Source organism: Amycolatopsis sp. lyj-346, from assembly GCF_046548975.1.
GTDB lineage: Bacteria > Actinomycetota > Actinomycetes > Mycobacteriales > Pseudonocardiaceae > Amycolatopsis.
Window position 1 is genome coordinate 560,129 of sequence record NZ_JAJPWT010000001.1, and the last position, 54,951, is coordinate 615,079.

A 54,951-nucleotide genomic window follows, 5' to 3' on the forward strand; every position below is an offset into this window, starting at 1 on the left:
TGGCGGATCACCAGCGGTGGTCCCGGGCCCCGGCGAAGGTGTAGGTGATGTAGCCGCCCTCGAAGTCGCTGCGGTACCCGCCGTTCGTCACGTATTCGTCGGACTTCGGGTAGCGCAGGTAGGAGTACTCCCACCCGAGCGCCGCCCAGCGCTTCCGGATCTCGCCCTTCACCATGTGGGCACCGGTGGCCGTCGTGTAGTAGATGGAGCCGCCGGCGGTGAAGTGGTTGTAGCGGCCGCGGCCGTCCGGCGTGCCGAGTTCGTCGGTCGTCGGATAACCCAGGCCCCGTTCGTAATCGAGCGCCGCCCACTTCTTCCGGATCTCACCGTTGATCGCGCGCGCACCCGTCGCCGTCGTGTAGTAGATCGAGCCGACTGTGCCGCTCTTGAGGAAATGGTTGTAGCGAGCGACCCTGTCCGGCGTCCCCAGCTCGTCCGTGGTCGGATAACCCAGGCCACGCTCGTAATCGAGCGCCGCCCACTTCTTCCGGATCTCTCCATAAATCGCGCGCGCACCCGTCGCCGTCGTGTAGTAAACCGACCCGACACTGCCACCCTTCACGAAATGGTTGTAGCGAGCGACTCCGTCCGGCGTCCCCAGCTCGTTCGTGGTCGGATAACCCAGGCCACGCTCGTAATCGAGCGCCGCCCACTTCTTCCGGATCTCACCGGAAATCACGCGCGCACCCGTCGCGGCCGTGTGGTAAATCGAGCTCACGTTGCCGTTGGCGACGAAGTGGTTGTACTGGGCCACGCCGTCCGGAGTCGTGGACGTGTCGGACGCCGGCGGCCCGAGCAGGCCGTGCCCGCCGGCGGCGAGGTACTTGTCCAGCACCGGGCCGGTGACGTACCGGGTGCCGGTTGCGGCACTCCAGTAAAGCCGTCCGTTCGCGTGCACCCGGTAGTGGACCGGGCCGTCGGTGAGCTCCGCCGTCGCCGGCGCGCCGAGCTTCGCCCGCAACGCCGGGTCGGCGTCGTAGCGCTGGTCGATCGGGGTCGCGTAGTTCGCGGTCAGCGTCAGGTCGGCCGTGCCGGCGGTGACGATCCACCTGGTGTCCGAAGGACCGCCCTGCCAGCCGGAGAACTTCGAGAAGCCGTCGATGGCCAGCGGCGCGGCCTCGACGTCGAAGGAAGCGCCTTCGGTGACCATGGCCGTGCTGACCCCGCCCGCCACCGGGATGCTCAGCGCCGCGGGTTGCGTGCCGCGCAGCGTGAGCCGGTGCTGCCGCGGCATGGCCGTGTACGTCTTGGCCGTGGCGACGCCCGCGCTGTCGGTCACCGTGGCGGTGAAGTCCATCCGGGAGTCCGGGTGCTCGGTGAACGACTGCGAGAAGCTCGCCCCGGTCCCGCCGATGCCCGGGTGCGCGTGGCACGTCGCTTCGCTCGGGCAGTGCCGCACGGCCGTGGTCCAGGTGATCGGCAGGGCGCCGTCCTCGGCGTCGGTCGCGGTGGCGCCGACGGCGACCGGCTGGTTCACGGCGAACGTCGTGGCCGCGGGCGAAGTCAGGGTGAGCACCGGGGTCCGGTTGCCGGGTGCGACCGCGATGGCGATCTCGCCGGTGCGCCCCAGCGGGTCACGGACCCGCAGCTTCGCGGTGAACGACGCGGTGCCCGCCGCGTAGGTGTGCGACACCTTCGGCCCCGCGTCGGCGGCGGTGGCGCCGTCCCCGAAGTCCCAGTCGTACTTCAGCACGTCGTTGTCGTAGTCGACCGAAGCCGAGCCGTCGAACGACACCGTGCGGGTGTCCGGGTTCGTCGACGTCGTGGCCTTGGCCACCGGCGCGGTGTTGCCGGTCGAGTAGCTCAGGCGGCGCAGGTTGCCGGACAGGATGTCGGCGTAGACGATGTCGCCGTTCGGCGCCGCCGCGAACTTCACCGGGCCGCCGATGCCGGTGAAGACCGGCGGGTTCTCCGGGGCCTGCGTCAGCTTGCCCTGGCCGTCGTACCGCAGCGTCCAGATCTTGTTCGCCACGTAGTCGCCGAAGAAGTACGAGCCGCGGTAGGCCGCCGGGTAGCTGGCTCCACTGTAGACAATGCCGCCGGTGGCGCTGTTGCCGTTCATGGGCCCGGTGCCGTGCGTGTACTCGTGGATCGGCGGCTGGTTCGGCACGCCGGCGCAGCCCGCGAGGCCGCTGTAGCCCGGTGTCGGGTGGTTGCCCTCCCAGCACGGCCAGCCCTGGTTGGCGCCGCGCTGGACGACGTCGACCTCTTCCCAGTTGCTCCAGCCGACGTCGCCGGCCACCGGCAGGCCGAGGCTCGGGTCGAGGCCGAAGCGGAACGGGTTGCGGAAGCCGCGGGCGAACACCTTGCTCGCGGTCGAGCCCGGGTTGGCCGGGTCGTAGTAGGGGTTCCCCGGCACGCCCTGGCCGCCGGCGGTCAGGTGGAAGATCTTGCCGTAGGGCTGGTTGACGTCGAGGGCGCGCAGCGCACCCGGGTCCATCTTCCGGTAGTCGCTGTTGTCGCCGATGGACAGCCACAGCGTCCCGTCCGCGGGAGCGAGGACACCGTTGATGCCGTGCACGTTGAAGGTGCCCGGCACCTCGAACAGCGGCTGCTCACCGGCCAGGCCGGCCGGCGCGCCCGCCGCGTCCACGGTCACGGTGAACTTTGACAGCCGCATGACGAAGCCGCCGGCGGTGTTGATGGACCGCGTGAGATAGATGGCCCGTGACGTCGCGTAGTCGGGCGCCACGGCCAGGCCGACGAGACCGAGGTCCTCGTCGGCGCGGACCGGCAGCGTCGCGATCGTCCGGCCGGTGCCGGTGACCGGCACCCAGCGGACACGGCCGTCCTTGGCCGTGGCCACGACGGAGTTGTCGGGCAGGTACGCGAAGTCGGTGAGCTGGTACAGGCCCAGTCCCGTGTCGGTGTCCTGGAGGACGAAGCCCGGCGGAAGCGTGGCCGCCGTCGCGACACCCGGAGACACGACAGGCAGCAACACACCGATCAGGACCGCCACGAGCAGTCCGCGAAGCTTCCGCGCGGCCATCTGGCCCCCTTCCCATGCGATCTTTTGTCGCAAGAGCGGGGGGACCAGTTGCACTAGTTCAGATTACTTGACCCTAATGTGACCTATGCCACGTGACGGTCCGTAGCGGTTTACGGGACAACCTGCACGACGTCACCGATGCGCAGCGTGTTGAAGAACTTCAGCGACGCGCTCGGCGACAGGTGGATGCAGCCGTGCGAGTACACCGAGAGGCTGCCCGTGTGGAAGGCGTCGCCCGGGTAGAAGAAGACCGAGTTCGGCATCTCCGCGTTGTTGAACTGCTTCGACAGGTGCATCTTCTCTTTCGACAGCACCCGGAACGTGCCGGTCGGCGTCGCGTAGCCCTTGCGACCCGGCAGCATCGGCACCGGGCCGTAGATGACCTTGCCACCCTGCAGCAGCCACGTCTTGTGCGCGGAGATGTCGACGCAGGCGGCGGTGCCGGAGGCCGCGGCCGCCGCGGCGCACGGGACGCCCGGGGCTGCCGCCGGCTTGGGCGTCGGCTTCGGCGTCGGCTTGGGCTTCGGCTTGGCCGAAGTGCTGGTCGGCGCCGGCTTCGTGGACGCCGGGGTGGGCGTCGGCGTCGTCTCGGTGGTGGTCGGCGCCGGGGTGGTGCTCGAGGTCGTCGGCGTCCCGCCACCGCTGCCCGCCGCGGCGACGGCCCCGCCGCCCGCGTTCGAGCCACCGGCCGAGCCGCCGGAGCACGCGGCCAGCACGAATGCGGTGGCCAGCGCGGCCGCTCCCGCCAGAAGCCTCTTCACGATCCGGTACCCCCAGCTGTGTCGATCATCGCGTGTGGAACACCGGTAAAGACGGTGGTCACCCGGTCGAGGTTCGTCGATGAAGGTCACGATTGGGTGATGCTCACTCTCGGCGTCAACCCGCGGGTTGACGCCGGGATCCACCCAGGCCCGATCCGCGGGCCGACGAAACCGGGCCGCCGTTCGCCGAAGCTGGAAGCGACCTTCGAACCCAGGGGAGCTCCGGAATGCCCGACGTCCTGCTTTACGCCGCCATCGCCGTCCTCGTCCTCTACAAGCTCGTCTACCAGCAGATCTGCGGCGTTCTGCTCAACCGCCGGACGCTGGTCTTGATGCCGCTGCTGCTGACGGCGGTGGGCGGGTACCTGACGCTGAAAGCGCTGCCCGGCGCGTCTGCGGCCGAGCTGGGTCTGCTGGCCGCCGACCTCCTGGTGCTCGCCGGGCTCGGCGTGCTCCGCAGCACCACGACCACCCTCGCCGAGCGCGACGGCACGACGTTCCAACGGGGTTCGGCCGTCACGATCGGCTTGTGGGTGCTGACGGTCGCGGTCCGGATCGGCGTGGCCGCGCTGGGCGCCGCACTCGGCATCGCGGGCCCGCTGACCTCGGCGTCGATCGCACTCACCCTCGGCGTGAGCATCGCGGTGCAGAACGCGACGACCTACCGGCGCATCCAGCGCCGTGGCCTGCCGCTCGCCGACCAGCGGACCGCGGTCAGCCGTTGACGCGGCCCAGCATCCGGGCGTACATCCGGCCCGGGCTGGGCACCGACGGCGGCACCAGGAACCCCGGCAGCGGCGGCAGCCCGCCGACGAACGCGCCGAGCCGCTCGTACAGCACGGCGGCGCCGGCCGGCCGGGCTTCCGGATCCTTCGCCAGCATCTCGGCGAGCAGCGCGTTCAACGGTTTCGGGAGGCCCGGCACCGGCGGCGGCAGCTCCTTGACCTGCCGCTCGAACACCGCGTACGCGGTCGGCCCGTCGAAGAGCCGCCGCCCGGTGAGCATCTCGTGCAGCACGCAGCCCAGCGCGTAGAGGTCGCTGCGCGGTTCGGCGCCGCCCCGCTGGATCTGTTCGGGCGCCATGTACGACGGCGTCCCCAGCAGCTGCCCGGCCCGCGTGAACTGCGCCGCGTCGGCTTCGCGCAGCACGGCCAGCCCGAAGTCCATCACCTTCACGCCGCCGTCGGGCCCGAGCATCAGGTTGGACGGCTTGAGGTCGCGGTGGCAGACGGCGAGCGCGTGGGCGGCGGTCAGCACCGCGCACGCCTGCGCCGCGATCGCCGCGGCCCACGGCACCGGCAGCGGCCCGTGCTCGGCGAGCAGGTCGGCCACGGTCACTCCGTCGACGAACTGCATGACCTGGAACAACCGGTCGTCGTGGGTGCCGTAGTCGTAGAGCGTGGGGACGCCGGGGTGGTCGAGCGTCGCCAGGATGCGGGCCTCGCGGGCGAAGCGGGCTTCGAGCTCTTCGTCGCGGCCCGGCAGCCTGAGCAGCTTGATCGCCACGCGGCGACCCAGCCTGCGGTCGTGCCCGCCGTGCACCGCGCCCATCCCGCCGCGGCCGAGCGGCAGCTCGTCGAGCTCGTAGCGGTCGGCGATCAGCATCCGTTCCCCTATCGGCCCGGCTGGAGCCGTCCTTCGACAAGTCCAGCGAAGCCTAGCCGGACCAGCTCACGGCCCGTTTCGGCCGCCTCGCGCAGGACTTCGTCGAACTCGGCGAGCCGCCGGAAGACCCGGCCGTGCTCCCGCTGGAGCGCGATCGGCAGCCGCGGGACCCGCACTCGCCTGCTGTCGATCCGCGTGGACGCCGACGCGGCGGGCAGGTCGGCCGCGCGCAGGCAGCCTGCCAGGAAGTCCGCGTCCAGCCGCTGCGCGTCGACGCGGTACACGGTGAGCCCGGCACCCACCGGCCGCGGTGGTCCACTGTGGACGTACGCGATGCCGGTCACCGACGCGACGACGTCACCCGCCTCGGCCAGCGGGTGTTCGGCGTCCGCGCGCACCGGCGCGTGCTTGACCTCGACGACGCCCGCCTTGACCAGCTCACCGACGGTCGTGAACGCCGGTTCGGCGTCCGCCGGTTCGAGCGGCGGCAGCTGCGGGACCAGCCCGGCGAACCGGGCGCGCACGGCCTGGAAGGCCTGCCCCGGATCCTCGTCGCTGGTGCGGCGGCGGGCCGGCGTCAGGTCGACGTCGTCGTCGAGCAGGTCGATGATCCGGACCCCGGATTCCGGGTGCGCACCGAACTCCCGCCAGCTTTCTTCCACTGTGGACAGTTCGTCGCCCGCTTCGCCGAGCAGCACGGTGGACGGCGCGCGCTCGCCGGGAGCCGCCCGGCGCAGCAGCCAGAGGTCCGGGCCCGCCGGGGCGAGCGTGACGACCGCGCGGACCGCGCCCGCGCGCAGCAGGTTGCCGCGGATGCGCTTGCCGCTGCGCCGCCCGGCCGCCGCGCCCGGCATCAGGATCGCCACCGTGCCACCGGGTTCGACGTGCGCGAGGCAGTGCTGCACCCAGGCGAGCTCGGGTTCGCCGCGCGGGGGCAGGCCGTACTCCCAGCGCGCGTCGCCGACCAGTTCGTCGTGCCCCCAGGCCCGTTCGTTGAACGGCGGGTCGCACAACACCGCTTCGGCGGTCCGGCCGGCGAAGGCGTCTTCGCGCAGCGCGTCGACCGCGTGCACCTCGGCCTCGATGCCGCGCAACCGCAGCCGCAGCGCGGCGATCGACGCCGTCATCGGGTCGCTGTCCTGCCCCAGCACGGTTTTCGCGCCGCTCGCCAGTGCGAGTGCGCCGAAGCCGCACGCGGGATCCAGGATCGTCGACACCGGGCCGACGAGCCGGGCCATCAGCTCGGCGATCGGCTCCGGCGTGGCCGACAACCGCCGCGAATGCGCCTCGAAGTACCGGTGGCACAGCAGTTCGAACGCTTCGACCGGCCCCGCCTGGTGCGTCAGCTCGCTGAGCAGGGTGAGCAGCTCCGGGTCGTCGAGCCGGCTGTCGAAGGTGTCGAAGAGGCCGGCCTGGAAGGCGAAGAAGCCACCCGCGCGGCTGACGCGTTCGGCGAGGTCGAGGTCGTCGCCGAGCGCGCGCAGCCGCTGCCACGCGCGTTCGCCGGCGCTCAGCTCGAACTTCTTGCCACGCGCGCGGAACCAGCCGGCGACGGCGGAGAGGCCGAACAGCGGGCTCGACGCCGTGCCACCGACCGGCGGCGGGAAGTCCGGGTAGCGGCGGCGCCAGTTGCTGACCGCGGCCCGGCCGACCCCGGCGAGCCGCGCGATGTCGGCCGCGCTGACCGTGGCATCGTCGTCCATGGCGAGGACTCTATCGGAGGATGCACCATTCAGCCGAGACGCTTGTGAACTCAGTCAACCAATGCTTTCATGGGGGCATGACACACGATCGGTACGTCCTGCGGTACGCCGCCGGGTCGGACGTCGGCAAGCGACGCCGGATCAACGAGGACGCGGTCTACGCGAGTTCCCGCCTGCTCGCCGTCGCCGACGGCATCGGCGGCCAGCCGCACGGCGAGGTCGCCAGCGCGACCGCGGTCGACGTACTGCGCGAGCTCGAGATCGACCTGCGACGGGTCGACCTGACGAACGTGGACCTGGCCGCGACGCTGGCCGGCGTGGTCAAGTCGATCGACGCGCGGCTGCAGGAAGTGGCGTCACAGGAGCCGACGACCGAAGGCATGGGCACCACGCTGACGGCCCTGCTGTTCGACGGTGTCGAGTTCGCGGCCGCCCACATCGGCGACTCCCGCGGCTACCTCCTGCGCGACGGCGGCCTGCGCCGGCTGACCCGCGACCACACCCTGGTGCAGGCACTGGTCGAGGACGGCCGCGTGGCCGCGGAGGACGCCGAGTCGCACCCGCGCCGATCGCTGCTGATGAAGGCACTGCAGACGGCGGGCTCCGGCGAACCCGACATCTGGACGTTCAAGGCGAAGCCCGGCGACCGCTACCTGCTCTGCTCGGACGGACTGAGCGGCCCGGTCACCGAAGCAACCCTGCGCGACGTCCTGGCGGCCGGCGCGGAGCCGGCCGAGGTGATCCCGGAGCTGATCCGCCTGGCCAACGACGGCGGCGGCCCGGACAACATCACCTGCGTGGTCGCCGACGTCACGGCCTGACCCACCTTCGCGGGCGTAGGAGACCATCCGGTATCGTCTCCTGCGGAGGATTGGCCGAGCGGCCTAAGGCGCACGCTTGGAAAGCGTGTTGGGTTCACGCCCTCGCAGGTTCGAATCCTGTATCCTCCGCCGCAGTAACCAGGCGAACGCCGGGCAGCCCTTCACGGGGTGCCCGGCGTTCGCCGTTTCGGCCCCGGTTCCGGGCGGAGGCGGTTTCGTCGCAGGTCGAAACAATGGGGCGATTGAGCCGATAGGGTGACCTCCAGACGAAGTTGATCTAGAAATCCGGGTGGTTCACGTGGGGAAAATCCGTCGTCTGGCAACGATCGCGACCGGTGTCGTGGCAAGCGTGGCCATAGCGGCCGGGCCGGCTTCCGCGGCGACGTCTTCAGTGGACCTCCCCGAAGGGATGACCGCCAGCTACCTCGTCGTCGATCAGGAGACCGGCCGGACGTTCGGCGACGGCGAACACCAGCAGTACCGCTCAGCCTCGCTGGTCAAGCTGTTCATCGCCCTCGACTACCTCGAATCGCACGGCCCGGACCACGAGATCCCGGCGGACGACCTGGCGCTCCTCGAGCCGATGCTGCGCTCCAGCAACGACGACGCCGCCAGCACGCTGTGGGTGCGCGACGGCTGGGACGAGATCGTCAAGCGCATGGTCACCAAGCTCGGTCTCACCGACACCGCGCCCCCCGCCGCCCGCGGCAAGTGGGGTTACACCGCGATCAGCGCCGCGGACATCGCCAAGACCTACCAGTACATCCTGCACGAGGCGAACCCGAAGTACCGCGACTTCATCATGGGCAACCTGGCGCAGTCGGCCAAGTGCGGTTCGGACGGCTTCGACCAGTCGTTCGGCCTGCCGAGCGCGGTGCCCGGACCGAAGGCGGTCAAACAGGGGTGGTCCGGTTACGGCGCCGCGCCCGCACCCGGTGAGGAGTGCTCGGAAACCGACGCCGACGTGCTGCGGGTGCTGCGCTCGCCGGAGGTCAAGGCCGCCACCGCGGTCGCGTCCAGCGGCGAGGGCCCGACCGGCGCCCAGGACATCGACCTGACCAGCCGCGCCATGCACACGAGCGGCACCGTGGGTGCGGACCACGGCAAGATCGTGGTGGTACTGACCCTGGAGCCGGCCACGCTGTCCTGGCAGGACTCCGCCGGCCGGATCACCGAGCTCACCCGGGCCGTCTACCGCCGCGGCGCGCTCTGAGGCGCCGGATCGGGCAGCGGTCTCCGAGCAGGCAAACGCCGGGCACCCCTTCGCGGGGTGCCCGGCGTTTTCTCGTGCACGACCACCGCGGGAACCTGCGTGATCGAAGAGCTTGCGCGACCCACCGTCGGTATGCCTCGGACACGGTTGTGCCGCACTTTTGGCCCACGGGAACATGAAATGCCTTCGGTGCTGCGGAATTCTCCGCCTTCACGCGGAGTTACGAACAGGGCTGACCGAAGGCAGTTACTCCGGTCGCGCTAGTCTCACCAGCACCTCGCCCGCCCCTGTCGAGAAAGGCCAGCAGTGGCACGAAAACCGCTCTGACCTGGGGTAGCGCTGGCCAGCGACGTTAGTGTGCGGTACTGGTGGCGGGACAACCCCCGCACAGACCGTGATCGGCCCGGCCCCGGACGTTCCCACGTCCGGGGCCTTGCTGATTCCGGGCCCGCGATCACTCGGCAAAGTGTGATGATCACGCTGAGTCGCTGGATCTGTTTCAATGGAATCCGTCCCCGTACGACACCGAATTTCGAGGAGTAGAGGCCCGATGGCCGGAGTCGAAGAGATCCGCGCTGGCATCGCGCTCGCCAACGAGAAGGCGTCCGCGAGCATCGCCGCCCTGCAACAGGCAGCGCAGTCTCTCGAAGAAGCCCAGCAGTCGCTCGCACAGGCGACGCAGGGGAGCAGCCAGCACGAAGTGAGCCAGGCGCACGGACTCCTGGCGGAAGCCCTGCAAGGCATCAACGGCTTGCAGAGCACCGTCCAAGCAAGCATTTCCTCCGCCGACTCCTACTCGGCGCGTCTCTAGCCGGATGACGCTCGCCGAACTCCACCAGCTGCTCACCGCTGCCGTGACCGGGCTCGCCGACGCGCGCGCCCACTCCGAACGGGCCACAAGCCTGCTCGGGGAAGCCCGGCAAGCTCTCGTGGACGCCCAGGCCAAGGCCGATCCCTGGCTTCCTTTGCAGTACGCACAGGCCGGCGAGGGGCTGGACCAGCTCCTCGACCGCCTGCACGCCGCCGAGGATCTGGTGAGCGGATACCGGTCACGCCTGTAATCCTTCTAGGGGACACCTTTTCTTGGGGACGCCGATGGCCAACAAGTCAGCCGAGCAACGCAACCGGGTCGAAACCGCACTCGACCGGGTCCGCCATCAGATCGGACTGGTGCTGGGCGCGGCGGCCGGGGCGCGCCAAGCCGCGGAAGCCGACCTCGCCAAGCTCCGGTTGGAGCAGGAGATCGTCAAGGTCGGCATGAACCACGCCAGTGCCGAGCAGCAGAACGAGTGGGCGCGCCACCCCGCCGCGCACGAAGTGTTCGGCGCGCTCGGAAGCGTGCGAAGCGCTTTCTACACCGACTGGAGCCAGGGTCCCGCCACGCTGCGGGACCTGGTCGCGCAGAACGCACCCGGCCCGGCCGGGCTGCCGCCGGGCGACTGGCTCGGCACGGTCGGGCACAACCCGGGCCTGACGTCGCCCGGGCTGTGGCGCGTCGGCTCCGCCACCGCCGCCGGTGGCGACGCGACCCGCACGTTCGACGTCGCCGTCCCGTTGCTCGACGAGTCGCACCTGGCGATCACGTCGGCACCGAAGACCCGGCCCGTCATCGACGGCATCGTGCAGAACCTGCTGGTCCGCGTGCTTTCGACGTTCGAGCCCGGTGCGGTGCGCGTGCACCTGTGGGACATCGGGCAGCTGACCGCGATCCTGCCGGACCTCTACCCGCTCAGCCACACCAGCGCGCTGTCGCTGTACGACCCGGGCCGCCTCGAAGACCTCCTCGACGAGCTGGCCGGGCACATCCGCCGCATCCACGCCAGCTGCATGTCCGCCGGCTTCACGTCGCTGCGGGAAATGCGGCAGCAGACCGGGCAGCGGGGCGAGCCGTACCGCATCGTCGTGCTCTACGGCAACGGCGAGACGCTCGAACCCGAACGCGCCCGCGACCTCAAGCGCGTCGCGAGCGGCGCGCTGGCCGCCGGCATCTGCCTGATCATGGTCGACGTGCCGACCGCGGTGAGCGCGCCGGTCGAAACGCTGAGCCTGCTCGACGACCGGCACGCGATCAGCAGCATGACCGGGAGCGACCTGGTCGCCGACCTCGATCCCGCGATGCCGTCCGCGCAGGTCATCCGCGCCATCGACAAGATCGCCAAGGCGCTGATCGCCAAGCAGGGCGGGCCGCGGTCGTTCGACGACCTCCTGCCGGCGGAGCTGGGCCAGGAGAACTCGGCGCGGGAGCTGCGGGCTCCGGTCGGGTTCTTCGAAGGCGAGCCGGTCGAGGTCGTGATCGGCGACGCGAGCCCGCACGCCCTGATCGGCGGTCCGTCCGGTTCGGGCAAGACGAACTTCCTGTACGCGCTGCTCGGCAGCCTCGCCGCGCGGTACACGCCCGGCGAGCTGGCGCTGTACCTGCTGGACTTCAAGGAAGGCGTCTCGTTCGCCGGCCTGGCACCGGGCCGCAAGGACGCGAGCTGGCTGCCGCACGCGCGGCTCGTCGGCGTCAACGTCAACACCGACCGCGAGTTCGGCCTGGCACTGCTGCGGTTCCTGGCCGACGAGCTGCGCCGCCGGTCCGCGGCCGCGAAGGAGCACGAGGTCACGAACCTGGCCGACCTCCGCGAAGCGGATCCGGGCGGGCACTGGCCGCGGATCGTCGCGGTGATCGACGAGTTCCAGTACCTGTTCGCCGGCCGCGACCAGGTGACCGCGACGGCGACGCAGCTGCTGGAGGACATCGCGCGACGCGGCCGGTCGCAGGGCATCCACCTGGTGCTGGCCAGCCAGGACGTCGCCGGCATCGAGGCGTTCTGGGGCAAGCCGGCCGTGTTCGAGCAGTGCACCCTGCGGATCGCGATGCCGAAGGCGCGGCGCGTGCTGGCCGAGACGAACAACGCGGCGGTGTCGGCGCCGAAGTGGCACACGGTGATCAACCACGACTCCGGCGTCGCGCACGGCAACCAGCTGGCCCACATCCCGGACGCGAGCAGCAAGAACGTGTTCGTCCGGCTGCAGCACCGGCTGTGGGAGGCGTACGCGGGCCACTTCCCGCGGCCGCGGCTGTTCGACGGCGCGCACCAGCCGGTCCTGGAACAGTTCCCGGCGTACCTGGACCTCAAGCCGAACTCGAAGCCGCGGGCCCTGCTCGGCCAGTCGATCGACGTGACCGAGACGGCGTGCGGCGTCGACCTGCCGCGGGCACCGGGCCGCAACGTCGCGGTGCTCGGCTCGGCGACCGCCGAGGCACTGTCCATCATGGACTCGGCGGCGCGGTCGCTGTCCCGGCAGTACGAACCCGGCGAAGTCGAGTTCGTCCTGAGCTGCCCGATCGAGGCGTGCGCGCCGGCGGCACTGGAGCTGACCGACCGGCTGCGCGAGGACCACCACGCGGCGTCGCTGGTGGAGGACCTGACCGGCGTCTTGGAGTCGATGACCGGCTCGATGTCCGGCGGCGCGAAGGTGCTGCTGCTGTACGGCGTCGACGCGGCTCTGCCCGCTTTGGAGGCCAAGGCGGCCGGCCAGCTGAAGAGCGGGCTCGACCACCTGAGGGTGGTGCTCAAGCAGGGGCCGGGCCACGGCATCCACACGATCGGCTGGTGGCGCAGCATCGCCCGGCTCAAGGACACGCTGGGCTTCGGCGGCACCGACGACATCGGCACGTGGGCGGCGCTCGACGTCCAGGGCAACGAACTGTCACCGTTCGCGGCGGGCCAGGTCGTGCACTGGTCCCCGCGGCCGGGCCGCGCGTTGTTCTTCGACCGCACCACCCACGGCGCGCCCGAAGTGATCATCCCGTTCCAGCGGCCGGAGAACGCGCAATGACCGACGACGCCACCGCGGCCATGCGGTACAAGGAGATCATCGCCCTCTCCCGGGGTTCGGCGGAGAACCTGCGGGCGTGGGAGCTGGCCCGCGCGGAAGCCCTGGAAACGGAGATCGAGGCCGCCGAGACGGCGATCGAGGTGGCGACCGAGCGCGAGGCGAGGGCGGCCGAGCGCGCCACGCGCTGGTGGAAGATGGCCCTGCACAACATCCAGGGCCTGACGTGGCTCGCCCCGGGCGACGAGCCCCGCCCGGTGACCACGGCGCGCGCGGCCTACCTGGAGCGGTACCTCGAGGAGGTCAAGCCGAGTTACCAGGAGCTGGTCCAGGCGGTCTTGTCCTTGGGCTGGCGCGCCAAGCGGGCGGCCGCGAAGCGGAGCGAGCAGCCACCGCCGGCCTAGACGTCGAACACGGTGTCGTAGGGGTCATCGTCGTCCGCGGGAACTTGCCTGCGCGGCGGCGGTGCCTGGCGCGGCGGCAAGGCCGGTGGCACCGGGGCCGCCCCTCTCCCGGCGGCGACGGCTTCCCGGATGGCGGCGGTGATGGTCCGGCTGAGCGCGACGGCGTCGAACCGCATTGCTTCGGGCGCGAGCCGCACCTCGCTGACGACCCCACCGGGCCCGGCGAGCACGGTGACGCTCCGATCCGGCGAGACGACGGTCGTGTGGTCGCTCGCGGCGATTCCGGCCAGGAGGCGCTGGTTCTCGGCCTTGCGGTCTTCGATCTGCTTGAGCTGCCAGCGCATTTCCTCGATCAGCTGCGTGGTGCCGCTCATGCGTACCTCCCCGGCTGGTGCGGCGTGTAGACGAACTCGTAGTACTTCCCGACTCGGTGGTCGATCAGCGAGTAGCCCCGGCTGTACGCGACCCGAAGCAGGTCCTCCCGGGACAACCCGATTTCCATCTTCCGGATGTACACCTGGTTCCGGCCGTCGAGCTGGGTGGCCAAGCCCGCCATTTGCTCCTCGCGCGGCTTCGTCGAGCGAAGGGCGCGGACGATCGTCAACGTCAGACCGGCGGTGACCACGACGAACATCACGACGAGGAAGGCCACCCGGATGGCCGGAGAGCCGTCGGACCCGGCCGCCACCGTGCTGATCACGACGTTTCCCCGCTGCGAAGGCTCCACGCCACCCTCGCCGTCGCTTCGGCGATCGCCGGCCATGCGTCTTCCGACTCCGCCACCACCGAGAGGATCACCACGGACCGGCCGTCCGGCAGGGGGATCTGGTACTCGGCCTTGAGCTGAGAGCGCACCTCCCGTTCGGGCAGGTGGAACTCGCCGCCGCTGATCGCGACGACGGCCGGGCCGATCGGGAGGCGCACGGGCTGCACCACCGCGTGCTTGTGCCGGCCGCGGTATTCCTCGGCCATCGCCGCCACCAGGGCATCGCGGCTGCCGGGCGCCTCCGCGGGCCATCGGGCGACGCCGAGGGTCAGAGTCGCGACATCACCCTTGCGCCGGCCGACCGCGAACTTGCCGAACACCCGGATGCCGTTGGCCTGCATGGACGGCACCAGCGCCATCAGGTAGCTGCCGAACTCCTCGACGCTGGCCTTGGACGCCAGGTTTTCGGCGACCATCCAGGCGTGGCTGCGGTTGAGCTTGTCGTCGGTGCCCACCGGCAGACCGGCGAACCCGGGCGGAAGATCGATCTGCAGAGGCATCAGTTCCACACCTCGTCTTCCGCCCGCGCACGCCGGCGCTCCGGCGCGTTGTCGGCCTGCATCCCGGCATCGGCCGCATTCCAAAACGCCACCCCGGCCCAGGAGACGCCGGCGGCGGTCAGTTGTTCGGCGTTCTTCGGCACCCAGTAGTTCTTGAAGTCGTCCAGTGGGCTTTCGAACTTGTCGCCACCGAGAACTTCACCGAGTTCCTGCTCACGGAGGAGGCCGTAGGTCGCGCCCTTGACCACCCAGTCCGGGACACCCGGCGCAGCACCGATCAACGTGGTCACAACACCCGCCGCATCGAAGACCAGAGTCTCGGGCGCCACGTCGGCTCCCGCCAGAGCAGCCGCCCCGTGCCCGGCCAACGCGGCGAGCCCGAGCTCGCCGGCCACCGCACCGACGACCGTCCCGGCTGGTTCCGGCAGGAAGTCGCCCAGAACGCCGAGGGCATTCCCGAGGTCACCGACCACATCGGAGACCTTGGAAACCACCTCCGCGTGGTCCTGGACGAAGTTCCACGCCTCGTCCACCCTGTCGGCGAGGGTGTTCGACAAGTCGGCAAGTGCCCCGCCGACGGCGTCGCCGAGCTGGTCGAGCAGGTCCGGCTCGTCCGGGGCGAGCTCCTTCGCCTTCCGCAGCTGCTCGGCGACCCGGGCGGCCGCGTCCGTGTGTTCCCGCTGGAGCTGCTTCGCCGCGGCTTGGACGTTCTGGCAGCCGTCGATGGCGGTCTGGAGCTGCTGACCGGCGTTGTCCAGGAGGCGCTGGGCGAGCCGCAGGGACTGCTGGTCCGGGAACGTCCGGTTGGCCAGCGCGAGGTCCGGGTTCGCCCGCGCCTGCTCGGCCGCCCGGGCCGCCGCGTCCGCGCGGGCTTCCAGTTCGGCGGCGCGTTTCTGCAGGTCACCGAGGGTGTGCGCCCAGGCTTCGAGTGCGTCGGCGGCGCGGCTCATCGACTTGGCGGCGCCGTCGAGGTAGCCCGGCAGCGGGCCGACGCGCCGGGCGAACGCTTCGCTCGCCTCGCCCTGCCAGACGCCCTGTTTCCGGACGATCCGGCGGAGCGAATCGTCGGCTTCGGTCAGGTCGTCGCCGACCGCGCGGTACTTGCCGGCCAGGTCGGTGACGCCGTCGAGGTCGCCGGGCGCCGGGTCGAAGCCCAGGGCCGGGAAGTCGCGGGCGCTCACCGGCCGAGGCCGTTCAGGAGGTCGGTGATGCCGCCGGTCGCGCCGCCACCGACGGGCCGGTCGCCGGGTTCGGTCCCCGGCGCCTCGCCACCGGCCGGCCCGCCGATCCCCGGCGCGCCGCTCGTGTACCCACCACCAACGGGACCTTCACCCAGGTCAGCGCCCGAATCAGGCCGCCCGGCCGGCCCGCCGATCCCCCGCACCCCGCCCGTGTACCCACCACCGACCGGCCCCTCGGCCGGCTGTCCGGCCGCGGGGTAGTGCCCCCGCTCGCCGCCGGTGGGCCCGCCGTCCGTGGGGCCGCCCAGCACCGCCGAGCCGAACTTCGCCAGCTCACCGCCGAACTCGGCCTCGATCTGCTCGTACTTCTGCTTCGCCGCCTTCAGCCGCTCCGTCACCTCTGAAGCCGCCTCGCCCAGCCGGCTGATGCCGAAGCCCCAAGCTTCCTCGAACTCGACGCCGGCCTTGCCCAGCTCCGCCGTCCCCAGCGAGCCGAACGCGCCGCCGCCGCCGAGCTTCTTGTTCGCGCCGGCCATCCGGTCCGCCGCCGTGCCGAGGTCGTCGATGAGCTTGCCCAGCTCGTCGACCTTCACCGCGTACCCGTCCACGCCACCCTCCCCTTGTGGTCCCGTCCAACATAAGACGGCCGTCGACGCTCCGCGGTTTCCTCGTCACTCAAAAGTGTCAAACACGAACAAGGCCACCGCCGGGCAATGCCCGGAAGTGGCCTTGCCGCTGCGAAAACTACTTCCCGAAAACCTGCTCCAGCCAGTCGAGCAGGTCGTAGAGCCCGTCCTCGAACGGGTTGCCCGCACCCGGCCGGAACCGGATCACCTGCGGGTCGTGGTCACTGGCCTGGTCGGCGAATTCCGCGTTGAGGTGGACGACGTCGTAGTCCACCCCGCGCGGCGCCCGCGACGCCAGGATGTGGTCCAGCACCTGCGACTGCCCCTCGAACACGTAGCTGTACCGCTCGGCCTCCGGCACCGACGCGATCAGGTCCTTCAGCACGCCACCCGCGGTGAGCGTCTGGACCGACGGCGAGAACGGGTAGTCGTTCAGGTCACCCGCCACGACGATGTTCGCGCTGCGATCGGCCGCCAGCAGCGCATCGACGAACCCGCGCAGCACCGTCGCCTGCTTCGCCCGCTGCACCTCCGAACTGCGCACGGGCGGCTGGAACCGGCCGTGCGTCGGCTGGTCGCCGCCCTTGGAGTTGAAGTGGTTGGCGATGACGAACACCGTGCGGCCCTTGAAGACGAACTCGCCCGCCAGCGGCTTCCGGCTGGCCGTCCACGCCTCGTTCGCGGGGTCGACGCGGCCCGGCGACGCCGTCAGGTGCGCCTTGCCGTGCTCGCGCACCACACCGACGGCCGCCGTCGGCGTCCCACCTTCTCGGTCCACAAAGGACACACGGGCCGGGTTGAACAGGAAAGCCACCCGGATGTTGCCACCCGGCTGGCCGCCGTCGGCGTCGTCGACCGGGTCGATTTCGCGCCATTCGTACCGCGGACCACCCTTCGCGACGATGGCGTCGGTGAACCGCTGCAGCGTCTGGTCGGCGGCGACGACGCTGTCGTTCACCGGGCCGTTGTTGTCCTGGATCTCTTCCAGGGTCACGATGTCCGGCGTCGCGAGGTGGGTCACGATCGCGTCGGCGAGCCGGTCGAACTTCGCCTGGGTGTCCGCAGTGGACAGGTTCTCGACGTTGTACGTCGCGACGGCGAGCTCACCGGTCCGCTGCTTGCGCGTGGTTTCCTGCTGCAGCCCGTTGTCCTTTTCGGTGCCGAGCACGCTGGCGAACAGCGTGTAGCCACCGAAGTCGTCGTACTCGACCGGGCCGGACGTGGCGCCGGTCAGCACGTCACCGACGTTGAGCTTCGGGAACGTCCGCTCGGCGAACGGGATCAGCGACGAAACCTTCAGCACGCCGCTGTTGAGCTGGTCGTACCCCAGGTAGACGCTGCCGCCGCGCACCGACTTGTGCTGGTCGGGCTTGGTGGTCACGTACAGCTCGTTGAACGAGTTCGTCGGGCCGACGACCCGCGCGTCGGTGACCGAAACGATCTCGCTCTCGTGCGACTCCCAGAAGTCCAGCGCGTACTTCGACGGCTCCAGGGTGAGCGGCTCGATGTTCCCGCCGGGAGACGGCGCGTACGTCACCGGAACGGTGTCCGGGTTCAGCACCGTCGGCGCCGGGAGGGCGTTCCCGTGCGAGCCGACCGTCCACTCCGCACCGGTCAGCTCGGTCAGCGCCTGGAACGGCGACGACGCGGGCGCATCCGGGTAGAACTCGCGGACGGTGCCGCTCGCGGTCACCGCGTCGCCCACCGCGACGGCCGGGCTGGCCGAGCCGGTGAAGACGAACAGGCCCTCGCTGGTGCGCGGGTCGCCGTCCGGGTTCGGGTCGGTCAGCCAGAAGCCGCGCTGCGAACCGAAGGTCCGGGTCGCGGTGACGACGCCGGTGACACCGGAGACCTTCTTGTCCTTGAAGGGCGAAATCCGCGTGGTGCCCTGGATGTCGTGAATCTTCGCCGGGGTCGGCGCCGGACCGGGGTCCCCGCCGGTCGACTCGCCCGCGGTGTTGGTCGGGGTCGGCTCGCCGGCGGTGAAGTCGGCGGCGTTGTCGTCGGTGTCGGCGAGCGCCGTGCCGCGCGCGACGGACGCCGTGTTCGACGGCGCCGCCGTCGGGTTGCCTTCGCGCACGGTCGCCGTGCCGAACCCGACGAGGTCCTTGATCCGCGCGTCGGCCGCGCAGTCGGCCGCGGTCTTGCAGGTCAGCGCGGTCGTACCGGAGACGAGGGCGATCGTGCCCGCGGTGGCGGACATCGCGATCGCGCCGGTCGCGTCCGGCGTGGGCAGCGCGACGGTGCCGCCGGCGCCCTTGCCCTCGGCCACGAGGTAACGGCCACCCGGCGCGACGCTGCCGGTCAGCGGCGTCACCTGCCAGGTGCTCGACGGGCTCGCCGAACCGGGCAGGTACTGGACGCTGAAGCCGGCGAGGCTCGCGGCGGCCGGGCCGCGGTTGGCGAGCTCGACGAAGTCGCTGGTGAGCGTCGCGCCGGAGTTGCCACCACCGCCGTAGACCTCGGCGATGACCGCGTCGGCGCTGGGGGCGGCGAGCGCGGCCGGTGCGGCCACGCCGCCGAGCACCAGGCTCGACGCGACGGCCACCGTGAAGGCAGCCTTGGATCTGTGGGTCTTGGTCACCCTGAGTCCCCTTTGTGCTTGAACAGTCGTGGCATAGTCCCCCGAACAAGTGAGGAGGAGGAAGACAACGATGCAACAATTCGTAACAACTACTTTCGTCGTCACTCACTCGGCAGAGCAGGTTTCGTGATCACGCTGGTACTGGGCGGAGACGTCCACCTCCAGGGCCGTGCCACGGCGGCCTTCGCGCAGCTGGAACCGCTGCTCAAGGGCGCCGACCTCCGGTTCGCCAACCTCGAAGGACCGCTCGACGCGGCGATGGCCGAAGCGCTGACGTCGGCCGGCATCGACGTCGTCTCGTGCGCCAACGACGTCCCCCTCCCCTCGGCGGGCCTCGCGGTCCTCGACCACGCCGGGATCGCGCACTGCGGCGCCGGCGCGAACCTCGACGCCGCACACGCGCCGGCGGTGGTCGAACGCTCCGGCGAGAAGGTCGCCTTCCTCGCGTACACGTCACTTCGCCGCCCTTACGCGGCACAACCGGACTTCCCGGCCATCGCGCAAGCGTTTGCGACGACGGCGTACCAGCCCGATCCGCTCGTCGCGGAGATCCCGGGCCGCCCGCCGCTCGTCCGCACCACACCGGTGCCCGAACACCTGGACCGGCTGATCGCCGACATCAAGCGGGCCAAGAGCGACCACGACCACGTCGTCGTCTCGATGCACTGGGGCCTGCCGGGCGCGGAGCTCGCCGAGTACCAGGTGACCTACGGCCGCGCGGCGATCGACGCCGGCGCCGACCTGGTCGCCGGGCACGGGTCGCACACCATCCAGGCCGTCGAGGTGTACCGCGGCCGTCCGATCCTCTACGGCCTCGGCAACCTCGCCGCCGACCGGCCCGACGGCCTGCTCGCCGGGTGCCTGTTCGGCGACCGGCCGCGGCTGGAGCTCATCCCGGTGCGCCGGAGTGCCGCCAACGAGTGCGAGCCGCTCGCCGGGGACGAAGCGGACAAGGTGCTGCGGTACGTCGCGGAGGCCTCGGCGGTGCGGTCGACGACGGTGTCCGTCCAGAGCGGAATCGCGTCGGTACTTGTTGGTGCGTAACGGATCACGCGCAGTCTGTGACAACTCTGCACCGACGTGTCACCCATCCGGCGCATCTGCCTTAAATGAAGGTCAAGGGCCGGAACAACCGGCGTGAAGCGGCGGTACGGTCTGCGTGAGCCGCCGGAAAAGTGGCATAGACCACTCCCCGACAGCTCGCGGTCGGCACGACACGGGGGGAGGGAGAATGATCATGTGGGGGCTGATTGTTTTCAGTTGCGTGTTCGTGCTGGTGCTGGGGATAGCCGCGGTCGTGGACCTTCGGGACCACGACCGCGGCGAGCACCGGGCCTAGCGCGCCGCCTGCCTCTCCTTGTACCGGCCGAGGAGCGTGCGCGCACCGGCCAGCGCGACCCGTCCGGCGCCCTTCGCGCTCGCGGCGAGCACCGTCGTCCAGTCGAAGTAGTCGCGCCAGAGCACGATCCGGCCCGCCTCGACCTCGAACGTGCCGCACACCCAGAACTCCGCCTCCCACGCGCCGCGGCGCAGCACGTCGGTGCGTTCGGTGAGCACGACGTTGCCGTCCGCGGCGATGTGGTGCGTCCGCGCTTCGAACCCGGACCCGTACCGGGCCATGGTGCGCAGCTGTTTTTCGAACGCGGCGACGCCGCGGGCGGGCGGTAACGGCACGTTCTGGTACACGATGTCGCTCGCCGCGAACGTCAGCGCGCGGTCGATGTCGAGGTCTTCGAGGGCCTTGAGGAAACCGGTCACCACTACCTTGGGTTCATCGGTCATGCCCCCAGGTTAAGGCTTAGAACGGCCGGTCGCCCGCGATGGCGACGCGCTCGGCGACCCGGGCGTGCGGGTGGTAGTCGTTGACCGCGTAGTGCTGCGTCGCGCGGTTGTCCCAGAACGCGACCGAGTTCGGCCGCCAGCTGAACCGGACCTGGAATTCGGGCGTGTGTGCCTGCAGGAACAGGTACCGCAGCAGCCGGTCGCTCTCGGCCCGCTCCAGCCCGGTGATGTGCGTGGTGAACGCCTGGTTGACGAACAGGGTGCGCCGTCCGGTCTCCGGGTGCGTCCGGACCACCGGGTGCGCCACCGGCGGGAAGCGGTCCTGCCACCGCGCCAGCAGCGCGGGATCGGAGAACCGGTCGAAGCCGGGGAGGTAGTCGTGCACCGCGGTGAGCCCGTCGATGCGGGCGCGGACGTCTTCGGGCAGGTTGTCGTAGGCCGCGGCCATGTCGGCCCACATCGTGTCGCCGCCGACGGGCGGCACCTCGATCAGCCGCAGCACCGAGCCGAGCGCCGGCTCGGGCCGCCAGGTGACATCGGTGTGCCAGATGTTCTCGTAGCCGGGCATGGCCGCGGTGCGCTCGAAGCGCGTGACGGCGTCGTCCTCGCCCTTCGGGATGAACGGGTTGGTCTCCAGCTCGCCCCAGTTCGCGGCGAACGCGCGCTGCTGCGCCGAGGTGATGTCCTGGTCGCGGAAGAAGAGCACCTTCCACTCGAGCAGGGCGTGGTTGAGCTCTTCGCGCAGCTCGGGGCCCACCGGCGCGCCGAGGTCGACGCCGTCGACCTCGGCGCCGATCAGCCGGCCCAGCGGGCGGAGGGTGAACTGCTCGTACTGCTTCCGCTGCGGTTCACGGAGGATCCGGGGGCCTTCGACGATGCCATCCGCGGGCGCGACGGCCTCGCGCAGCTGAATCCGGGCAGGCAAATCTACGGACATGGTTGTGCTCCAGGGGTTTTCGGGGAGTTCGGACGCGGGTTGGCGTCAGGCGGGCGGCGAACCCAGACGGCCGCGGCGCAGCAGGAGCGCCACGACGCCCTCCCCGATCGACCGCGCGAAGGCCCGGATCGGCATGCTTTCCGAGGTGGCGGACATGGTTTCATGGTCGCCTTCTTCCCGGCTCGCGGTCAAGACGTCCACCTGGTGGAACACCGGCAACGCCGCTGGTCACCGCGATGCGGGCGGCTCGGCGGCATGAGGCAAGATCTTCCCCGACCGGGTGAGCGCCCTTGATGACGGAGGTCCCCATGCCGGAAGGCAGAGGCTCGCGGATCCACCCGGATCGGCTGCGCGCCGGAGCCGACCTGCTCGACCAGGCCGCGGCCGCCGACGACAAGGCCGCGGGCCGGTTCGCCGAAGCCCGCGTCGATTCGACGCCGTTCGGCATCTCGCCGCAGGCACGCGAACTGGCGGCGCGCTGGGCCGCGGCGCTGGCGGCGCGTGAGGCCGACGCACGCGTCCTGGGCGACGCGACGTCGGACCTGGCGGGCCGGCTGCGCATGGCGGCGGTGAGCACCCGGAGCACCGGTTTCCGGGGGCGGTTGGCGGCGGCACCGTGACCTCGGCCGGCGAGGTCTTCGAACACCCGGACCTGACGACGGCGGCCGCCCGGCTGACGGCGTTGCGCGCGGCGGCCGGGCGGCTCGGCGTCCCCGACCCGGTCGCGGTGCTGCGGCACCTCGACTGCTCACCGGCGTCGATCCGCACGTCCGCCTCGGCGGTCGACACCGGCGCGCTGGCGGTGACCGCGGCGCAGGCCGAGTTCCGCGCCGGCGTCGAGCGCGCCGAAACCGGCGGCAGCACCGAGACTTTCGGTACCTGGGCGGACACAGTGGACGGTCAGTACGCCGCCGCGGCGCGCACGGCCGCCTCGACGGCGGCGGTCGGCATCCGCATCGCCGACCGGCTGGACGAGCTGGCGGTGGCCGCGTCCGCGGAGGTGTGCGAGCTCGCTTCCGCCGCGTCGGCCTCGGTGTCGGCGGTGCTGACCGGCGACCGCTCGGCCGAGGTGGTGAGCGAGGTCGGCGCCACGTGCACGGCGGTGGTGCGGGCCGTGCAGGAGAAGCTCGCGGCACTGACCGCGCTGGCGGCCGAGCTGGAGCCGTTGACGGCCCCGGCCGTCGAGCTCAGTTGAAGTGCTCGCGGGCCCACTCCGCGAAGGGCCGCGCGGGGTGCCCGGCAACGCGGGCGACGTCCAGCGAGACGGGTTCCGGGTCCTCGACGAGTGACGCCCAGTAGTCCATCGCACCGGCCGCGAATTCCGCGCCCAGCTGGGCACCGAGCTGCGCTTTCGCTTCTTCCGGCGGCTGTTCTTCCCACGTGACAGGCGTTCCGAGCGCGTCACCGATGAGCCGCACCTGGTCGGCCTGCGCCACGGATTCCGGGCCGGTGACGAGGTAGGTCTGCTTCGCGTGGTCTTCGGTGAGCGCCTTGACGGCCACGTCGGCGACGTCGCGTTCGTGGACGACGGACCGTTTCGCCTGCCCGTAGGGCGCCCGGACCACACCGGTGCCGAGTTGCGGCGCCCAGGCGAGCGCGTTGGTGGCCAGCCCGGTGACGCGGAGGAAGGCCCAGTCGCCGGTGACCTTTTCGACGGCAGCCTCGACGTCGCCCCACACCCCACCGTCCTCGGCGGACATCGCGGAGAGGTAGACGATTTTCTTGCCCTTGAAGGGTTCTACGGCCTTCTCGATGCCGTCGGAGGTGAAGAACGGCCAGAGCAGGTAGACGGCATCGACCCCTTCGGCGGCCTCGGCGGGATCGGTGATGTCACCCTCGACGACGTCGACACCTGCCGGGGCTTTCGCGGGATCCCGGACGAGAACTCTGGTGTGGACACCCGCGGCCTTCAGCCCGGCGACGACGTGCCGTCCGGTGTGGCCGGTGGCCCCGGTGACGAGAACGTTCATTGAGACTCCTCGGTGATCGGCTTCTGCCGACCACGGTCACACTTCAAGAGCCCTTCAGGTCAAGCGGACGTGCAGCGTCGAGGCGAACAGGACGTGGAACATCCGCCGGCCATCCGCAAACGGTGACCACCACCGGGGGTCCGGGGGCGAAGCCCTCCGGGCGGGGCCTGGGGGTTGCACCCCCGGAAAACACAGCGAGCGAGGTACGTCGACGCTTTCCGTCGACGTACCTCGCTCACTCGCGAGCGGTGGCGGTGGGATTTGAACCCACGGACGGGGATTAGCCGTCACACGATTTCGAGTCGTGCTCCTTCGGCCGCTCGGACACGCCACCGCCGAGAACAATACCGGAGCGTCTGCCTGAGTCTTACCTGGGGTCGGCCGGCCGGCCGCCACGCAGCCTGACCTGCGCTTCGCGGACCGCGCGTCGCGCACGGAGGCGTACGTCGGACGCCGTTGAACGCAGCTGAGCCGACCTCCGCTGGGCGCGGCCCGACGCCTCCAGACGGCGGTTGCCGGTCGCCGTGCCGGCCTTCTCGCGAGCGCTGCCCACTGCCTGCTGGATCCGGTGCTTCATCGTCATACCGGAGGAGTACCCAAAAATCAGCGACGCATCGCGAAGTACGTCTCCAGGAGCCCGGCGCACTCGTCCACCAGGACGCCGCCGTGGACCTCCGGGCGGTGGTTGAGCCTCCGGTCGCGCACGACGTCCCACAACGACCCCACCGCGCCCGTCTTGGGCTCCCACGCCCCGAACACCAGCCGCGAGATCCGGGCCAGCACCAGCGCGCCCGCGCACATCGTGCACGGCTCCAGCGTCACCGCCAGCGTGCAGCCCTCCAGCCGCCAGCCGTCGCCGACCACGGCCGCCGCCGCGCGCAGGGCCAGGATCTCCGCGTGCGCCGTGGGGTCGCCGAGCTCGGTGCGCGCGTTGCGGGCCGCGGCCAGCGGGACGCCGTCGGGGCCGAACACCACGGCCCCGATCGGCACGTCCGCGCCGGGGGCCCGCGCCGCTTCCAGCGCGGCCTCCACGGCCTCGGTGTCGGACGGGCGTCTCAGAGCTCGTCCAGGAGCTTGGCGAACTCGCTGCCGAACCCGCAGCGCTGCGCGACCATCTGCAGCTGCTCGTCCGGGTAGAGGTCGACCTCGCCGATGATGACCTCCAGCTCCGGCGAGGGCAGCCCGAGGTCCGCGAGGATCTCCAGGTCGCCCTCGGGCCAGACGGAGTCGTCCTCCTCGTCCGGCGGGTCGACGCGCAGGACGTCGAGGACGTCCGCCGCGATGTCGTAGTCCAGCGCCGCCGCCGCGTCCGAGAGCAGCAACGACGGCCCACGGGGGCTCGGTCGCACGATGACGAAGAACTCGTCGTCGACCGCCAGCAGCCCGAAGCTCGCGCCGGTGGAACGTAGTTTGCCCAGTTCAGTGATCGCTGCGGCCAGCTCGGTCAGCGCCCCCGGGTCGAGCGCACTGCACCGCCACCGACCGTCTTCCCGGACCACGGCTACCGCGAAGCCCGTGACCGGCTCATCCACCGCCATGCGCACACCGTATTCCGCCGGTCGGTCCGGCGCACGCACGGTGCGCCCGAAGCGCCGTATGCGGCACTATCGGGACCATGACCGGCCCCACTGACCTGCCCACCCTGCCCGGCACGCCGTTCGCCGGGCTCCTCGACGACGCACGGGCGCTGCAGGACCGCACGGTCGCGCTCCGGCGCGTCGTGCACCGCCACCCGGAACAGGGCCTCCAGCTGCCGCGCACCCAGGCGGCGATCCGCGAAGCCCTCGACGGCCTGCCGCTGGAGATCACCGAGGGCAAGGCCACGACATCGCTGACGGCCGTCCTGCGCGGCGCCCGGCCCGGCCCGGCGGTGCTGCTGCGCGGCGACATGGACGCGCTGCCGCTGACCGAGGAGACCGGCCTCGACTTCGCGTCGGAGGACCCGGAGTCGATGCACGCGTGCGGGCACGACACCCACGTGGCGATGCTCGCTTCGGCGGCGCGGCTGCTCGCGGAGCGCCGGGACCAGCTGGCCGGGTCGGTCGTGTTCATGTTCCAGCCGGGTGAGGAGGGTCACCACGGCGCCCGGTTCATGATCCACGAGGGCGTGCTCGACGCGGCGGGCACGCGGGTCGAACGCGCGTTCGGCGTGCACATCCTCGCCAACGCGCCCAGCGGGCTGCTGCAGGTGCGGCCCGGCCCGCTGATGGCGTCGGCGGACTCGTTCCACGTGCGCGTCACCGGCAAGGGCGGCCACGGCTCGGCGCCGCAGCACACGATCGACCCGGTGCCTGCCGCCGCGGCGATGGTCGGGGCGCTGCACACGATGATCACGCGCCGGGTCAGCGTGTTCGACCCCGCGGTGCTCTCGGTGACCCGGATCCAGGCCGGCACGACGACGAACATCATCCCGGAGACCGCCGAGCTCGAGGGCACCATCCGCACGCTGTCGGAGCAGACGCGCGCGCTGGTCCGCGCCGAGCTGCCCAAGGTGTGCGAGCAGGTCGGCGCCGCCTACGGCTGCCGCGTGGTCGCCGACGTCGAGCCGGGTTACCCGGTGACGGTGAACGACGACCGGATCGCCGCCGAGGTGCTGGAGCTGGGCGCGGCCGTGCTCGGTCCGGACAACGTCGAGCTGCTCCCCGACCCGCTGATGGGCGCCGAGGACTTTTCCTACGTCCTGCAACGCGTCCCCGGCGCCTACGCGTTCCTCGGCGCGTGCCCGCCCGGCGTCGACCCCGCCGAAGCGGCGGCGAACCACTCCAACCGCGTGCTCTTCGACGAGGACGCGATGCCCCACGGCGTCGCGATGCTCGCCGCCTTCGCGCTCGACGCCCTGCGTCAGGGCCCGGTCCGCGACGGGCGGCCGTCCTCCAGGTGACCGGCGAAGCGGCGGCGCCACGCGAGCGTCTCGAACGTGACGTCGTACCAGCCGTTGCTCGTCGGTACCGGGAAGTCGTGCGCGCCGCCCGGCGGGAGGGTGACGTCGTTCAGCGTGACCGGTGACGTCCCGCTGTTGGTCACCGTGACCCGCAGCGCGGGCGTGCCGGCGAAGGTGACGGCCGCTTCGAGGCCGAGGCCGCCCGAAGCCTCGACGAGGAAGCCGTTCGGGCCGTGGATGGCGACGTCGTAGGTCCCGCCGTGCGCGGCTTCGCCCGTCAGCGACCCGCCGGGGCCGACGTCGAAGCGTTGCGACGTCCCGCCCGCGTGGTAGGCGTACGCGGCGAGCTGCAGCGCCTGCGTCCCGTGGTTGGCCAGGTGCAGTTTCAGGACGTTCGCCTCGGCCTGGACCCAGGCGACCGGCTGGTACGGCAGCGGGCGCGCCTTCGCCGTCCCGGGCTCCTGGACCAGCGCGGCCGGCCCGAGGCCGGGCTTCGGGAGCCGTTTCTGCGTCCGGTCGGCTTCGGCGCGCAGCGCGTCCGCGTCGGGCAGCAGCGGGATGGTCGTGTCGGGCGTCCGGAAGTCGAAACAGCTGGTCAGGTCGCCGCAGATGGCCCGCCGCCAGGCCGAGATGTTCGGCTCACGCACGCCGGTCCAGGTCTCCAGGAAGCGCAGAACCGACGTGTGGTCGAAGACCTGCGAGTTCACCCAGCCGCCGCGGCTCCACGGTGAAACGACGGTCATCGGCACGCGCGGGCCCAGCCCGATCGGGACGGGCGGACCGGACGGCTCGCCCTTCTCCGGCCGGTTGCCCGGCAGGAACTCGCCGGGGGTGCCGGGCGGCGGGGCCGGCGGGAGGACGTGGTCGAAGAAGCCGTCGTTTTCGTCGTAGTTGATGAAGACAACCGTCGATTCCCACAGTTCCGGCTTGTCCCACAACGCTTTCAGCATGCGCTGGATGTAGGCGGCGCCGTCGACCGGCCGCGCCGCCGGGTGCTCGCAGTAGCCGTACGGGGCCACCACCCACGACACCGCGGGCAGTGTCCCGGCCGCGCAGTCGGCGAGGAACTCGGCCAGCACGTGGTCGAGGTCCTTCCCCTTCCCCGAGTCCGGCTTGAGCTTCTTGCGGAGGTTCCCGCGTTCGGCCAGCCGCCGCTCCACCGGGTCGGTCGAGTGCAGTGCGTCGTGGAAGTTCTGGAACAGCCAGAGCGGGTTGTCGCCGTAGTCGCCGACGAAGTGCTCGGGGACGCCGCGCTCTTCGTCGTTCGCGTAGATCCGCCACGAGACGCCCGCGGCCTCCAGCCGCTCCGGGTACGTCGTCCAGCGGAACGACGGTTCGTAGTCCGGCGCGTTGCGCGTGACCGGGCCGCCGGCGACGCCGCCGGGGTCGATCGTGCCGGTCCAGTGGTACAGCCGGTTCGGGTGCGTCGGGCCCTGCAGTGAGCAGAAGTAGTGGTCGCAGAGGGTGAACGCGCTCGCCAGCGCGTGCTGGAACGGGAGGTCTTCGCGCGTGAAGTACCCCATCGTCATCGGGCTCTTGGCCGCGATCCAGCGGTCGTAGCCGCCGCCGTTCCACGCGCGGTGCGTGCTGTTCCAGTCGTGCGGCAGCTCGCCGAGGTCCTGTCCGTCCACAACGGACGTGTCGATCCGGAACGGCAGCACCGGGCCGCCTTGGTCGCCCCGCTGGTGGAAGACGTCACGCAGGGCCGCGCGGTCGCCGAAGCCGCGGACGCCGGCCATGGTGCCGTAGTAGTGGTCGAACGACCGGTTCTCCTGCATCAGCACGACGACGTGGCGGACGTCTTCGATCGTGCCCTTCCGCGGTGCTGGGGCGCAGGCAACGGGCAGCGCGGTGACCGTGGCCGCGGCCGCGCCGCCGAGCACCGTGCGCCGACGGATCCGGCCCATGCCCCACCTCCTCGCCTGTTGTACGGACGCCGTGGCCATCCAGTTCACCACTGGTCATTACACAACAGTGTTGATTTAATGGGTCCATGACCGAAGCCGACCGCCTTGCCCAGCTCGCCGAGCAGGAGGAACGCCTCCAGTTCACGAAGTTCGACAACGAGACCGCCCTCGCCCTCGGGCAGCAGCTGCTGACGGCCGCCCGGGAACGCGGGCTCCCGGTGACGATCTCGATCCGGCGCAACGGCCAGCGGCTCTTCCACGCGGCGCTGCCCGGGACATCGGCCGACAACGACGCCTGGATCGACCGCAAGAGCCGCGTCGTCGACCGCTACGGCCACAGCTCCTTCTTCGTGGGCACGCAGTTCCGCGCAAAGGGCGGCTCGTTCGAGGAGCACTCCCGCCTCGACCTGGACACCTACGCGGCCCACGGCGGCGTCTTCCCGGTGCTGGTGCGCGGCGTCGGACCGGTCGGCACGGTCGGCGTGTCCGGGCTCCCGCAGGCCGAGGACCACGCGTTCGTCGTCGAGCAGCTGGAACTCTTCCTGGCTTGAGGTGCGATCCGGGGCGACCCCGGGCGGCGGGGAGTGCCCACGCCGCACCGACGACCAAGCGGCCGGAAAAGAACTGGCGGTGAGCACCTCGCCTGCTACCGTCGATCCCGTGAAGTGCGCTGTTTCCACGACGACGCCGGAGAGTGTCCCGGCGCGCTGAACGATGTCTCAAGCCCGGGGCGGTTGCCCCGGGCTTCGTCTTGTGGTCACCCGCCTCGCCGTTTCCGAGGAGTCCACAATGCACGACCACCGCAAGCTCGGCCGCGAACTCGGCCTGTTCGACACCGACCCGCTCATCGGCGCGGGCCTGCCGTACTGGCTTCCCGACGGCGCGATCGTCCGGCACAGCCTGGAGGAGTACGTCCGCGGCCTCGAACGGCGCGCCGGCTACCGGCACGTTCATTCGCCGGTGCTCGGCAAGCGGGAGCTGTACGAGATTTCCGGGCACTGGTCGCACTTCCGCGACGACATGTACCCGCCCATGGACGTCGGCGGCGAGCAGCTCGTACTGCGGCCGAGCCTGTGCCCGCACCACGCGCTGATCTACCGTTCGCGCGGCCGCAGCTACCGCGAACTGCCCTTGCGCATCGCCGAGCTCGGCGGGATGTACCGCGCCGAACTGTCGGGCGTGCTCGGCGGGCTGAGCCGCGTGCGCGCGATCCAGCTGAACGACGCGCACGTCTTCTGCACCCTCGACCAGGCGGAAGACGAGGCCGTCGCCGCGTTGGCGATGATCCGGCAGGCCTACGACACCCTCGGCATCAGCCCGGTGCGCTACCGGCTTTCCCTCGCCGGCGCCGGCGGGAAGTACGTGGCCGTGGCTGGGGGCCGCGCTGCGGACATCCTGCGTTCGGCCCTCGACCGCAGCGGGCTCGCGTACGACGCCGTCGAGGGCGAAGCCGCCTTCTACGGCCCCAAGATCGACGTCCAGATCGCCGACGGCGCGGGCCGGGAATCGACCCTTTCCACCGTCCAGGTCGATTTCCACCAGCCCGAACAGTTCGGTCTCGAGTACGTCGGCGCGGACTCGGCGAAACACCGGCCGGTCATGGTGCACCGCAGCATCATCGGCAGCGTGGAACGCGCGGTGGCGCAGCTCGTCGAAGTCCACGGCGGCGCGTTCCCGGCTTGGCTGGCACCGGTTCAGCTGCGGCTGCTGCCGGTGTCCGAGGCGGAACTGCCTTACGCACAGGAGATTCTCGACCGTTGCGAACACCTGCGCGCGGAAATCGCCTTGCCGGGCAGCCTCGGCGCGCGGATCCGCGACGGGCGCCTGGTGCCGTACCAAGCCGTGATCGGGCCACAGGAAGCCGCCGCGGGGCAGCTTTCCGTGCGGCTGCGCGACGGACGCCGTCTCGACGCGCAGCCGGCGGAGGCCGCTTTGGCGTCGATCGAGGAGGCGGTCAAGCCGTAGCCGCGGTCAGCCAGTCGAGCGCGGGCGTCAGGCTTTCCGGGGCCGCCCAGCCGTTGATCACCGCGAGCAGTTCCAGATAGCGCTCACGGCGGGGATCGTTGACGGTGCCGAGCCATTCCCGCAGCTCGGCGGGAGGGCGTCCGAGGCCGTCGACGATCGCCGCGGCTTGCGGCGAATCCGGAGCCACTCCGGCTTCGAGGGCCGGCGTGACGGCGTCGCGGACCTCGGCGGCCAGGCCGCGACGCAGGCCTTCATGCCGATCCACGAGCCGGCGCAGGATGGCGCGGAACTCCGCGTCCTGGGCCAGCCCGGCCAGTTCGATCCAGGCGTCGATCTGGGCCGGACTGGGATTTTCGGGTAGTTCGGGGGTCAGCGTGCGGGCGACGCCGGCGAGTTCGGGTCGGTCGCCCAGCGCATCGGCGAGGAAGTCGTCCACCAGACGACGGCGTTCCACTTCGGACAGTCGGGCCAGGTCGTGCATGAGACTCGTCTCCTCGGGGGTCGAACCGCGCCGGGCCACGGCCGTGAGCACCGCGCGACGCAGCCGCAGCACGCGGATTTCCAGTTCCAGAGCCTCGGCGTGCCTCGCCGCGACGTCGGCGACGGTGGTTTCGCCGTCGATGATCCGGCGGATCGCGGCGAGGCCCACGCCCAGGTCGCGGAGGGTGCGGATGAGGTCGAGCCGGGCGGCCGCGGCGTCGTCGTACCGGCGGTGACCTGCGGTGTTGCGCCCGGACGGTGGCACCAGGCCGCGGTCGGAGTAGAAGCGGACGGCCTTGATCGTCAGTCCGGTGCGCCGGGCCAGGTCGCCGATCGAGTACCGCATGACCTCAGCCTGGCACCTCCCCCCGGGGGAGCGGCAAGCCTGGTTTCACCCCATCGTGTCGATCACACGTTCGACAGTTGGCGGTAAAGTCGATCGCATGAGCGAAGGCCCGCCCCTCAGGTCTCCTCCCGGATCCGGGTGACCAGCTGGGTCGGGTTCACGAACCGCAGCGCGACGAGAAGGAGCACGAGCATGGACCCGGTGTAGATGGTCGCCATGGCGTCGACCGACTGGTTGGCGCGGATACCGGCGGCGAACACGGAGTTGTAGAGCGCCACCACGAGGGTCGTCGAGTCCGGGCCGGCGGTGAGGAACGTCAGCTCGAACATGCCGACCGTGCGCACCAGCACCAGGATCGACGCGGCCAGGATGCCCGGCAGCAGCAGCGGGCCGAGGATGCGGGTGAACACCGAGACGGTCCGCGCGCCGGACATGCGGGCCGCGGCCTCGATCTTCGGGTCGATCTGCTCGATGAACGGCGTCATCGTCAGCACGACGAACGGCACCGAAGGCACGAGGTTGGCCAGGATGACGCCGGTGATCGTGCCGGCCAGGTGGAACTTGTACAGCACGGTGGCCAGCGGGATGCCGTAGGTGATGGGAGGGATCAGGATCGGCAGCACGAACAGCAGCATCACCAGGCGCTTGCCGGGGAACGAGCGGCGGGCCAGCGCATAGGCGGCCGGGACGCCGACCGCCACCGACACGGCGATCACCACGAGCGCGACGACCGCCGTCGTGAGGAGGACGTCCGACAGGCCGAACTCGCGCCAGGCGTCGGCGTACCAGTGGGTGGTGAAGCCGTCCGGGAGCCAGGTGCCGAACCACTGCGTGCCGAACGAGTCGACGACCACCGAGAGCACCACGCCCGCGAGGTTGACGAAGAAGAACACGACGACGGCCCAGACGACCCAACGTCCAGGACGCGCGACCCAACCGGTCATCCCTTGCCTCCGGTCGCTCCGCGGTACAGAGTGCCGCGCCACGCCATGACCAGGCCGATCACGATCAGCATGATCACCGCCATCAGCATCGCGACGGCCGAGCCCATCGAGTAGTCGTACTCCTCGAACGCGGCGTGGTAGGCGGCGATCGAGATGACGCGGGTCTCGTTCGCGGGGTCGCCGACGAGCTGGGCCGAGGGGAACACCGAGAAGGCCATGACGAACGAAAGGCAGAAGGTGATCGCCAGGCCGGGCGCCAGCAGGGGCAGCGTGATGCGCCGGAAGCGCTGGACGCCGTCGGCGCCGAGCGTCGCGGCCGCCTTCTCCAGGGAGGGGTCGATGCCCGAGAGGTAGGACAACGTCAGCAGGAAGGAGAACGGGAAGCCGGTGATCACCAGCGACAGCAGCACGCCGGTGTAGTTGTGGATCAGCGGGAGCGGCTCGTCGGTGATACCGAGGACGGTGAGCACCTTGTTCAGCCAGCCCGCCGGTCCGCCGTACATGATCAGGCCCTGCGCGGTGAGCACCGTGCCGAGCGTGATCGGCACGACCAGGATCGTCGTCAGGAGCCGTTTACCGCGGACGCGGCCGCGCATCACGTAGGCGATCGGGATGCTGGCGAGCACGTTGATGAAGGTCGCGGGCAGCGCGATGCCCAGCGTCGTCCAGATGGTGTTGCGCAGGTACGGGTCGCCGAAGAACCGTGCGTAGTTCGCGAAGAGGCCGCCCTGGCGCGGCGCGAACGACAGTTGGAGGCCGTAGAGGAAGGGGTACAGGAAGAGACAGGCCGTCACCAGCAGGCCAGGCACCAGGAGCAGCAGCGTGCGATCGATGCCGCGTTCGGCCAGGCGGTGCCGCAGTGCGGGGCGAGCCGTCGCCACGGCGGTCATGGCGCGAACACCAGGACCCGCTCGGCCGGGACGCCGATCTTCACGGTGTCGCCCGGGGCGAGGCGCTTGTCCGTCCGGAAGTAGACCGGCAGCCCGGTCCCCAGCCGGGCCGAGACCGACAGCTCGCGGCCGTGGTACTCGACGATCTCGACCGCCACGTCGAGGGCGTTCTCCGTTCCGTCGCCGACGACGAAGTCCTCCGGGCGGATCGCCACCTTCGCCGGGCCCTCGGTGAGCGAGCCGCGGTTGGCGCCGGTCAGGCGGATGCCGTCGCCCTCGACGGTGGCCGAGGAGCCCGCGGTGACCGTGACCGTCAAGTCCAGGAGGTTGCGGTAGCCCATGAAGGACGCGACGTAGCTGTTCACCGGCTGGGCGTAGACCTCCTCGGGCGTGCCCACCTGCTGGACGGCGCCCTCGCGCAGCACCACCAGGCGGTCGGCCAGTGACAGCGCCTCCTCCTGGTCGTGGGTGACGTACACCGTGGTCAGGCCGAGCGTCTGGTGGAGGCGGCGGATCTCCATCCGCATCTCCAGCCGGAGCTTGGCGTCCAAATTGGACAACGGCTCGTCCATCAGCACGACCGGGGGCGCCAGCACCACGGCGCGGGCGATGGCGACGCGCTGCTGCTGTCCGCCGGACAGCTGCGCGGGGAACTTCGCCGCGTGCTCGGTCAGCTGCACCAGGCGGAGCGCTTCGTCGACGCGCCGGCGGGCCTCGGCGCGGCCGACCTTGCGCATCTTGAGGCCGAACCCGACGTTGGCGCGGACGGACATGTGCGGGAACAGCGCGTAGTTCTGGAAGACCATCCCGAACCCGCGCTGCTCCGGCGGCCGCCCGTCGATGCGGGTGTCGTCGAGCCAGACGCTGCCCGCGGTCAGGGGCAGCAGGCCGGCCAGGCAGTTCAACGCCGTCGACTTGCCGCAGCCGGACGGGCCGAGCAGGGCCACGAACTCACCGCGGGCGATCGTGAGGTCGAGGCCGCGCAGGGCGTTCGCGGTGCCGAAGCTGCGCGAGACGCCGTCCAGGCGCAGCTGCCCGAACGTCACTTCTTGCCGACCTTCGAGCCGCCGACCAGCTGGTTCCACTTGTCGAACGCCTTGACCTGCTGCTCGCTGGGCAGCGACGTCTCCTTGGGGTACTGCGCGATCCACTGGTCGTACTCCGGGCGCCCGAACTGCCGGAGAGTGTCCTGGCTCTTCTGGGGCGCCATCTGCAGGGTGACGTCCTTGACCGCGGGGCCGGGGTAGAAATAGCCGTCGTCGTAGGCGATCGCCTGCTGGTCCGGCTTGAGCATCCACGCGATCAGCTGCAGGATCGCCGACTCCTGGTCGGGCGAAAGCCCCTTGGGCATCAGGACGTACTGGGCGTCGGTGACCCAGTGCATCGGCTGCATGATCGCCGTCTTGACCGTGTTGGGCACGGTGCCGAGCTTGCGCGGGTTGATGTCCCAGCCGGTGGTCGACATGACCATGTCCACCGAACCGGACGCGAGGTTCTTCATCGTCTCCGTGGTGCCCGAGGGGTAGTACTTCACGTACTTGCCGAGCTCCTGCAGGAACGCCCAGGTCTTGTCCCAGCCCCTGTCCGGGTCCTTCGGGTCCTTGTCGCCGAGCAGGTACGGCAGGCCCATCAGGAACGTCCGGCCCGGGCCGGAGTTCGACGGCTGCGCGTACTGGAACTTCTCCGGGTGCGCCTTCGCCCAGTCGAGCAGGTCCTCCGGGGACGCCGGGGCGGCGGGCACCGCGCCGGGGTTGAACTCCAGGAGCGGGCCCGACGGGTAGTAGACGACCTCGATACCGTAGCCGTTGGCCAGCTCCTGCATCTTGGCCGCGGGCTCGAGGTAGTTCTGCATCAGGTTCGGGAACCGGCTCGAAAAGTCCGGAAGGATCTTCGCCAGGGTGCCGTTCGCGATGCCGGCGGAGAGGCCGTCGGTGCCGCTCAGGACCAGGTGGGTCTGGGCGACGCCGCCGTCCTGCTCGGCCTTCAGCTTGCCGGCCATGCTCGGCGCGGGCGCCGTCGAATAAGTGACCTTCGAGAGCACTTCCGGGTGCGCGGCCTTGAAGTTCTCGATCATCTGCTTGGTCAGCTGCAGGTTGCCCGCGACGTCGAGGATGTTCAGCTCGACCGGCTTGCTCGGTTTGTCCGGCACGGCCTGGGGATCCGCCGCTTGGCCGCCGTCGCCGCCGGGCGCGCCGCAGGCCGCCAGACCGGCGGCGAGGCTCACCGCCAGCAACACTCGTCGGAATCGGAAGCCGGTGCAACGCTGCATGGCTGCTCCCTAGGTCCGTGATAATGTTGTATGTCGCATCGTATATCAGATCGGACATGCCAGTGGCGAGCACTTCGCCGGCCAGGAGGCCGCCGCCGCCCGTCTCACGGACGGATTTCGTCCGGGACGCGATCAAGGAAGCGATCTTGAGCGGCGAGTTCGGGCCGGGCGAAACGCTCGTCGAAGCCGAGGTCGGCGCCCTGCTCGGGGTGTCGAAGACGCCGGTGCGCGAGGCACTGCGCACCCTGGCCGGTTCCGGTTTGGTCACGATGAGCACGTACAAGGGGGCCGCGGTCCGTGTCATGGACGCCGAGAGCGCGTACGCGGTCTACGACCTGCGCGCGCTGCTGGAGCCGGAAGCCGTCCGGCGGGCCGTCGAGCGGGGTGCCGGCTTCGAGGCAGCGCGGCAGGCGCTGGCCGGGGTCGAGACCGGCGCGGCGGCCGGCGACCGCGCGAAGGCCAGCCTGGCCAACCGGCTGTTCCACCGCGCGCTCTACGCCGGGTGCGGGAACCCGCTGCTGGTCGAGGTCCTCGACGGGCTGCGTGACCGGGCCGCGCTGATCACCGTCACCGGCTGGGACATCAGCCCCACCTGGCAGGGCGAGGCCGCCGAACACCGGGCGATCCTGAACGCCGCCGAGAGCGGCAACGCCCGGCAGACCGAACACCTGCTGCGCAAGCACATCACCGATTTCATCGACCGGGTCGCCCTCGGGCTGCCCGGCGAACGCACCACCGAGACCGGCGATCCGAAGGGGGCCCGATGACGTTCGAGGAGCAGAGGCGGCGACTGTCCGGGGTGGTGGCCATCCCGGTCACGCCGTTCGACACCGGTGGCGCCGTCGACGACAAGACGTACGCGAAGCTGGTGGACCGGCTGATCACCGGCGGCATCGAGGTCGTGACGCCGAATGGCAACACCGGCGAGTTCTACGCGCTCGACGCGAGCGAAGCCCGGCAGTGCCTGGAGGTCACCGTCGAGGCCGCGGCCGGCCGGGCGAGCGTGCTCGCCGGGATCGGGCACGACGTCGCTTCGGCGACGCGGGCCGCGGTCCACGCCCGGGACGCCGGCGCGGACATGATCATGATCCACCAGCCGGTGCACCCGTACATCTCCGGCGGCGGCTGGGTCGACTACCACGCGGCGATCGCCGCGGCCGTGCCGGAACTCGGCGTCGTGCTCTACGTCCGCAACCCGGCGATCGCCGGCGAGCAGCTGCGCGCGCTCGGCGAAGTGGCACCGAACGTCATCGGCGTGAAGTACGCGGTGCCGGACCCGGTGCGGTTCGGCTCGGTCGCCCGTGACGCGGGCTTCGACCGGTTCGTGTGGATCGCGGGACTGGCGGAGCTCTCGGCACCCGGCTACTTCGCCGTCGGCGCCACCGGTTTCACGTCCGGCCTGGTGAACGTCGAGCCGGCGATCTCGCTGGAGATGTTCCACGCACTGTCCACAGCGGACTACCCGGCGGCGATGACCGTCTGGGAGCGGATCCGGCCGTTCGAGGAACTCCGCGCCGCCAACGGCAACGCCAACAACGTCAGCGTGGTCAAGGACGCCCTCGGCCAGCTCGGCCTGTGCCGCCCCGACGTCCGGCCCCCGAGCCGGCTGCTCACCGGCGCCGAACGGGAACGGCTTTCCGGGCTGCTGTCTTCGTGGGGCCTGACATGAATGGCGGCTCGTCGGCGGGTCGGGGGGCGGCGACAGTGCCGAACCCCGGCTCGTCGACGAGCCGCCGATGACAAGAGCCCGCCGGACGCGAACCTCGCTGTAGCAGCCCTATCGGGCGCCCCGGGCGTCGCGTTGCGACTGCGGGCGGCTGCTCGCCGGCCATCAGGCCGGCACGGCTGCGAGACGAACGAGTTCGGAACCCGGATCCAGCTCCTGTTCCCCGGCCGGGTGAACGGCCGGAAGGCCTCGGGTGTGCGGTAGGTCACCGTCATCCCGATGTGGTCGACTGTACACCTCTTCGGTGATCCAGAGGGAATTGCCATCGAGGGCGGCAGGTGAGAGGCTTGGAGGCAGGACGCGGTACCACCGCGACCAGGCCCCAGTGCCCTTTCCCGAACCGGACCCAGACCCCGTCAGGGCTGGAAACCGTTGCTGGACAAGCCTTTACGACTTACCCAGAGCGGTGCGTTGATGACTTCCACGCAAATTTCGGATACTCCCGCGGCGCCCGGCACTGATTTCGCCGAGCTGTCGCGGATGATCAAGGAAGCGGGCCTCCTGCGGCGGCGTCGTCGCTACTACGTGGCGCGGATCGGGCTCAACCTCGCCGCGTTCGGCGGCGGCTGGGTCGCCTTCGTCTACCTCGGCGACTCGTGGTGGCAGCTGTTCCTGGCCGCGTTCTTCGCGATGGTGTTCGCGCAGCTGGCGTTCATCGGCCACGACGCCGGGCACAAGCAGATCTTCAGCAGCCGCAAGGCGAACGACGCGACCGGCCTCGTCCACGGTGGACTCACCGGGTTGAGCTACGGCTGGTGGATCGGCACGCACGCACGGCACCACGCCAATCCCAACAACGAAGACGAAGACCCGGACGTCGACATCGCCGCGCTCGCGTTCAGCAAGGCGCAGAGCTCGCAGAAGCGTGGTTTCCTGCGCTGGGTGGCGAAGTACCAGGCGTTCCTGTTCTTCCCGCTGCTCCTGCTCGAAGGCCTCAACCTGCACGTCTCGAGCGTGAAGGCGGTGTGGCGGAAGGACGTCCGGAAGCACAAGCTGGAATCCGCGCTGCTGATCGCGCACCTGGTGGCCTACCTCGCCGCGGTGTTCATCGTGCTGTCGCCGCTGACCGGGATCATCTTCGTCCTGGTGCACCAGTTCCTGTGGGGCCTGTACATGGGCTGTTCGTTCGCCCCCAACCACAAGGGCATGGAGATGCTGGCGGCCGGGCACAAGCTCGACTTCCTGCGCAAGCAGGTGCTGACCTCGCGCAACGTCCGCGGCGGCCGGGTCGTCGACTTCGCCCTCGGCGGGCTGAACTACCAGATCGAGCACCACCTGTTCCCGAGCATGCCGCGGCCGAACCTCAAGCACGCGCAGGTGATCGTCCGGGACTTCTGCGCCCGGCACGACATCTCCTACGCCCAGTGCGGCTGGGCCCGCTCGTACGGGTACGTGCTGCAGCACCTCCACGCGGTGGGCGAGCCCCTGCGGACGGCGAAGGTGACCGCATGACGTCCCCCTTGCCCGACACCGCGGAGACTGCCCGCAACGGCACGCAGTGCCCGAGCTGCCCGCACCCGCTCGGCACGCACGACACGATCGCCCGCCGCTACTGCGCCGCAACCACGGCGGGCACGACCACCGAGCGCGGCTGCGTGTGCGGGGCCGTGCCTCCCAAAACCCGCTGAGACCGGCCCAGGACGGCCGACGCCGAACCCGCGGTGCCGGGGAGAGCTGCCCGGGCCTACCCCGGCCACCGCTTTCACCAGCTCGGACGCACCCCGGCCGGATCGGCTGCAGCACCCCGGCCGACCTCCGACGGCCCGCCTTGGCCACCTCACCGACCCTCCGGCAGGACCTCCGGCAGCCCGAACCGAACACCGCCGGCGCGAACGTGGTCACCTCGGCCAGCTCACGCCGGTGCTGCTCGGTCAGTTCGGCGAACTCAGCTCCGCGCAGGTCAGCCCGGGTGTGGCCGAAGTTACTCGCGCGTTAACAAGGCGTCAGCGAGCACCCGGAAGCCGTCAGGACGGCATTCACGGGTGCGCTCCGGGCCCGCCCGTGGGGGTGTCCTGACGGGGTCCGATCCGCCGTGATGCCCCGGAGGCACCCGTGACGCTCAGCGAGCTTCTTCCCAGCCTCGGCTGCGAAGCCGCCGATCACCTCGAGCCAGGAGTCTGGCCGCGAAGCACCCGACTCGGCGAAGACGGCGAACTGCTCTTCGCCGGCGCGCCCGTCAGCCACCTCGCCGCCCGCTTCGGGACGCCGTCCTACCTCATCGACGAACAGCAGGTCCGCGACACCGCGCGCGAGTACCGCGAAGTCCTTCCGGACGTCGAAATCGCGTACGCCGGCAAGGCGCTCTGTACGCGGGCAGTACTGCGTTGGGTCGCCGAAGAGGGGTTGTCGCTCGACACCTGCTCCGCCGGCGAGATCGCCGTCGCGCGCTCGGTCGGCTTCCCCGCCGAACGCATTCTGCTGCACGGCAACGCGAAGACGCCCGAAGACCTGAAGGCCGCTCTCGGCTACGGCGTCCGGCGGATCGTCGTCGACTCGCTCGACGAGATCGAGCAGCTCGGCGCGCTCGCCCACGGCGCTCAGCAGGTCATGATCCGGGTGACGCCGGGCGTCGCGGCCGGCGCGCACGCCGCCATCAGCACCGGCGCCGAAGGCCAGAAGTTCGGCTTCTCGCTCCTCGACGGCGTTTCCGACAACGTCGATGCCGCCGTCGAAGCCGTGAAGAAGCAACCCGGGTTGCAGCTTCAGGGCCTGCACTGCCACATCGGCTCGCAGGTCTCGCGCGTCGACCGGTACGAGGCGGCCGCACGGCGGATGGCCGAGGTGCTGGTCCGGATCCGGGACACCCACGGCGTCACGCTGCGGGAGCTCGACCTCGGCGGCGGGCACGCGGTGCCGTACGTCGGCGGCGAGCCCGCGTTCGACCTCGGCGGCTATTCGCGGCGCCTGCGCGTGGCGCTCGCCTACGAATGCGCGGCGCACGGCTTCCCCCTGCCACGCCTGACGATCGAGCCCGGGCGGGCACTCGTCGGACCGGCCGGGATCACGGTGTACCGCGTGTGCGCGGTCAAGCGCGGCAGCCGCACGTTCGTCGCGGTCGACGGCGGCATGAGCGACAACGCGCGGCCGTCCCTCTACGGCGCGCGGTACACGACGCGCCTGGTCGGACGGCGGTCGACGGCGAAGCGCGTCCCGATGACCGTGGTCGGCAGGCACTGCGAAGCGGGCGACGTCCTCGCCGACGGCATCAGCCTGCCCGCCGACCTGCACGCCGGCGATCTCCTGGCCGTGCCGTGCACCGGCGCGTACCACCACTCGCTGGCGTCGAACTACAACCAGGTCGGCCGCCCGCCGCTGGTCGGCGTGCGCGGCGGCGTCGCGACGCTGCTGGTGCGCCGCGAGACCGAGGAGGACCTCAGCTGCCGCGATGTGGGCTGAGGATGCGGTCGCCACCGCGCGGCACGAACCCGCGCGGCAGGCGGCGGCCGGCGAAGAAGTCGCGGCAGGCCCGGTGGACGGCGAACATCAGCGGCACCCCGAGCACGATCGACACCACGCCGATCACCGCGACCCCGCCGATCCCGAACACCGTCGTCTCGCCCGCGTCCGGCCGCGCGTACTCGATCAGCGCGAACCCCAGCACGGCCAGGAAGAACACGCCGCCGGTGAACGGCAGCAGCCCGCGCAGCACGAAGTTGCGCACGCTCGCGAAGAGCGTCCGGCGGAACACCCAGACGCAGGCCAGCGCCGTCATCGTGTACTCGATGGCGATGGTCAGCCCCACCGCGTCGACCGAGTCCGCCAGCACGTTGTCGCTGATCAGCGCCAGCAGCACGTACGCGGCCAGCGAGACCAGCCCGAACGCCCAGGTCGCCACCGTCGGCGTCCGGAACCGCGGGTGCACGCGCCCGAAGACCCGCGGCAGGGCGCCGTGACTGGCCATCGACAACGTCGTGCGCGCCGCCGGCATGATCGTCGCCTGGCTGGTGGCCGCGCCGCTGGTCAGCACGGACACGATCAGCAGCACGCCCAGCACCTTGCCGCCTGCGCCGTCGCCGAACACCGCGCCACCCAGGCCGGCCAGGACGTCCTCGGAGCCGGCCTCGTTCGCCAGGCCGATCCCCTCGCTGCCGACCCCGGCGAAGGCCAGCGCGGCGACCGTCACGAGCAGGTAGTTCAGCACCAGCAACACCGTCGACAGCACGGCCGCGCGCCCCGGCGCGTGCCGCGGATCGGCCGTCTCCTCATTGACCGACAGCGAGCTTTCCCAGCCCCAGTAGATGAACACGGCCAGCAGCACCGCCGAGACCGCGGTGCCGGCGGAGACCCCGCCCGGCCACAGCCAGTCGAGCCGCGGCAGCGAGGCCTGCGGCCCGGCGGTGCCGTCGAAGACGCGGACGAGCGCGACGGCCGAGAAGAGCACCAGCACGGCGAGCTCCACGCCGAGCAGGATCCACTGCACCCGCGCGGACACCTCGATCCCGCGGTAGCAGAGCCAGCACAGCGCCAGCAGCCAGCCGGCCCCGATCGCCGTCGTCACCCACCGGTTGCCCGCCGCGTCGGACGCCCCGAACAGCAGCAGCGTGTACCGGCCGGTGAGCGCGGACTGGCTGCTCATCACCAGCAGCTGGGCGACCGTGACGACCCAGCCGGTGAACCACCCGGCGTGCGGCCCGAACGCGCGGGCCGCCCACATGAAGTTGGTGCCGCAGTCGGGTTCCGCGGTGTTCAGCTCGCGGAAGGCGAAGGCGACGAACAGCACCGGCACGAACGAGAGCAGCACGAACGCGGCCGCCTTGAAGCCGGTGCCGGCCAGCACGATCAGCCCGAGCGTGGCCGCGATGGAGTACGCCGGCGCGGTCGACGACATGCCGATGACCATCGACGACACCATGCCCAGCGCGCCGCCGCGCAGTCCCTTCGCGGGAACGGCGGGGGCGGCGCCGAGCGCCACGACCTCCGACATTGCGCTGGTCCTCCTGGGGTTGGCGGTACGGGAAAGCCGCCAGACGGTACCTGTCACCACCCCGTCCACGGGTCCCGCTGTGCGCGGGCGCACAAACCGCCTCGGAAAGCCGCGTCGATTCCGCCTCTGACCACCGAATCCTCGGCTGAGCGCGGCGTGCACGTCGAATCGCGCGGAGCTGGCTCGGAGGGCTCGCTTTCTCGGCAGGTCTCGATACGCTGCGCACTTGACAAATCACATGCCGAAACACAGGGAGGGACGGCATGGGTGACGAAACACGTGCGCGCGCGCTGGACAACACCGACAGATCACTGATCGACCTGCTCCAGAAGGACGGCCGGGCGTCGTTCACCGCACTCGCCAAGGCGGTCGGGCTTTCGGAGGGTGCCGTCCGCCAGCGCGTGCAGCGGCTGCTGCGCGACGACCTGATGCAGATCGTCGCGGTGACCGACCCCGCCAACGTGGACCTGACGCGGCAGGCCATGGTCGGCATCAACGTCGACGGCGTCGATCCCCGCGAGGTCGCCGACAAGCTCGCCGAGCTGACGAACGTGCACTACGTCGTGCTGTGCGCGGGACGCTACGACCTGCTGGCCGAGCTGGTCTGCCGGGACGACGACCACATGCTCGACGTGCTCGGCGAAGAAATCAGGAAGATCCCGGGCGTGTCCGGGACGGAGCTGTTCGTGTACCTGAAGCTGGCCAAGCAGAACTATTCCTGGGGCCGGCTCACGGCGTAGCGGCCGCGGGGGATGACGGGCACCGCCGCCCGCCACCCCCCGTCCGCTACTGGAGCCGCCGGTGCCCGGACCTCACGGGCGCCCCGGCCTCGATGAGGCCGGTCAGCGCCGCCGGGAGCGGATCCCGGTGCAGCACCCCGAGGCGCTGCGTGGCGCGCGTGAGCGCGACGTAGAGCTCGGCCGCGCCACGCGGGCCCGCGGCCAGGATCCGCTCCGGTTCGACGACGAGCACCGCGTCGAACTCCAGTCCTTTGGCCGCCGCGGCCGGGATCGTTCCCGGCACCCCCGGCGGGCCGATCACCACGCTGGTGCCTTCGCGGCCGGCCTCGTCGCGGACGAAGTCCTCGATGGCGTCGGGCAGCTCCTCGGCCGCCACTCGTCTGGACCACGGCCGGACCCCGCACGCGCGCACCGATTCCGGCGGCCGCGCGTCCGGGGCGAACCGCGCCAGCAGCGCGCCAGCGACGGTCATGATCTCCGCCGGCGTCCGGTAGTTCACGGTCAGCCGGCGGTACAGCCAGCGGTCGCCGACGTACCGGCCGAGCACCGCGCCCCACGCCGTCGCACCGGCCGCCGAGCGACGCTGGGCGAGGTCGCCGACGATCGTGAACGAGCGGCTGGGGCACCGTCGCACCAGCACCCGCCAGTCCATTTCGGACAGTTCCTGTGCCTCGTCGACGACGACGTGCCCGTACGTCCAGTCGCGGTCCGCGGCCGCCCGCTCGGCGAGGTCGCGCGGGTCGCGCTCGGTGAACCGCCCGGCCAGGTCTTCGGCGTCGAGCAGGTTCTCGGCGACCAGCTGGACGTCCTCGTCCAGTTCCTCGCGGTCCAGCTTCATCAGCTCCATGACGCCGGCGGCGTACTCGGCCTCCGCTTCCGCCCGGCGGCGCCCGGCGGCGCGCTCGGCGGTGTCGTCCCGGCCGAGCAGGTCGACCAGCTCGTCGAGCAACGGCACATCCGGCACGGTCCAGGCCGTGCCGTCCGCGCGGAACAACGCCGGATCGGCCCCGGCGGCCTCGAGGCGACGCGGAGACTCGTACAGCGGCGCCAGCAGCGTCTCCGGCGTCAGGTACGGCCACAGCGCGTCGAGCGCGGTGTCGAGCGCTTCGTGCTCCGCGAGCTCGTCGAGGACGTCGGCGCGAAGGTCCGCCCACAACTGGCGGTCCTCCCGCGCCAGCCAGCCTTCGCCGATCTTCGCCACACCTCGCTCGGCGACGAGCGCCACGACGTGCTCGCGGAAGACCGCGCGGGCTTCGTTGTGCGGCAGCCCGGACCGGCGCGCCGCGAGCCGGGCCTCGGCGGCGATCCCGGCGCCGAGCGCCACCGTGACGTCGCCGAGGTCGATCGGCACCGGTTCGGCGGGCACCTGCTGACGGTCGGCGATCGCGGCCGCCAGCACGTCGAGGATCTGCAGCGATCCCTTGAGCCGCGCCACCTCCGGCCGGTCCTCGGCCGTGACGTGCAGCCCGGGCACGAAGTCGCCGGTGGTCTGGAAGACGACGTCCGACTCGCCGAGCGACGGCAGCACGCGGCCGATGTGGTCGAGGAACAGCGGACTCGGCCCGACCACGAGCACGCCGGTGCGGGACATCCGCTCGCGCCGGGTGTAGAGCAGGTACGCCACCCGGTGCAAGGCGACGGCCGTCTTGCCGGTGCCGGGACCGCCTTCGACCACCAGCACGCCCGCGTGGCCGAGGCGGATGATCTCGTCCTGCTCGGCCTGGATCGTCGCGACGATGTCCCGCATGCCCTCGCCGCGGGGTGCGTTGACGGCCGCGAGCAGCGCCGCGTCCCCGCTGAAACCCGTCCCCCCGGCCGCGGTGGCGTCCGGCCGCCCCAGCACCTCGTCGGTGAAATCGAGGACCCGGCGGCCCATCGTGTGGAATTGACGGCGGCGGCGCAGGTTTTCCGGCCTCGCCGCCGTGGCGACGTAGAACGGCCGCGCCGCCGGCGCCCGCCAATCCAGCAGGAACGGTTCGTAGTCGTTTTCCGCGTCGAACAACCCGACCCGGCCGATGTAGCTGGTTTCGCCCGAAAGGGCGTCCAGCCTGCCGAAGCAAAGGCCGTTGTCGGCGACGTCCAGCCGGGCCGCCTCCCGCGACCGGCAGCGGACGTCGGTCTCCCGTTCCCCCGGCGTCACTTCGGTTTGCCCGAGTGCGCCGTGGTACCGGGCCTGCGCCACCGCGCGCTCGCGATCGAGCCGCTCGTACAGCGCGGCGACGTAGGCCCGTTCCTCCCGCAATTCCTCGTCGTACCCCTGGTTTGACAAGTTCCCCTCACAGCGGTTAGACTATTAACAGGTTCGGCGAGTTCTCCCGCTTTCTATATTTCAGCGGAGAGCACGCCGATTTTTTATTGTCCACCCGCTGTCAAGGGCCTCAGCCCAGCATGAATTCACGCGGGTTCAGCGGCCGGTCCACCACCCGCACGTCACCCAGCAGCCCCGCGAAACTCCGGTCGACCTTGCCGCCGTACGACGACGCGCCGACCAGCCACGGCCCGCCCGGATCGGCGAGCCCGACCGCGGGCGTGGCCGGGTTCCGGACCACCGGGCAGCCGTCGACGTACATCGTCGTGCGCCTGCCGTCGTTGACCACGGCGACGTGCCACCACTTCTCCACCGGCAGCTCGTGCCCCCAGTTCGTCGACGTCCGGTCCTGGTTGAGCGGGTACACCGCCCACTGCAGCTCGCCACCGTCCGAAAGGGACAGTGTGGCCGCCGATTCCTGCGGGTCGTCACCGGTCTTGCCCGCGGCCGCGCCGCTGCCCTGCCGGGCGAACAGGCCGCACCAGCCGTGGTGGCCGTCCTTGAAGTTCGCGGGCAGCCGGAAGAACGCCTCGACGGTGTACCCGCGCTCGAACTTCAGCCGGTTCATCGGCGCCGCGTCGACCGTGCGCAGGTAGGCGCCCCGGCTCGGATCGCGGCTGCCGTCGAACCGCAGGCTTCCCCGCGAGGGCTGCCGCGGCGAGAACTCGCTCGCGTACTTCAACGCGTCCGGCCCGCTCCCGGGCGCGGTGACCCGCCGGAGGTCGTTGCCGCGGCCGGTCTGGTCGCGCACGACGACGTCGTCCGGCACCGCCTTGCCGTCCTGGCCGCCTTCGAAGCGCCAGTACGCGACGGTTCCGGGAACCAGCAGCTGCTTCGCCGGCCGTCCGGGCGGCACGGGCACCGGCGCGAAGCCCGCGAAGCGCTCGGCGAAGTCGATCTCCAGGCTGAAGTAGTCGGCCGAGCCGCTGCGCTCGACCTCGACCTGCTGCAGCTCGGTCAGGTGGTCCTGCGCGGCCAGCCACGGCGAGAACGTCCGGACGTCGATCACGCCGCGCGCGAGGTCGAACTGGTAGAGCCGGACCATCGCGCTGCCGCCGTAGTAGCGGTCCTGGTAGTTGGCGAGGTGGACGTGCACGTCGTGGCCGGCGGCGTTCTTGCGGACGGTGCGCCCGGTCGGCCAGTAGTGGCCGTTGAGCGTGAGGAAGATCTGGTCGTTGCCCTCGACGAGTTCCTTCCACACGTGCTCGCCGAACGTCGAGAACTGCGCCTGGGCGTTGTCGTCGGCCCAGACCAGCTCGTGGACGGTGAGGATCGCCGGCAGCGCCGGGTGCTGCGCGAGCACCTGCTTCGCCCAGTTCAGGCCACCCGCCGACGGCCGCCAGTCGAGGGCGAGCAGCAGCCACTCGCGGCCGCCGCCGCGGAAGACGTGGTAGCTGTTGTAACCGTCCTTCGTCGCGCCGCGGAACGTCGGCGAGTTGCGCTGCCGCTGCGGGCCGAACGCGTCCAGGTACGGCGAAGGGCCGCGCTGGTCGTCCTTCGAGCCGTCGATGTCGTGGTTGCCGGCCAGGGTGCTGTACGGGAACCGGCGGCGGTCGAGTGCCTGGAACGACCGGCTGATGCGGGCGAACTCGTCCGCCCGGCCGTTCTGGGTCAGGTCACCGAGGTGAGCGAGGAAGACAACGTTGTCGTCGGCCTCGTCGAGGACATAGCGCAGGGACGCGTCCAGCGGGGCCGCGTCGCCGCGGTCCTCGTCGAACAGGTACTGCGTGTCGGGCATGACCACGAGCGTGAAGCGCGGATCTTCCGGGTCCGGGCGGTGCCGGCCGGTGGCCGCGGCGGCCGGTGCGCCGAGGACGTTCGGCAGGGTCGCCGCGGCGGCGACGGCCGGGGCGCCGAGGAGGAAGGTCCGGCGAGAAGTGTCAGTCACGGGCCGGAAGCTACGGGCGGCTTCCGACCACCTCGGCAACTGCCGCCGAACACCGGATGAACAGCGGTAGGGTCCGCGTCATGAGGCTGTTCCGGCTGATCCAGCCCGTCGACGACATCGAGGTGGCGGTCGCGTTCTACGCCGCAGTCTCCGGCGATCCCGGCGAACGCATCGCGGTCAACCGGCACTACTTCACCTGCGGCGGGGTGGTGCTGGCCTGCGTCGAGGCACCGCGCGACCACCGGGAGCCCCGCCCGCAGCGGGACCCGCGGATCGTCTACCTCGCGGTCGAGGACGTCGAGGAGACGTTCGAGCGGGTGCGTGCCGCCGGGCCGGGCTGGGTCGACGACGCCATCGAGACCCAGTTCTGGGGCGAACGGTCGTTCTACGCCGACGACCCCTTCGGCAATCCGCTCTGCTTCGTCCAGGAAGACACGCTCTACGTGGGCGGGCCGGTCGGCTGATCGCCGTTGCCGGGGTGCATCCGGATCGGCATGACGAACCAGAGCACGCCGAAGATCACCGCCGAGAGCACCGCGAAGATGATCATCGAGATCGGACCGTAGACGACCTTGGCGATCAGGCCGACCGTCACCGTGATGGCCAGCGCCAGGCACACCAGCCCCACCAGGACGAACCGGTTGCCCACGGTCAGGATCCGCTCGCGGCTGCCCGTGCGGAACAGCAGCCGGTGCCACGCCGCGGGGGCGGTCAGCAGGGCCGTGGCCGCCACCGCGAGGAGCACCGCGGTCAAGTGCAGCGACTTCTCGAACCCGCTGGCGTCGTGGAACCGGTCGGTGAAGACGACCGACAGCAGGAAGCCGAAGAGGATCTGCACCCCGGCCTGCGCGACGCGGAGTTCCTGCAGGAGCTCGCCGACGTTGCGCGTGAGCTGTTCGTTGCGGGTTTCGCCGGTGTGTTCGGGCACGAATGCACCATAACCGGACACCGGACTGGCCACCGGCTGGGAAAATCGTAACTTTCCCACGATCTCAGCCACTCTTCCGAGTGATGATCATGGCGGCGGCCCGGGCGACGGGCTAAGGAGGGGAAATGCGTCTTCTTCCCGCTTTGGCCGCCGCGGCCGCCGCCGTCGTACTCGCTCCCGGCGCCGCGGCCGCGTCGCCGTCACCGGTGCAGTATGCGACCGCGTACGGCACCTTCACCGCGTTCACCCCCGGCGCGCCCGCGGTGACGTACCGCCCCGACCTCGTCCCGGACGGCGCCCGGGCGCACGTGTTCAGCGTTTCGGCCGCGGACGGCGGCACGACCACCCTGCTCTTCGTGACCGGCCTGCGGCCGGGACGGGCCTACGGCGCGCACGCACACGCCCAGCCGTGCGGTGCCACCGGCGACGCCGCCGGACCGCACTTCCAGCACGTGCCGGATCCGGTGAAGCCGTCGGTCGACCCCGCCTACGCGAACCCCCGCAACGAGATCTGGCTCGACTTCACCACCGACGGGACCGGCACCGGCTTCGCCCGGTCCACAGTGGACTGGGCGTTCGCCGTCCGGCGGGCGCGGTCCGTGGTCGTCCACGAAACGCACACGCACACCGACCCCGGCCACGCGGGCACCGCGGGCGCCCGGCTGGCCTGCCTGAACGTCGATTTCTAGTCAGAACCCCCAGGAGCGCTCGGGCACCACGCGGATGCGGACGGAGTACTTGGCGTCGAACGCGTCCACGGTCAGGCCGAGCGTCGCGTAGTGGACGCCGTACTTGTCGAGGTACCCGGGCGCCTCGGACGCCTTACCCGCCTCGACGTGCGCTTTTCCGGTGACGACGAGGATCGAACCACCGTGCTCGTCGCTGTTGAAGTGGAAGCTCACGTCGGGGCTCGCCTCGATGTGCCGGAGCTTCGCGGTGCCGGGCTCGCTGAACAGCACGATGTCGTCGCCGTCGAGGACGAACCACACGGGCCGGGGCGCGGGGCGCCCCTTCGGCGTGACGGTGGTCAGCCAGGCGATCGATTCGCCGGCTCGGTCGGTGAGCTTCGGTGCGGCCATGTCGGTGCCCCCTGGTCGTCGGACTGGTGATCCAGGTAACCACGGGGCACCGACAATTCTTCCTCGCTACCGCGACGCGACCCGCCGCGCGTACCGCGTCCCGGCCGCCAGCAGCACCAGGCCCGCACCGAGGAACGCACCGACCCTGGCCAGCCCGTCGAGGGCCGACAGGTCGAACAGCACCAGCTTGAGCACCGCGGCGCCGACCAGGACCAGCCCGGTCACCCGCAGCGCGGCGACGTCGATCCCGCGCAGGAGCAGCACGAGCGCCGCGATCGTCCAGGACACCGTGATCAGCGCGTGGCCGAGGAGGAACCCGGTCCGGCCGGGCGCCGCCAGCAGCGCGCCGCAGAGCACCACCCCCGCGGCGCCGTACAGCGCCGAAACCCCGGCGAGCAGCCAGATCGGCAGGTCCTCGGCCGGGCCGCGGAACACCGCCAGCCGTGCGGCGGCCCACGGCAGCGCGACCGACACGGCGAGGATCAGCGCGGCGACCGCGAGCGCGCCGGCCAGCTCGGCGGCCGGGTGCGTGCGGGACACGATCAGCAGCGCGGGCGTGACGTCGAAGACCACGCCGAGCAGGCCGCCGATCGCCGCGAACCCGAGCGCGGCGGCGAGTGCACCCCGGTTGCGGCCGCCCACCGCGGCCACGACCAGCAGCAGCGCCTCGCCGAGCAGCACCCCGGCGCGCGCCGGGCCGTCGAACTGGGTGACCGTCGCCTGCAGGAGCGCGACCAGCCCGGCGAGGCCGGCCACCTGCCCGGCGAACCCGGGCCACCAGCGGCGTGCCGCCCAGACGGCGAGCAGCACGACGCCCGCCCCGGCGGTGATCGGCACCGCCTGCGCCTTCGGCAGCAGCATCGCGGCAGCGAGCGCCGGCAGCGCGGCGGTGGCCAGCAGCGAGAGCGCCGCGGGGTCGTTTTCGCGGCGGCGCAGCACGATCAGCGCGAGCACGACGGCCGTGACGCCGGCACCGCCGGCCGCGGCGGTGTTGGGCCAGCTGCCGCCCGCGCCGAGCCAGGCCGAGCTGATCACGGAGGCGAGCAGCGGCGGGACACCGGCGGCGAGCGTCAGCGCCGACCAGTCGCGGCGCAGCTGCACCGGCGCCGTCGCGAGCTGGATCATCAGCAGGAAGGTGACCAGTTCGGGGGTGAACCCGCCGATGATCAGCGGCGCGCACACGACACAGCCGACGACGACGGCGGTGGCCAGCAGCGGCGACTCCCAGCGCACGGCCACGAGCACCCCGCCGACGGCGACCGCCAGCCCGGCGGCGAGCCCGGCGAGCACCGGCAGGAACTCGTACAGCGTGGTCGCGGCGACGACGTCCAGGTAGAGCGTCGCCATGCCGGTGGCGGCCAGCGCGAACGCCCCGGTGCGGCCGGCGGGCTTGCGGTGCAGCCACACGCCGGTGCCGGTCAGCGCCAGCCCGAACCCGGCGCCGACGAGCACCCGCGGCAGCGGCCCGAGCCAGCCCCGCTGCACGGCCAGCACGAGCAGCAGGACGACACCGAGCAGCGTCACGGCCCCGCCGACCCAGGCGAGCACGCGGCTGCCGGCGCCTTCCTTGCCGAGCTTCTCGCCCAGCGTCTGCCGGGGAACGGGCTGGTGGGGCGGGGCGTACGGCCGCTGCGGTGGCGGCGGCGGGGCGTACTGCGCCTGGAGCGGTGGCTGCCACTGGTACTGCGGCCACGGGACCGAGCCGGGCCGCGCCGGCTGGGGAGGCGGCTCAGGCTGCGGCTGGGGTTGCGCCTGCGGCTGGGGCTGCGGTGCCTGGACGGGCTGTTCGGCCTGGACGGGCTCCGCGTTCCGGACGGTCCGCAGTTCGGTGCCCACCAGGGCGAGACGACGCCCCAGGTCGTCGATCTCGCCGGCGAGCCGGAGGAGCACATCTGCTTCGGTGGTCATATCAGACAGGGTCACGCAGCGACGTCACCTGCGGATCCGTAGCACTACTCAATCCCGGGTCACGTCCTGGTCGCGGCCAGCACCTCGTCCATGGTGGTCATGATCGAGACGGTCTCGGACGGCGGCATGAGGGGGCTTTCGGTCTCCCCGGCGGCCAGCCGCAACGCCACTTCGTCGGCCTGGTGCCGCAGGCCACGGCCCTCATCGACGTATTCGAAGCGACGTCGCTCGCCTTCGCGCGGAATGAGGGTGAAAGAGGCGGGGGCGTAGAAGGGGCCGTCGACCTCGATGCGCGCGTCCGTGCCGACGATCGAGGCGGTGGTCGGCGAAACGGCGCTCAACGTGCAGGTCAGCACGGCTTGCGCGCCACTCGCGTAGCCGAACAGCATCGACGTCTGGGCGTCGACACCGGTGAAGGCGGGCGTCGCCATCGCGGCCACGCGCGCAGGCGGCCCGAGGACCATCGACGCGAACGAAACGGGGTAGATGCCCAGGTCGAGCACGGCACCTCCGCCCAGCTCCGGCGCGAACAACCGGAAAGCGGGGTCTTCGGCGAACCACTGCCCGTGATCGGCGGCGACGGTGACGACGTCCCCGAGGCTCGGCAGGAGCTCGCGGATGTGCCGGATGTGCGGCAGGAAGCGCGTCCACATCGCCTCCATCAGGAAGAGGCCCTTGCTCCGCGCCAGGTCGACGAGGTCGCGGGCCTCGACGGCGTTCATCGTGAACGGCTTCTCGACGAGCACGGGCTTCCCGGCTTCGAGGGCGAGCCGGGCGTTGGCGTGGTGCAGGGGATGCGGCGTGGCGACGTAGACGACGTCGACGTCCGGATCGTTCGCGAGGGCTTCGTAGCTGCCGTGGCGGGTGGGGATGCCCAGCGGACCGGCGAACCGCTCGGCGCCGTCCACCGTGCGTGAGCCGACCGCGGCGACCACGCCGGACTCCGTGAGCTGCAGGTCCTGGGCGAAGGCGCCGGCGATTCCGCCGGTGCCCATGATCCCCCAGCGCAGGGGCGCGTTCGTCATACGCCGGACCCTATGCCTGTCTAGAGTGTCGGTTCGATCACCACGAGGCATCGAGGGGGACGACCGTGGCGGAGGCGAAGAAGGCCGGGTGCATCGCGGGAGCCGTCGCGCTGATGGGCGCGCTCGGCGCGCTGCTGAGCGGAATCGCCGACTTCGGCGGCCTGTTCAAGGGCGGCGGCGGCGATCCCCCGTCCGCCGGCTCCACCGTGGCCGCGGCACCCGGCACCGCGCAGCCTCCGACGGCGAGCACCGCCACGCCGGCCACCGTCTACTACCAAGGTCACCTGGAGTTCGGCCGGTTCAACCTGGACTTGAACCCCCCGAAGCGCACGGGCGACACGTACATCGCGGGCGGCACCGGAGGGGTGTTCCAGAGCTACCACGACGCGGGGAAGCTGGCGGTGTGGACGAGCAGCGGCACCCCGGACCGCGCGGGGTGCGCCTCGACGGTCGGCGAGCGGGGCGCCGAGTACCTCAGCGGCGCCGAGAAGGGCACCCACGTGTGCGGCCGGACCCCGGAGGGCCGGGTGTTCCGCATCGACGTCACCGCGGTGAGCCAGCGGATCGACGGAGGCGTCACGGGAGACGTCACGGTCTGGAACAAGTGAGCCCGAACCGGTGTGATCGACACCACAGGCGACAATGGAGGACGTGACCGCCACCCTGAGCAAGCCCGCCCTGAAGATCGGCCCCTACGAGGTCGATCCGCCGGTCGTGCTCGCACCCATGGCCGGGATCACCAACGTCGCCTTCCGGCAGCTGTGCGCCGAGTACGGCGCCGGCATCTACGTGTGCGAGATGATCACCGCCCGCGCCGTCGTCGAACGGCACCCCGGGACCATGCACATGATGACCTTCGGAGCCGGCGAAAAGCCCCGGTCCATGCAGCTCTACGGCGTCGACCCGAAAACCATGGCCGAAGCCGTCCGGATCATCGTCGGCGAGGGGCTCGCCGACCACGTCGACTCCAACTTCGGCTGCCCGGTCGCGAAGGTGACGCGCAAGGGCGGCGGGGCCGCGCTGCCGTTCAAGCGGAAGCTGTTCGAAGCCATCGTGCGCGAGTCGGTGAAGGCCGCCGGCGACACGCCGTTCACGGTGAAGTTCCGCATCGGCATCGACGACGACCACCACACCTTCCTCGACGCCGGCCGCATCGCCGAAGCCGAGGGCGCCGCCGCCGTCAGCCTGCACGCCCGCACCGCCGCCCAGCGCTACTCCGGCCAGGCCGACTGGACGAAGATCGCCGCGCTGAAGGAGGCCGTGACCAGCATCCCGGTGCTCGGCAACGGCGACATCTTCTCCGCCGCCGACGTCCTGCGCATGGTCGAGGAGACGGGCTGCGACGGCGTCGTCGTCGGCCGCGGCTGCCTCGGCCGGCCCTGGCTGTTCGGCGAGCTCGAAGCCGCGTTCCAGGGCCGCGCCTTGCCGACGCCGCCGAACCTGGGCGAGGTCGCGGCGGTCCTCCGCCGCCACACCGAGCTCCTCATCGAGCACGACGGCCACGACAAGGCCATGCGCGACATCCGCAAGCACATGGCCTGGTACCTGATGGGCTTCCCGGTCGGCTCGGAGCTTCGCCGCGGCTTCGCGATGCTGTCGTCGATGGACCAGCTCGACGACCTGATCGCCCAGCTCGACCACGACGCCCCGTTCCCGGAAGCGGCCACGGGCCCCCGCGGACGTCAGGGCTCCCCCGGCAAGGTCACGCTCCCGCACGGCTGGCTCGACGACCCGGACGACGACTGCGTTCCGGAAGCGGAAGACATGCACTCGGGCGGCTGAGCTGCCGTGAGGCCGTGACATCTGTCAGGCCGAAGTCGTGGCGGACGGCATCCTTCCCGAGGCCTCCGCCGCGACAAGCTCATCCCATGACGACGAACCAGCCCGCAAGCACACTGGTCAAGACCCTCGCGATCGAGATCGCCGTGCCCACCGGCGTCTACTACGGACTCCACGCGCTCGGCGCGAGCGACTTCGCCGCGCTCGCCGTCGCCGGCGTGTTCCCGCTGGTCCGGACGCTCCACCAGTTCGCCAGGCACCGCACGCTCAACGGCCTCGCCCTCGTCGTCCTGATCACGAACGTCGTCGGCATGCTGCTGACCTTCGTCTCCGGCGACGCCCGGATGCTGATCGCCAAGGACTCGCTGGGGAGCGGCATCACCGGCCTGGTCGTCCTCGCCTCGGCGTTCACCGCGGCCCCGATCATGACCAGGACGATGCGTCCCTTCCTCACCCGCGGCAAGGCGGAGAACGAAGCCGCGTGGGAACGCCTGAACGGCACCGCACGGTTCGACGCCATCCTGCGGCGCTGCAGCGTGATCTGGGGCATCGGTTTCGTGCTGGAGAGCTCGGTTCGCATCGTCGGCGCGTTCACGCTGCCCATCCCGACCATGGTCTGGCTGAGCACCGCCATCTTCGCCGGCTCCTTCGCGGTGATCATGGTCGTCTCGGGACACGTGGCCAAGCAGGCCGGCAAGCTGATCGCCGCCGACGCGAAGCCGCTTGTGGCCGCTTGACCTGCGACAACGCAAGGTGTACAGGTGTGTACATGTACAGCAAGCGGCAGCAGCTGGTCGGCGACCTCACCGACCTGATCCGCTCCGGGCGCCTCGCCCACGGCGAGCGGCTCCCCGGCGAGAACCAGCTCGCCCTGCAGTACCAGGTCAGCCGCGGCACCGTCCGCAGCGCGCTGTCCGAGCTCCAGCAGCTCGAGCTCATCTCCACCCAGGCCGGCGTCGGATCGTTCGTCACCTTCGACGGCGTCCAGCTCGACCAGCGGCTCGGCTGGGCCCGCGCACTCGCCGACGCCGGCGCACCGGTCACCACCGAGCTGCTGGGCATCGATTCCGTCGAAGACCGGGCCCTGGAAGAAGAATTCGGCGACCGGGCCTACGTGGCCGTGCGGCGGCTGCGGCGGGAGCACGACCGCGGGATCTCCCTCGAAACCGCCACCGTGCCCGCCGTCGGGCCGCTCGCCGACCTCCCCGCGACGGGCCTGCAAGACGGCTCCCTGACCAAGACCCTCGAAGCGGCCGGGCGGATCTCTGTCGGCGGCGACCAGTGGATCAGCACCGAACGC

The 54,951-nt window shown here is 71.2% G+C and carries 53 protein-coding genes and 2 tRNA genes (1 of these 55 running past the window's edge); 26 read left to right on the forward strand and 29 right to left on the reverse strand.

Going from position 1 to position 54,951, the window contains the following annotated elements; genetic code table 11:
• Positions 1-7: 7 nt before the first annotated feature.
• On the reverse strand, positions 8-2,989 hold the full coding sequence (locus ACLJQE_RS02755) for a PQQ-dependent sugar dehydrogenase (protein ID WP_410637315.1): 2,982 nt from the start codon (positions 2,987-2,989) through the stop codon (positions 8-10).
• Positions 2,990-3,099: 110 nt separating this feature from the next.
• Positions 3,100-3,750 carry a L,D-transpeptidase gene (locus tag ACLJQE_RS02760; RefSeq protein WP_410637316.1) on the reverse strand — a complete coding sequence of 217 codons (651 nt, stop codon included), beginning with the start codon at positions 3,748-3,750 and terminating at the stop codon, positions 3,100-3,102.
• A 227-nt stretch (positions 3,751-3,977) separates the two neighbouring features.
• Here ACLJQE_RS02760 and ACLJQE_RS02765 point away from each other — a divergent pair, with 227 nt between their 5' ends.
• Positions 3,978-4,475, forward strand: a complete 498-nt coding sequence (locus ACLJQE_RS02765; RefSeq protein WP_410637317.1) for a hypothetical protein — start codon at positions 3,978-3,980, stop codon at positions 4,473-4,475.
• On the opposite strand, the gene ACLJQE_RS02770 is transcribed toward ACLJQE_RS02765, so the two are convergent.
• Together ACLJQE_RS02770 and ACLJQE_RS02775 are read right to left on the reverse strand one after the other, a co-directional pair.
• Positions 4,465-5,355, reverse strand: coding sequence for a serine/threonine-protein kinase (locus ACLJQE_RS02770; protein WP_410637318.1), 891 nt, complete (start codon positions 5,353-5,355; stop codon positions 4,465-4,467). The genes ACLJQE_RS02765 and ACLJQE_RS02770 overlap by 11 nt on opposite strands.
• A gap of 8 nt (positions 5,356-5,363) precedes the next feature.
• A complete protein-coding gene (locus ACLJQE_RS02775; protein WP_410637319.1) occupies positions 5,364-7,058 on the reverse strand; it encodes a class I SAM-dependent DNA methyltransferase in 1,695 nt (564 codons plus the stop codon).
• Positions 7,059-7,135: 77 nt separating this feature from the next.
• Between ACLJQE_RS02775 and ACLJQE_RS02780 the strand changes: the two genes are divergently transcribed.
• The 7 genes from ACLJQE_RS02780 (at position 7,136) to ACLJQE_RS02810 (ending at position 13,318) form a co-directional block, all read left to right on the forward strand.
• Complete coding sequence (locus ACLJQE_RS02780; RefSeq protein ID WP_410637320.1) at positions 7,136-7,879, forward strand: PP2C family protein-serine/threonine phosphatase; 744 nt, start codon at positions 7,136-7,138, stop codon at positions 7,877-7,879.
• A gap of 44 nt (positions 7,880-7,923) precedes the next feature.
• A tRNA-Ser gene (locus ACLJQE_RS02785) sits at positions 7,924-8,008 on the forward strand.
• Positions 8,009-8,228: 220 nt separating this feature from the next.
• The gene (locus tag ACLJQE_RS02790) at positions 8,229-9,092 is read left to right on the forward strand and encodes a hypothetical protein (protein ID WP_410637321.1); all 864 of its coding nucleotides are present in this window, start codon (positions 8,229-8,231) and stop codon (positions 9,090-9,092) included.
• 550 nt (positions 9,093-9,642) lie between these two features.
• Positions 9,643-9,903, forward strand: a complete 261-nt coding sequence (locus ACLJQE_RS02795) for a hypothetical protein (protein WP_003056176.1) — start codon at positions 9,643-9,645, stop codon at positions 9,901-9,903.
• A 4-nt stretch (positions 9,904-9,907) separates the two neighbouring features.
• Positions 9,908-10,153 (forward strand): hypothetical protein, encoded by a 246-nt coding sequence (locus ACLJQE_RS02800; RefSeq protein WP_410637322.1) that lies wholly within the window; start codon positions 9,908-9,910, stop codon positions 10,151-10,153.
• A 34-nt stretch (positions 10,154-10,187) separates the two neighbouring features.
• Positions 10,188-12,917, forward strand: a complete 2,730-nt coding sequence (locus tag ACLJQE_RS02805; protein WP_410637323.1) for an FtsK/SpoIIIE domain-containing protein — start codon at positions 10,188-10,190, stop codon at positions 12,915-12,917.
• Positions 12,914-13,318, forward strand: a complete 405-nt coding sequence (locus ACLJQE_RS02810; protein WP_410637324.1) for a hypothetical protein — start codon at positions 12,914-12,916, stop codon at positions 13,316-13,318. Before ACLJQE_RS02805 ends, ACLJQE_RS02810 begins: the two co-directional genes overlap by 4 nt.
• Here ACLJQE_RS02810 and ACLJQE_RS02815 read toward each other — a convergent pair.
• The 6 genes from ACLJQE_RS02815 to ACLJQE_RS02840 all read right to left on the reverse strand — a co-directional run bounded on the left by ACLJQE_RS02815 (position 13,315) and on the right by ACLJQE_RS02840 (position 18,975).
• Positions 13,315-13,692, reverse strand: coding sequence for a YbaB/EbfC family DNA-binding protein (locus ACLJQE_RS02815; protein ID WP_410637325.1), 378 nt, complete (start codon positions 13,690-13,692; stop codon positions 13,315-13,317). The genes ACLJQE_RS02810 and ACLJQE_RS02815 overlap by 4 nt on opposite strands.
• Complete coding sequence (locus tag ACLJQE_RS02820; protein WP_410637326.1) at positions 13,689-14,018, reverse strand: hypothetical protein; 330 nt, start codon at positions 14,016-14,018, stop codon at positions 13,689-13,691. Before ACLJQE_RS02820 ends, ACLJQE_RS02815 begins: the two co-directional genes overlap by 4 nt.
• Positions 14,015-14,584 (reverse strand): hypothetical protein, encoded by a 570-nt coding sequence (locus ACLJQE_RS02825; RefSeq protein WP_410637327.1) that lies wholly within the window; start codon positions 14,582-14,584, stop codon positions 14,015-14,017. The genes ACLJQE_RS02820 and ACLJQE_RS02825 overlap by 4 nt, the downstream gene beginning before the upstream one ends.
• Complete coding sequence (locus ACLJQE_RS02830) at positions 14,584-15,765, reverse strand: putative T7SS-secreted protein (protein WP_410637328.1); 1,182 nt, start codon at positions 15,763-15,765, stop codon at positions 14,584-14,586. The genes ACLJQE_RS02825 and ACLJQE_RS02830 overlap by 1 nt, the downstream gene beginning before the upstream one ends.
• On the reverse strand, positions 15,762-16,373 hold the full coding sequence (locus ACLJQE_RS02835; RefSeq protein ID WP_410637329.1) for a hypothetical protein: 612 nt from the start codon (positions 16,371-16,373) through the stop codon (positions 15,762-15,764). Before ACLJQE_RS02835 ends, ACLJQE_RS02830 begins: the two co-directional genes overlap by 4 nt.
• Positions 16,374-16,509: 136 nt before the next feature.
• Positions 16,510-18,975, reverse strand: coding sequence for an endonuclease/exonuclease/phosphatase family protein (locus ACLJQE_RS02840; protein ID WP_410637330.1), 2,466 nt, complete (start codon positions 18,973-18,975; stop codon positions 16,510-16,512).
• A gap of 126 nt (positions 18,976-19,101) precedes the next feature.
• Between ACLJQE_RS02840 and ACLJQE_RS02845 the strand changes: the two genes are divergently transcribed.
• Positions 19,102-20,019, forward strand: coding sequence for a CapA family protein (locus ACLJQE_RS02845; RefSeq protein WP_410637331.1), 918 nt, complete (start codon positions 19,102-19,104; stop codon positions 20,017-20,019).
• Positions 20,020-20,310: 291 nt separating this feature from the next.
• Here the strand turns inward: ACLJQE_RS02845 and ACLJQE_RS02850 are convergent, their stop codons facing one another.
• Both ACLJQE_RS02850 and ACLJQE_RS02855 read right to left on the reverse strand, forming a co-directional pair.
• Positions 20,311-20,757: a limonene-1,2-epoxide hydrolase family protein gene (locus ACLJQE_RS02850; protein ID WP_410637332.1), complete on the reverse strand. Its 447-nt coding sequence runs from the start codon at positions 20,755-20,757 to the stop codon at positions 20,311-20,313.
• Positions 20,758-20,773: 16 nt separating this feature from the next.
• On the reverse strand, positions 20,774-21,694 hold the full coding sequence (locus ACLJQE_RS02855) for a TauD/TfdA dioxygenase family protein (RefSeq protein WP_410637333.1): 921 nt from the start codon (positions 21,692-21,694) through the stop codon (positions 20,774-20,776).
• A 308-nt stretch (positions 21,695-22,002) separates the two neighbouring features.
• Between ACLJQE_RS02855 and ACLJQE_RS02860 the strand changes: the two genes are divergently transcribed.
• Positions 22,003-22,314: a hypothetical protein gene (locus ACLJQE_RS02860; RefSeq protein ID WP_410637334.1), complete on the forward strand. Its 312-nt coding sequence runs from the start codon at positions 22,003-22,005 to the stop codon at positions 22,312-22,314.
• On the forward strand, positions 22,311-22,889 hold the full coding sequence (locus ACLJQE_RS02865; RefSeq protein WP_410637335.1) for a hypothetical protein: 579 nt from the start codon (positions 22,311-22,313) through the stop codon (positions 22,887-22,889). The genes ACLJQE_RS02860 and ACLJQE_RS02865 overlap by 4 nt, the downstream gene beginning before the upstream one ends.
• Here ACLJQE_RS02865 and ACLJQE_RS02870 read toward each other — a convergent pair.
• The 4 genes from ACLJQE_RS02870 to ACLJQE_RS02885 all read right to left on the reverse strand — a co-directional run bounded on the left by ACLJQE_RS02870 (position 22,882) and on the right by ACLJQE_RS02885 (position 25,202).
• Positions 22,882-23,664 (reverse strand): SDR family oxidoreductase, encoded by a 783-nt coding sequence (locus tag ACLJQE_RS02870; RefSeq protein WP_410637336.1) that lies wholly within the window; start codon positions 23,662-23,664, stop codon positions 22,882-22,884. The genes ACLJQE_RS02865 and ACLJQE_RS02870 overlap by 8 nt on opposite strands.
• Before the next feature lie 246 nt (positions 23,665-23,910).
• Positions 23,911-23,998 (reverse strand) — tRNA-Ser (locus ACLJQE_RS02875).
• 269 nt (positions 23,999-24,267) lie between these two features.
• Positions 24,268-24,696: a nucleoside deaminase gene (locus ACLJQE_RS02880; RefSeq protein WP_410637337.1), complete on the reverse strand. Its 429-nt coding sequence runs from the start codon at positions 24,694-24,696 to the stop codon at positions 24,268-24,270.
• Between the two features lie 23 nt (positions 24,697-24,719).
• The gene (locus ACLJQE_RS02885; RefSeq protein ID WP_410637338.1) at positions 24,720-25,202 is read right to left on the reverse strand and encodes a tRNA adenosine deaminase-associated protein; all 483 of its coding nucleotides are present in this window, start codon (positions 25,200-25,202) and stop codon (positions 24,720-24,722) included.
• Between the two features lie 77 nt (positions 25,203-25,279).
• On the opposite strand from ACLJQE_RS02885, the gene ACLJQE_RS02890 reads away from it, so the two are divergent.
• Positions 25,280-26,545 carry a M20 metallopeptidase family protein gene (locus tag ACLJQE_RS02890; protein WP_410637339.1) on the forward strand — a complete coding sequence of 422 codons (1,266 nt, stop codon included), beginning with the start codon at positions 25,280-25,282 and terminating at the stop codon, positions 26,543-26,545.
• Here ACLJQE_RS02890 and ACLJQE_RS02895 read toward each other — a convergent pair.
• The gene (locus ACLJQE_RS02895; protein ID WP_410637340.1) at positions 26,506-28,452 is read right to left on the reverse strand and encodes a phosphocholine-specific phospholipase C; all 1,947 of its coding nucleotides are present in this window, start codon (positions 28,450-28,452) and stop codon (positions 26,506-26,508) included. The genes ACLJQE_RS02890 and ACLJQE_RS02895 overlap by 40 nt on opposite strands.
• Before the next feature lie 86 nt (positions 28,453-28,538).
• On the opposite strand from ACLJQE_RS02895, the gene ACLJQE_RS02900 reads away from it, so the two are divergent.
• Positions 28,539-29,003 carry a heme-degrading domain-containing protein gene (locus ACLJQE_RS02900; RefSeq protein ID WP_410637341.1) on the forward strand — a complete coding sequence of 155 codons (465 nt, stop codon included), beginning with the start codon at positions 28,539-28,541 and terminating at the stop codon, positions 29,001-29,003.
• A 163-nt stretch (positions 29,004-29,166) separates the two neighbouring features.
• The gene (gene thrS, locus ACLJQE_RS02905; protein ID WP_410637342.1) at positions 29,167-30,417 is read left to right on the forward strand and encodes a threonine--tRNA ligase; all 1,251 of its coding nucleotides are present in this window, start codon (positions 29,167-29,169) and stop codon (positions 30,415-30,417) included.
• Here the strand turns inward: thrS and ACLJQE_RS02910 are convergent.
• The 5 genes from ACLJQE_RS02910 to ACLJQE_RS02930 form a co-directional block, all read right to left on the reverse strand.
• Positions 30,407-31,243 carry a MerR family transcriptional regulator gene (locus ACLJQE_RS02910; RefSeq protein ID WP_410637343.1) on the reverse strand — a complete coding sequence of 279 codons (837 nt, stop codon included), beginning with the start codon at positions 31,241-31,243 and terminating at the stop codon, positions 30,407-30,409. The genes thrS and ACLJQE_RS02910 overlap by 11 nt on opposite strands.
• A gap of 116 nt (positions 31,244-31,359) precedes the next feature.
• The gene (locus tag ACLJQE_RS02915) at positions 31,360-32,187 is read right to left on the reverse strand and encodes an ABC transporter permease (protein WP_410637344.1); all 828 of its coding nucleotides are present in this window, start codon (positions 32,185-32,187) and stop codon (positions 31,360-31,362) included.
• Entirely contained in the window at positions 32,184-33,077 is an 894-nt protein-coding gene (locus ACLJQE_RS02920; protein ID WP_410637345.1) for an ABC transporter permease, read from the reverse strand. Before ACLJQE_RS02920 ends, ACLJQE_RS02915 begins: the two co-directional genes overlap by 4 nt.
• Complete coding sequence (locus ACLJQE_RS02925) at positions 33,074-34,123, reverse strand: ABC transporter ATP-binding protein (protein WP_410637346.1); 1,050 nt, start codon at positions 34,121-34,123, stop codon at positions 33,074-33,076. The genes ACLJQE_RS02920 and ACLJQE_RS02925 overlap by 4 nt, the downstream gene beginning before the upstream one ends.
• A complete protein-coding gene (locus ACLJQE_RS02930) occupies positions 34,120-35,346 on the reverse strand; it encodes an ABC transporter substrate-binding protein (protein ID WP_410637347.1) in 1,227 nt (408 codons plus the stop codon). Before ACLJQE_RS02930 ends, ACLJQE_RS02925 begins: the two co-directional genes overlap by 4 nt.
• 62 nt (positions 35,347-35,408) lie before the next feature.
• Between ACLJQE_RS02930 and ACLJQE_RS02935 the strand changes: the two genes are divergently transcribed.
• From ACLJQE_RS02935 to lysA, 5 genes are all read left to right on the forward strand, one after another.
• Positions 35,409-36,113, forward strand: coding sequence for a GntR family transcriptional regulator (locus tag ACLJQE_RS02935; protein WP_410638294.1), 705 nt, complete (start codon positions 35,409-35,411; stop codon positions 36,111-36,113).
• Positions 36,110-37,015: a dihydrodipicolinate synthase family protein gene (locus ACLJQE_RS02940; RefSeq protein ID WP_410637348.1), complete on the forward strand. Its 906-nt coding sequence runs from the start codon at positions 36,110-36,112 to the stop codon at positions 37,013-37,015. The genes ACLJQE_RS02935 and ACLJQE_RS02940 overlap by 4 nt, the downstream gene beginning before the upstream one ends.
• 471 nt (positions 37,016-37,486) lie before the next feature.
• Complete coding sequence (locus ACLJQE_RS02945) at positions 37,487-38,524, forward strand: fatty acid desaturase family protein (protein ID WP_410637349.1); 1,038 nt, start codon at positions 37,487-37,489, stop codon at positions 38,522-38,524.
• Complete coding sequence (locus ACLJQE_RS02950) at positions 38,521-38,700, forward strand: RGCVC family protein (protein ID WP_410637350.1); 180 nt, start codon at positions 38,521-38,523, stop codon at positions 38,698-38,700. The genes ACLJQE_RS02945 and ACLJQE_RS02950 overlap by 4 nt, the downstream gene beginning before the upstream one ends.
• A 424-nt stretch (positions 38,701-39,124) precedes the next feature.
• Positions 39,125-40,468 carry a diaminopimelate decarboxylase gene (gene lysA / locus ACLJQE_RS02955; RefSeq protein ID WP_410637351.1) on the forward strand — a complete coding sequence of 448 codons (1,344 nt, stop codon included), beginning with the start codon at positions 39,125-39,127 and terminating at the stop codon, positions 40,466-40,468.
• On the opposite strand, the gene ACLJQE_RS02960 is transcribed toward lysA, so the two are convergent.
• A complete protein-coding gene (locus ACLJQE_RS02960) occupies positions 40,446-41,996 on the reverse strand; it encodes an APC family permease (protein ID WP_410637352.1) in 1,551 nt (516 codons plus the stop codon). The two genes, lysA and ACLJQE_RS02960, sit on opposite strands and share 23 nt — an antisense overlap.
• Before the next feature lie 263 nt (positions 41,997-42,259).
• On the opposite strand from ACLJQE_RS02960, the gene ACLJQE_RS02965 reads away from it, so the two are divergent.
• Complete coding sequence (locus ACLJQE_RS02965; protein WP_410637353.1) at positions 42,260-42,736, forward strand: Lrp/AsnC family transcriptional regulator; 477 nt, start codon at positions 42,260-42,262, stop codon at positions 42,734-42,736.
• Between the two features lie 46 nt (positions 42,737-42,782).
• On the opposite strand, the gene helR is transcribed toward ACLJQE_RS02965, so the two are convergent.
• Together helR and ACLJQE_RS02975 are read right to left on the reverse strand one after the other, a co-directional pair.
• On the reverse strand, positions 42,783-45,005 hold the full coding sequence (helR, locus tag ACLJQE_RS02970) for an RNA polymerase recycling motor ATPase HelR (RefSeq protein ID WP_410637354.1): 2,223 nt from the start codon (positions 45,003-45,005) through the stop codon (positions 42,783-42,785).
• A 109-nt stretch (positions 45,006-45,114) separates the two neighbouring features.
• Positions 45,115-46,932 (reverse strand): LamG-like jellyroll fold domain-containing protein, encoded by a 1,818-nt coding sequence (locus ACLJQE_RS02975; protein WP_410637355.1) that lies wholly within the window; start codon positions 46,930-46,932, stop codon positions 45,115-45,117.
• Between the two features lie 80 nt (positions 46,933-47,012).
• Here ACLJQE_RS02975 and ACLJQE_RS02980 point away from each other — a divergent pair, with 80 nt between their 5' ends.
• Positions 47,013-47,396 carry a VOC family protein gene (locus ACLJQE_RS02980; protein WP_410637356.1) on the forward strand — a complete coding sequence of 128 codons (384 nt, stop codon included), beginning with the start codon at positions 47,013-47,015 and terminating at the stop codon, positions 47,394-47,396.
• Here ACLJQE_RS02980 and ACLJQE_RS02985 read toward each other — a convergent pair.
• The gene (locus ACLJQE_RS02985; protein WP_410637357.1) at positions 47,372-47,860 is read right to left on the reverse strand and encodes a DUF6328 family protein; all 489 of its coding nucleotides are present in this window, start codon (positions 47,858-47,860) and stop codon (positions 47,372-47,374) included. The two genes, ACLJQE_RS02980 and ACLJQE_RS02985, sit on opposite strands and share 25 nt — an antisense overlap.
• A 125-nt stretch (positions 47,861-47,985) precedes the next feature.
• On the opposite strand from ACLJQE_RS02985, the gene ACLJQE_RS02990 reads away from it, so the two are divergent.
• Complete coding sequence (locus ACLJQE_RS02990; protein WP_410637358.1) at positions 47,986-48,549, forward strand: superoxide dismutase; 564 nt, start codon at positions 47,986-47,988, stop codon at positions 48,547-48,549.
• On the opposite strand, the gene ACLJQE_RS02995 is transcribed toward ACLJQE_RS02990, so the two are convergent.
• From ACLJQE_RS02995 to ACLJQE_RS03005, 3 genes are all read right to left on the reverse strand, one after another.
• Entirely contained in the window at positions 48,550-48,939 is a 390-nt protein-coding gene (locus tag ACLJQE_RS02995) for a TIGR03667 family PPOX class F420-dependent oxidoreductase (protein ID WP_410637359.1), read from the reverse strand.
• 66 nt (positions 48,940-49,005) lie between these two features.
• Positions 49,006-50,847 (reverse strand): DUF2339 domain-containing protein, encoded by a 1,842-nt coding sequence (locus tag ACLJQE_RS03000; RefSeq protein WP_410637360.1) that lies wholly within the window; start codon positions 50,845-50,847, stop codon positions 49,006-49,008.
• A 59-nt stretch (positions 50,848-50,906) separates the two neighbouring features.
• Positions 50,907-51,872 (reverse strand): Gfo/Idh/MocA family protein, encoded by a 966-nt coding sequence (locus ACLJQE_RS03005; protein ID WP_410637361.1) that lies wholly within the window; start codon positions 51,870-51,872, stop codon positions 50,907-50,909.
• A gap of 65 nt (positions 51,873-51,937) precedes the next feature.
• On the opposite strand from ACLJQE_RS03005, the gene ACLJQE_RS03010 reads away from it, so the two are divergent.
• From ACLJQE_RS03010 to ACLJQE_RS03025, 4 genes are all read left to right on the forward strand, one after another.
• On the forward strand, positions 51,938-52,480 hold the full coding sequence (locus tag ACLJQE_RS03010) for a hypothetical protein (protein ID WP_410637362.1): 543 nt from the start codon (positions 51,938-51,940) through the stop codon (positions 52,478-52,480).
• 34 nt (positions 52,481-52,514) lie between these two features.
• Positions 52,515-53,654, forward strand: coding sequence for a tRNA dihydrouridine synthase DusB (gene dusB / locus ACLJQE_RS03015; RefSeq protein WP_410637363.1), 1,140 nt, complete (start codon positions 52,515-52,517; stop codon positions 53,652-53,654).
• Positions 53,655-53,740: 86 nt separating this feature from the next.
• Complete coding sequence (locus tag ACLJQE_RS03020) at positions 53,741-54,388, forward strand: VC0807 family protein (protein ID WP_410637364.1); 648 nt, start codon at positions 53,741-53,743, stop codon at positions 54,386-54,388.
• A gap of 32 nt (positions 54,389-54,420) precedes the next feature.
• Positions 54,421-54,951, forward strand: the 5' portion of a protein-coding gene (locus ACLJQE_RS03025) for a GntR family transcriptional regulator (protein ID WP_410637365.1). It continues 162 nt past the right edge of the window; 531 of the gene's 693 nt are visible here — the first part of the coding sequence; its start codon is at positions 54,421-54,423; its stop codon lies beyond the right edge, outside the window.

Excerpts from the sequence above, each read along its gene's own strand:
- ACLJQE_RS02755 (WP_410637315.1), bottom strand. The coding sequence starts at position 2,989 with ATGGCCGCGCGGAAGCTTCGCGGACTGCTCGTGGCGGTCCTGATCGGT.
- ACLJQE_RS02765 (WP_410637317.1), top strand. The coding sequence starts at position 3,978 with ATGCCCGACGTCCTGCTTTACGCCGCCATCGCCGTCCTCGTCCTCTAC.
- ACLJQE_RS02770 (WP_410637318.1), bottom strand. The coding sequence starts at position 5,355 with ATGCTGATCGCCGACCGCTACGAGCTCGACGAGCTGCCGCTCGGCCGC.
- ACLJQE_RS02775 (WP_410637319.1), bottom strand. The coding sequence starts at position 7,058 with ATGGACGACGATGCCACGGTCAGCGCGGCCGACATCGCGCGGCTCGCC.
- ACLJQE_RS02780 (WP_410637320.1), top strand. The coding sequence starts at position 7,136 with ATGACACACGATCGGTACGTCCTGCGGTACGCCGCCGGGTCGGACGTC.
- ACLJQE_RS02795 (WP_003056176.1), top strand. The coding sequence starts at position 9,643 with ATGGCCGGAGTCGAAGAGATCCGCGCTGGCATCGCGCTCGCCAACGAG.
- ACLJQE_RS02800 (WP_410637322.1), top strand. The coding sequence starts at position 9,908 with ATGACGCTCGCCGAACTCCACCAGCTGCTCACCGCTGCCGTGACCGGG.
- ACLJQE_RS02805 (WP_410637323.1), top strand. The coding sequence starts at position 10,188 with ATGGCCAACAAGTCAGCCGAGCAACGCAACCGGGTCGAAACCGCACTC.
- ACLJQE_RS02810 (WP_410637324.1), top strand. The coding sequence starts at position 12,914 with ATGACCGACGACGCCACCGCGGCCATGCGGTACAAGGAGATCATCGCC.
- ACLJQE_RS02815 (WP_410637325.1), bottom strand. The coding sequence starts at position 13,692 with ATGAGCGGCACCACGCAGCTGATCGAGGAAATGCGCTGGCAGCTCAAG.
- ACLJQE_RS02825 (WP_410637327.1), bottom strand. The coding sequence starts at position 14,584 with ATGCCTCTGCAGATCGATCTTCCGCCCGGGTTCGCCGGTCTGCCGGTG.
- ACLJQE_RS02850 (WP_410637332.1), bottom strand. The coding sequence starts at position 20,757 with ATGACCGATGAACCCAAGGTAGTGGTGACCGGTTTCCTCAAGGCCCTC.
- ACLJQE_RS02855 (WP_410637333.1), bottom strand. The coding sequence starts at position 21,694 with ATGTCCGTAGATTTGCCTGCCCGGATTCAGCTGCGCGAGGCCGTCGCG.
- ACLJQE_RS02860 (WP_410637334.1), top strand. The coding sequence starts at position 22,003 with ATGCCGGAAGGCAGAGGCTCGCGGATCCACCCGGATCGGCTGCGCGCC.
- ACLJQE_RS02870 (WP_410637336.1), bottom strand. The coding sequence starts at position 23,664 with ATGAACGTTCTCGTCACCGGGGCCACCGGCCACACCGGACGGCACGTC.
- ACLJQE_RS02885 (WP_410637338.1), bottom strand. The coding sequence starts at position 25,202 with ATGGCGGTGGATGAGCCGGTCACGGGCTTCGCGGTAGCCGTGGTCCGG.
- ACLJQE_RS02890 (WP_410637339.1), top strand. The coding sequence starts at position 25,280 with ATGACCGGCCCCACTGACCTGCCCACCCTGCCCGGCACGCCGTTCGCC.
- ACLJQE_RS02895 (WP_410637340.1), bottom strand. The coding sequence starts at position 28,452 with ATGGGCCGGATCCGTCGGCGCACGGTGCTCGGCGGCGCGGCCGCGGCC.
- ACLJQE_RS02900 (WP_410637341.1), top strand. The coding sequence starts at position 28,539 with ATGACCGAAGCCGACCGCCTTGCCCAGCTCGCCGAGCAGGAGGAACGC.
- thrS (WP_410637342.1), top strand. The coding sequence starts at position 29,167 with ATGTCTCAAGCCCGGGGCGGTTGCCCCGGGCTTCGTCTTGTGGTCACC.
- ACLJQE_RS02910 (WP_410637343.1), bottom strand. The coding sequence starts at position 31,243 with ATGCGGTACTCGATCGGCGACCTGGCCCGGCGCACCGGACTGACGATC.
- ACLJQE_RS02915 (WP_410637344.1), bottom strand. The coding sequence starts at position 32,187 with ATGACCGGTTGGGTCGCGCGTCCTGGACGTTGGGTCGTCTGGGCCGTC.
- ACLJQE_RS02920 (WP_410637345.1), bottom strand. The coding sequence starts at position 33,077 with ATGACCGCCGTGGCGACGGCTCGCCCCGCACTGCGGCACCGCCTGGCC.
- ACLJQE_RS02930 (WP_410637347.1), bottom strand. The coding sequence starts at position 35,346 with ATGCAGCGTTGCACCGGCTTCCGATTCCGACGAGTGTTGCTGGCGGTG.
- ACLJQE_RS02940 (WP_410637348.1), top strand. The coding sequence starts at position 36,110 with ATGACGTTCGAGGAGCAGAGGCGGCGACTGTCCGGGGTGGTGGCCATC.
- ACLJQE_RS02945 (WP_410637349.1), top strand. The coding sequence starts at position 37,487 with ATGACTTCCACGCAAATTTCGGATACTCCCGCGGCGCCCGGCACTGAT.
- ACLJQE_RS02950 (WP_410637350.1), top strand. The coding sequence starts at position 38,521 with ATGACGTCCCCCTTGCCCGACACCGCGGAGACTGCCCGCAACGGCACG.
- ACLJQE_RS02960 (WP_410637352.1), bottom strand. The coding sequence starts at position 41,996 with ATGTCGGAGGTCGTGGCGCTCGGCGCCGCCCCCGCCGTTCCCGCGAAG.
- ACLJQE_RS02965 (WP_410637353.1), top strand. The coding sequence starts at position 42,260 with ATGGGTGACGAAACACGTGCGCGCGCGCTGGACAACACCGACAGATCA.
- ACLJQE_RS02980 (WP_410637356.1), top strand. The coding sequence starts at position 47,013 with ATGAGGCTGTTCCGGCTGATCCAGCCCGTCGACGACATCGAGGTGGCG.
- ACLJQE_RS02990 (WP_410637358.1), top strand. The coding sequence starts at position 47,986 with ATGCGTCTTCTTCCCGCTTTGGCCGCCGCGGCCGCCGCCGTCGTACTC.
- ACLJQE_RS02995 (WP_410637359.1), bottom strand. The coding sequence starts at position 48,939 with ATGGCCGCACCGAAGCTCACCGACCGAGCCGGCGAATCGATCGCCTGG.
- ACLJQE_RS03000 (WP_410637360.1), bottom strand. The coding sequence starts at position 50,847 with ATGACCACCGAAGCAGATGTGCTCCTCCGGCTCGCCGGCGAGATCGAC.
- ACLJQE_RS03005 (WP_410637361.1), bottom strand. The coding sequence starts at position 51,872 with ATGACGAACGCGCCCCTGCGCTGGGGGATCATGGGCACCGGCGGAATC.
- dusB (WP_410637363.1), top strand. The coding sequence starts at position 52,515 with ATGGAGGACGTGACCGCCACCCTGAGCAAGCCCGCCCTGAAGATCGGC.
- ACLJQE_RS03020 (WP_410637364.1), top strand. The coding sequence starts at position 53,741 with ATGACGACGAACCAGCCCGCAAGCACACTGGTCAAGACCCTCGCGATC.